The sequence below is a fragment of the Mucilaginibacter sp. CAU 1740 genome, assembly GCF_039839285.1.
Lineage (GTDB): Bacteria > Bacteroidota > Bacteroidia > Sphingobacteriales > Sphingobacteriaceae > Mucilaginibacter.
Map to the genome: position 1 here is coordinate 692,058 of NZ_JBDOQS010000001.1, position 53,308 is coordinate 745,365.

Sequence of the window (53,308 nt, forward strand, 5' to 3'; positions counted from 1 at the left end):
TTCAATACGTGCGCCGCGTCCGTCTCAAAATCTCGAGGTTTGAACTGGCTCTCCTGCCCGGATAGTGGGCGGAGCCGCAGGTTTCCCTTAACGGGGTGGTCGAGGATCAATCGAAGTGCTTTCATGATACAGGGTAATTACTTCAAAATTAATGCATTCGTCGTCTGGAAAAAGTGACAATCATTCCATGAAAAAGATCGCTGTACTGACCGACTTCTCCGAGCGCGCTTACCATGCCGCGGAATACGCCTTGTCACTGGCTGCCAGGCTACAAGCTAATGTATTATTATACCATGCTTTCTTTCAGCAGCGCATCGAGATGCGATTCATTGCCTGCCATTTCAGGTGTATGCGTTGTAAAGACTACCCGTTTCCGGACCTCCGCCAGACTTTTGTATTTGGCATACAGGTAAAATTCAGCGAAACGGCATGTCCTTCGTTCATGCGGTAAATCTCCGGATCGATACCGAGCATCTTTAGCAGCATGACGCCGCCGATACCCAGCACGATTGTCTGAGCGATCCGAGTGGCCTCGTTCAGATCATACAGGCAATGGGTGATGGAGCGGGAAAGTTCATCGTTGTCTTCCAGGTCAGTGCTCAGCAGGAACAGCGGCGCGGAGCCAAAGGTTTCCGACCGTAGCAGCCAGCCTTTACATGGACTGGCGCATCATGAACGGGCACAGTTAAGACCAGGCCGGTATCCTCTAAAAAGGAATAAACCTTTTGCACGAATGCCGGCTTCAACAAGGCATTGCGTCGCGCAACTGGTCGTAATAGCCGAATTTCCAGAGCATGCCCACGCCGAGCAGTTTTGCTTTAGCGCATAGGCGCTGCGCAAATGCGAGCCTGCCAGAAAGCCCAGGCCGCCGCTGTAGATCTTAAGCGACTGGTCGATGGCGAACTGCATGGAGAAATAGGCGATCGAAGTCTCGAATTGCGGGTCCGGCTCATAGCCGAAAATTCCTTCTTTAGTGATCATAGGGTATATGTATACGATAAGGTTGCCAATGGAATTGCGGATCAGCGGAGACCCGCTGTTCTATGCGACGGATATTAGCCTCGGTTAAGTTAACGTTCAGGTCTTCATAATGATCGATCCGGTATTGTAACAATTCCGGCAGGCCTGCCTTACCTGAGCTGATCAGGCGGCCGATGTATGCCAGCGCGCCTGCTTTTGCCTTTTCCAGCGCGGTGACCAGGTCCGGGTAAACCGCGAAGCGTTCATCTTCAGGCAGGAGCCGGTAATTCGTGCCGGCGGGATGTAAAACCGGCCAGCAAAGCAGGTAAACCGGATGTACCAGCGTGTCGCCTGCCTTTACCCGGTAATAGTGATAGATCATGATTCAATAAGTTTGTTCAGCAACAAGCCAGCTACCCGATGGAAAAATTCGGGCGGCCAGTTCTGCATCTTTGTGATAAATATCTGGGTAAACGACCAGTGTTCCTTCATTCATAAGGACGGTGAGATAAGTAATGACGATCGGTAGCGGCCGTTGCAGCATATATACTTTTCGCTGGTATTTTTTCATCGCCTTGCCCAGCTGAGCGGCCTTTTTTACCTGGCCGTCATTCAGCAGCACCAGTTTTCCCAGTTTTTCCGCGTCATCCAGCCAAATGCAGCCGGTCGTGATCGCCCGGTTCCGTTGTTCAAAAAATGCTTTCCGGGGCATATCGTGCAGGTCGATACGGTAGGGATTATTAAACCGGAAGACCAGCCTGCCTAGCGCCCCGTCATGGCCTGAGGCATGCCGCAGGCGGTAATCATCCGGGTATAAGGCGACCTGGTCCAGCGTTGAATGCGTTGATGGCTGATACGTCCCCTTTTTATCATATAGGGCGTACTGATTTTTCCGCAGAAAATTGCTATCCCTTAAGGCCCGGGGCAACAATTCGTTGACGAACCGGTCCTGATCCAACACGACATCAGGCGCGGCGGTGAGAGAAGGAATGGCGCTGCTCAATTCGGGCGTCGGCGTAGCAGCTCGGCCGATCGCCACCCGGAAGTGTTCAACATTGTTACCATACTGGTAGCTAAGGTCAAAGGCTGGCAGATTGATCCGGATATGATCGCCAGACACGCCCGGCAGCCAGCGCATGCGTTCCATATTAACGGCGATCAGCCGGACCTCCTGGTCGCTGACCTGGTAGTTATCCCCGGAATATTGTCCTTCAAGCAATCGCATGCGCCGCTGCAGGTCACGGTAGGCCTTATCCTGGGGCTGGGTTCTTTCAATATTTGACCAAAACTCATACGGCTTGTTTTCCGGCAGGGCGGCAAGCACGGCACTGTCGGCCTGAAAGCCTTTGAACGAATCCTGGTCGATCTTGCCAGTGGTCAAAAGCGGGTTGAACTTCCCGTAGTGAAGATGGTTGACAAAAGTGATGATCGCATCTGACAAAAAGATGTCCAGTTTTCCTGCTTCAATAGGGCTTACTTTGCCGACCGTATCGAGCGCGCGGTGCAGGCGGTTATAGGTCAGTTCGGTGGGGTGATAACTGGCTGGTGAAAGGCCATATTGTAAGACGCAATCCAGCAGCATCATCACCTGCCAGGCCGGCCCTTCGCCGTTCTGCGGCCTGATCCAGAGCGCCTGTCCGTTGTTCCCGCGGTAAAGGCGCCTGACCGTGGCCGGAAAGTGTAAGGTGTTTTGCAGCGCATCCTTGCTTAATAGACTATTGATCGCCTGTTTTACCAGGCTGTCCTGATGCGTTTCAGCGAAAGCAGGAAAACTCATTACCGAGCAAAATAGTAAAAAAACGGCGAAACTGATCTTTTTCATTTTGGTGTTTTTACCTGACAAAGATCTCAAGTGATACCCGGCTATTCCCTGACCGCTTACGTCCTGAAATGTGATCTTTATCACAAATCCAGGAATGTTCGATCATTTAGCAAAATAAAGAGGTTACTTAATCTTGCAGCATGAAATCACAGCATTACACATATCGCACCGCTGCATCACCAGTGGTTGCGCGGGCTCGAATTTTATAATATCGAACTAAATATCCTCCAGGAGTGGCTGGAAGAGATCGCTGCCGGTAACACCGGTCAGGAAGCAGCCGAAGGCGTTGGCCATTTTCAAAACCAGTTATTGATCCACCATGACTATATCAACGGCTTAAAAGACCGCATCCAGACTAACCTGGAGGAAATGACCCGAGAAGCGGAGGAAGCAGCAGGGTACCTTAAAGAGGGTAATTTGAGCAATTTCGCGCTACTGGAAGAACAGTACGACACAGAGGAAAAACTCATTAAGGAACTCCGGAAGGAATTTAACCGTTTCGCGGCAAAGTGGTTGTAGTTATAATAGTAACATTGCTTAAATTTAAATCGTGATACGCCGTTCACCTCTAAACCGCCTTTAGAATCCATCCCGCAAACCCTGGCCCAAGCTGCCGGCGACTGGCATGCCGCCGATTACTTCATCGCTGCTGAGACACCATTGCAGGTACTGACCACTTTGCTGCGACCGGACTATTATTGCAAGCGCTGATCCGGCGCGCGCGGGCAGTAGAAAAACGCTGAGCCAATTTTGATTTGTGGTCGGAATAAATGGCGCTGTTGCTTAAATTTGCCGCCCATGCGTGAGCCCCTCTACCTCGAAACCCGCCAACTGCGGCTCAACGCCGTCGGCGCCGCCGAACTGCTGCGCTACCGGGAACTGGTAAACGAGGTATTTGAGCTATTTTCCGATGCGGAGACTTTGCATTTTATCCCCGAAAAGAAGCTGAATCATTTAGCCGAAGCTGACCAATGGTTAAAAACCGCCATTTTAAGCGCCCATTCCGGGCGCAATGTGATCCATTTGATCACGGATAAAAGGTCGGGGCGGCTCGTCGGCATCGTGGACATCATCCCGCCTGCGGTCGCGCGTGAACATTACCGCCTTGGCCACTATCCCTTCTTTATCGAGTTTTACCTCAAGGCTGAATACAAAGGTAAAAACCTGATGAGCAAGCTGCTGCCAAAGATCCTCCAGGCGCTGGAAGCGCAGGGCATCCCGAAAGTTGCGGCCGTGGTCAACCGGCGCAATTACGCCGCCAGTAAGCTTCTGGCCAAATGCGGTTTTCATTACCGCGAACCTTTCGATGTGCTCCAGGATTTTTATGAGTTTACCCAGGTCGCTTAAAAGGTTATTCTGTATATTGGGGCATGGCCAAATTATTCATCGTTGATTTTTCGAAAGACCTATCCCAGATCGGCTTGCTGGAACTGTTCAGCATCCATGGCACCGTCAACACCGTTACCATTGTTACCGACCAGCAAACGGGGGAAAGCAAATGCTATGGCTTCGTGACCATGACCGATAGCGCCGGGGCCGGCCGCGCCATTGCGGCCCTCAATGGCAGCCAATTGGGCGGTCGGCAGCTGAGCGTCCGGCTGGCGGAAGATAAAAAGCAGGTGCAGAAAGTTGCCCCGTCAAAGCGCCCGCGCCGGGCATCGGGCCAGCAGTCAGATCAGCGCTAAAATATATTTAAATACATTTGTATTCACATCGCCCAAAGGACGAATGTACCGGCTACGCAAAGCTGTATTTGCGCACAGCACTGACCGGGTGCTGTTCTTGTTTACAGGCAATCCTTTCCGGCCTCAAATTCCTTGTACCGGGTGTAATATTATTCCTATTCATCTGCATCGGCACAAAAAGTTGTTACGATCCGCAAGTTCGGATTCGCGTCAACAGTCACCACCATAAAATCTTTGTCAAAAAACCAGTAATGGTGTTTAGATATTTCTTCATCGTCCGGGAAGCGTTAATAGAATATAGGTTTATGAGGATGCGCCTGTAAGACCGGACGGATACAGTGTAGCCGATTAGCACGCTTTTCTTCGAAAATACGGTCATCGGCAATGTGGAATTTCAGGCTGATGATATGGTTGAACGTTTCACTGTAATCCGCATATTGACTGATACGCGAACGTTAATGGAAAATCTTGATCTGCTTACCGTCGGGATGCGCTCGCCGTGCTAGTAGACCGTGCGCAGGAAAATTTATCTTGACCTGGCAGTTGACGTTCAATCTGCGCTGATCCACCGGTCATAATCGAACGGTCCATCGTCCGCTTATGGGGCAGTGATTGTGAGGCTGATCTGTAACATTTTTTAAATGAACATTTTATAAATTTGGAATAGTAATTGAAGGCTCGCCTGAATTGACACCCGCAACATTCCATATCGGTCTCTATGATCTTGCTGCCCTGGGAACGATCTTCATCGGGCTGCACCTCGCACTGCTTTTAGCGCTCAGCAAAAACGCCCGCGATGGCGCAAACCGTTTGCTTGGCCTTGCATTGCTCGGGATGGCCCTATCAGTGGTCCAATCACTGGCAGGGGAACGGTTCCGATTCCCTTTTGTACAGGTGACCGGTCCGCTCCTTTATTTATATGTCCGCAGATTAATCTTTCCGCTGCAAGCCTTGCAGCGAAGGGACTGGTTACCTTTTGGTCCATTGCTCGTGGTTATAGGGATACTCCATTATCCAGCGGCGGCTTTCCAGCAACTGGATAGCCTATCGCAGGGTCTGACCTGCCTGTTCCTGGTCATTTGCCTGTACCGCAGCCGGGCGCTGATCCATGATTTTTACGCGCAGCAAAAATTCAGCGGCGGCGACCGGTACCGCCACGCCTTCAGCTGGCTGCATCGGTCCCTGACCGGCATGGGCATTTTAGGCCTGTTGTCGGCACCTGCTGTTTTTATCAGCGGTACCAACACTTTTGCGTGCTTCCAGCTGCTTTTCCTGGCTGCGCTGATCGGTTTGTCAGGAACGGCATTGCTCCGTTCGCCCGCGGTTTCGCCGGCAGCTGGGTTGCCCGTATCAAAGCCATTGCTGCCGGTGGACCTGCGGCAAAAAGCCTCCTGGGTAAAGCAGGTGGTCAAAGCCAACCGTTATTACGAGGACCCGGAGCTAACTTTGGTTTCGCTGGCCGCTAAGTTGGGAATGACCGTCCACGAATTGTCCCGGATCATTAACAGCGTGCATAAAAAGAGCTTTAATGATTTTATCAACGAATACCGCGTAGCCGATATCTCCAAAAAAATGCAGGACCCGGCCTTTGATCAGCTCACCCTACAGGGCATTGCCTACGATGCCGGCTTTAACTCGCCCCGTACTTTTCACCGCGTATTCAAACAGCTGACGGGGAAAACGCCTGCCGAGTATAAAAAAAAACTGCCATCTTATAATCTGACATATGGATCCCGGCCTGCCACTGTAATTTCGGGACAGATAAACCGCAATCCTATGTTTAAAAATTATTTCAAGATCGCCTGGCGCAATACGACCAGGAACAAAGTGTCATCCCTGATCAATATCAGCGGCCTTGCAGTCGGCATGGCGGTCGCCATGCTGATCGGCCTATGGATCTGGGATGAAGTATCTTTCAACAAGTCCAACCGAAACTATGACCGCATTGTACAGGTGCTGGCCAATGTCAATACCGGTGGCGGAAAATCGACACAAGCCTCGCTGCCTTTGCCTTTGTCGGCCGAACTCCGGGACAAGTATGGCAATGACTTTAAGCAGGCAGCATCCGTGATCGCTATGGAACAAAACCTGAATTATAACAACCACGCCTTTACCAAGACTGGCTGTTATGCGGAAGCTGCTATTACGGATATTATTTCGCTTGATATGCTGAGGGGGTCAAAATCTTCCTTTAAAACGCCCGGCACCATATTGATCAATGAATCATTGGCCCGGACCCTGTTTGGGAAGAAAGACCCGGTCAACCAGACGATCAAGCTTAACGATACGCACCTGGTGCAGGTAACCGGCGTTTACCGGGATCTCCCGCAAAACTCCCAGTTTGGCAATATGAGTTTTATCGCGCCGGTCGCGCTTTTGTTTCAGAACGGCGGGGATATGAATAACTGGTACAACAGTTCCTTCCAGCTATACGCCTTGCTAAACCCGGGCAGCGACCTTCAGCAGCTTTCTCATAAAATCCAGAACATTTTATATGAACATGCCAAAGATGCCGCTAAACCTGCACTTTTCCTTTTCCCGATGCGCGACTGGCATTTGTACGAGTTCAGGGACGGCGTTGCCGTAGCGGGAAGGTTGCAATTCGTATGGCTATTTGGGATCATCGGTTTGTTCGTCTTACTGCTGGCTTGCATCAACTTTATGAACCTGAGCACCGCGCGGAGTGAAAAGCGAGCCAAAGAAGTGGGTATCCGTAAAGCTATCGGCTCACTGCGTGCACAACTTATCGCCCAGTTCCTTAGTGAATCTTTTTTGATCGCCGGTTTTTCCCTCGTCATTGCAGTGCTGCTGGCCTGGCTGGCGTTGCCGTTTTTTAATGACGTTTCGGGCAAGGATTTGCATCTGGTCTGGACGAGTCCCCTGGTTTGGTTAACCTGCATTGGCTTTTGCCTGTTGACCGGGCTGCTTGCGGGCAGTTACCCGGCACTATACCTGTCGTCTTTTAACGCCGTGAAAGTATTAAAAGGTACGTTCAAAGCCGGGCGGTCTGCGGCATTGCCGCGAAAAGTACTGGTGGTACTCCAGTTTTCGGTTTCTGTGATCATGATCATTGGGACCGTGATTGTATTTAAGCAGATCGAATTCGCGAAGGACAGGCCGGTGGGTTACAGCCGGGATAACCTGGTTTCATTACCTTACAATGCGATCAAGAGCTACAAGGCTTTCCGTGATGAACTGCTCAGGACGGGCGCAGTATCAGGCGTGTCGGCTTCCTCCAATCCCATGACCGGTATATGGTCTTCCGCTGATAACCTCAGCTGGAAGGGCAAGGATCCTAATCGGCAGGAGGAATTCGGCACGGTGCTGGTCGACCCCGATTTCGGCAGCGTGGTCGGCTGGAAAATGAAGGAAGGCCGGAATTTCTCCAATACATTTCTGAGCGATTCCTCAGGCTTTTTATTCAATGAAGCGGCGATCCGCCAAATGGGACTCAAAGAGCCGGTAGGCGAAACCATCCAGTGGCATGGCAAAAACTGGCAGGTACTGGGCGTGGTAAAGGATATGGTGATGAACTCGCCTTTTGACCCCATTACACCAACCGTTTTTTTAATGAATGACCATGAGCGCTCCTTCAATGTGGTCAATTTGAAGCTCAGGGCCGGCATGTCTGCTTCTGATGCCCTGGCCCGGATCGAAACGGTCTTTAAGAAATTCGCGCCGGATGCGCCTTTCAATTACAAGTTCGCTGACAGTGAATATGCGCAAAAGTTCATAGCGGAAGAACGCGTGGGGAAACTGGCCTCCGTATTCGCGGTGCTGGCGATCTTTATATCCTGTCTCGGGTTGTTCGGCGTGGCCTCCTTTATTGCCGAGCAGCGTGTCAAGGAGATCGGGATCCGTAAGGTATTAGGCGCATCGGTGCTCAGTATCTGGGGATCGCTATCAAAGGATTTTGTTATCCTGGTAGGTATCGCCCTGCTGATTGCGGTTCCGGTTTCCTGGTACCTGATGCACCAGTGGCTGCAGCATTATACCTATCGTACCGGGTTATCCTGGTGGGTCTTTGGGTTGACCGGGGTGGGTGCCGTGCTGATCACTTTGCTTACCGTTAGTTACCACAGCATCAAGGCGGCGTTAACCAACCCGGTGAAAAGTTTGCGGTCGGAATGAAATAACACTAGGGGTTTTTCTTAAGACGCTCGTCTAACAGTATATTTAGATATGGACGTCCGCGCATTCGAAAGTTTTTTTCACAGGTATCATCATGAGGTGGCGACCTATGCCCTGACCCTGGTGAAGGACAGTGAGGAAGGGGCCGATGTCGTCCAGCAGGCTTTTGTGAAACTCTGGCAGCAACGGCAGCAGGTAGATCTGGTAAAAGTGGGTCGCGCTTATTTGTATAAAACCGTCTATCACCTGAGCCTGGATGTGATCAAGCACCGGGATGTAAGGCAGCGGTATGCGATGGCGATCGCATCAACAGGTGGTGAGGAGCAGGGAGACGATATCATGGAGGAACGTTTAGAAAAAATGCATGTAGCGGTTCAGCAATTGCCGGAACAATGCCGGCGGGTATTCCTGCTGAGCCGGGTGGATCATAAAAAATACCGGGAGATCGCGTCGGAATTGCAGATCGCTGAAAAGACGGTGGAAAATCATATGGGGAACGCGCTGAAGATCCTGCGCAAAATTTTAAATCCAAAGCCATGACAGCAGCAGAAGAACAGGATATCCGGATCGCAAGGTTCCTTGCCGGGGAAGCCGGTCCGGAAGAAGCGATGCAGCTGGCGGACTGGGCGGCCGAGAACGCGGAACGTGGGGCTGAACTGGAAGAAGCCAAACGGGTGTTCGCACTGGATCTGGCACCGGATCCAGCCCGAACATGGCAGCAGATCGAAAGAGCGATCAAACCGCGTCCGTTACGAAGAATGCTATGGCCTTTTGCTGCGGCGGCGGTGATCTTATTGGTGCTGTGCTTTGGCTGGTGGCTGAACCAGTCCCGGCCGGTACAACCGTCACCGGTTGTTTATACCAGCGGACCTGCCAGCAAAAAGATCGATCTGCCAGACGGTTCTACGGCCCAGCTGATGGCCGGTAGCCGCCTGACCCTGATCGGTCAAGGCCGTTACCGGTTTTCCGGCTCGGCTGAATTTACGATCAGGCACCAGGCCAAGGATCCGGTACGTATCGATATGGAACAGCTCTCGATCAAGGATCTGGGCACGCGCTTTTCGGTTAATACATCGGCTGATCAGGATACGATCTGCATTGCCGTTCAGGAAGGCAAAGTGCTTTTAAACGCTTCGCAGCGCGCTTCGCTGATCCTTAAAGCCGGTGAAAAAGCTTTGTATACCCGGTCGGCCCGACGTTTGGAACGCTATGCGCCGCCAACTGTGGCGTCAAAACAAATCCAGGCGGTTCCGATAAAGGCAACACCTGCAAAACGTTCCCGCAAGGACAGTGATACGATCATAAAGCCGATCGCACCGGTGCCGGCCAAAACAACCATCATCAAACCGGTCAAACCAGATACTAACCGGATCAAACCTATTCACTAATGAAAAATCTACTCACTTGCATGCTGGTCCTTTGGACCGGCCTCAGTTCAGCCCAGGGTGTGCGCCAGCGCCTGAATAGTCTTTTTCAAACGCAGCACCGCCATCAGCAGCTGAACGGCAATGTGCTGGCAGCTCAAAAAGGAAAGATCATTTATCAAAATTCTTTCGGATCCCAGGATATCGCCCGCGCCATCCCCAACCGGGAGGAAACGCTGTTCTGCCTGGCTTCCGTATCCAAAACGATCACCGCCACCGCGGTACTGCAATTGGTCGAAAGCGGAAAGCTGCGGCTCGACGATCCGTTCGCTAAGTATTTCCCGGAATTTCCTTATCCCGCCATTACCATCCGCCAGCTGTTATCCCATACCTCGGGATTGCCTGATAAAGACGTGTTGTTCAATGATTCGCTGATCAGCAAACAGCCGGACAAGGTTTGGCAGAACAGTGATATTTTGCCTGCATTGAGGTCATTCGGGAAATTGGCATTCCTTCCCGGCGATAAATGGAGCTACTCGAATATTAATTATAACCTGCTCGCGCTGCTGATGGAAAAGCTGTGTGGCTTAAGCTATGCCGCCTATTTGCAGCGTCATATTTTCAAGCCTGCGGGAATGCCAAGCGCTTACCTGGAAACTTCCCTGATCCAGACAAAAAATACGGACCGGGCCATTAATTATGGTTTTTCGGCACCTTATGCTGCTGACCTGCTGCCGGTCGCAACACTGCCGGGAAATAAGAAATGGGTTTATACCCTGAACGGCCTCATTGGTCAGGGCGGGCTGGTCATGACCGTTGCCGACCTTTTTCGTTTTGACCGGGCCTTGTACAAGGGCAAATTGTTGAAGCCAGCGACCTTACAGCTGGCGTTTACGCCCGTGGTATTAAATAATAAAGAACTGGCGGACGCCAGCAGTTCGGCGGGCCAGGCTTCCTATGGGCTGGGTTGGTTCATTTTGCGGGACACGTCCGCAGGCAAGATCGTATTCCATACGGGCAGGATCCCCGGCCAGGTGAACATCTTCCTGCGGAACCTGGATAAACAGGAAACGGTGATCGTGCTGGACAATGCAGAAAGCGAGGCGATCTATACGACCGGCTCCAATGCCTTAAAGATCATGGACAACCGCCCTGAGCGGATCCGCAAGCTATCCACCGCTTTATACTATTCCAAAGCCTTGTTCAAAGATGGCCCCGATGCCGGCGCGGTTAAACTCAGCCAAATGCGGGCCGATTCGGCCACATATGAACTTGATCCCGGCGAAATGGATTTCATGGGGCACCTGTTCCTGGATCGCGGCCAAAAAAGCCAGGGCATGGAGGTGTTTAAAGTTAATTTGTTGCTTTACCCGGGCATCTGGCAGGTTTGCAACAGTTATGCGGGAGCGCTGTTAAAAAATGGCCAGCAGGAACAGGCGAAGATCATTTATGATCGGGCTTTAAAACTCGAACCGAAAAATGAGGAAGCTATCAAGGCCCTGGCTGCACTGTCGGGCTTAAAATAGAACAGTATCAGGAATTTCATTAAAAGTTCAGGGATCTCAGTTCTGCCTGGATCGCCCTGGAAAATTGACAGAGGACTGATCAGGCGGTAAACTGAACAACCGCCGTAATGCGGGCAGGATGTTGACCTGCAGGATATACCGCGCCAAAAAGCTTGTCTTCTTCCATGAATTGCTGCCGAACATCGCCAGTATAAACTGTAAAGCTTTCGATCCGTGCATCCAGCGCGTATTAAACAAAGTTTCCTGGCCGACCTTGGCAAAACGGGTGAACAGCTGCTTTTCGTAATGCGCGATAGCAGCGCACGTGTCGTTGAATTTAGGATTGCAAAACGCCTCGCTGAGTTGTAGCGCATCGAGCATGGCCATATTCACGCCTTCACCTGCGAAAGGCGGCATCCAGTGCGCCGCGTCACCCAACAAAGTGATATTAGAATGCGACTTCCAGCACAGTTTCAGCGGCATGCAGTATTGGGGCCGGGGAATGAATATCGTGTCCGGGCTGTAGAATAGTTCCCACCAAACAGGGCTCCATGTGTTGTACTCGTTTTTGAACCATTCGAGCACCTGCCGGTGATCTTTAAAATCAATGCCGCTATCTTTTGCCCAATTCTCGTCCGACCGGAAGCTGGCGGCAAATCCAAAGCTGCCATCGCCCTTTGAACTGACAAAGATGGCTTGGTCATTTCCGAAGGAAAATATTTTCCCGTCTTTTAACAGTTGGTGAATATGAGGGGCCGTTATCGAACTTTCTTTGATTGCGCCTTCCAACAAGGTAATGCCTGTCCAGATCGGCTTTATATCCGTGACATAAGACCGGATCTTGGAATTGGAACCATCTGCACCTACAATAATGTCAGCGGTAACGCTGTTGCCATTCGCGAAATGGATCTGCCATTGGTCACCTAATAATTCCATACGAGTGACCTGGCTGTCCCAAACAACGGTACCGGGTGCCAGGGAATTGAGCAGGAGATCGCGCAGCGGCCCGCGGTCGATCTCGGGCCGGTGGTTCTTATCGCCAAAATCACTTTTGCGGCCCAATGGATGTTCATCCAAAAGTATGTTCAGCTGTTGATCGGTAACCCGGCACAACTCCGCGCCGGGACGATAATGAGCCTTGAATTCCTCCATCAGCCCAGCCTTGGCTAAAGCCGCGAGCCCGGATTCGGTATGCAGGTCAAGCGCACCGCCCTGGATGCGCGCGGTCTGATGCAGATCCCTCTCATACACTTTCACCTGTGCGCCTTTTAATTGTAATAACCTGGCCAGCGTCAGTCCGCCGGGGCCGCCACCAATGATCGCGATCTGTTTTTTTTGAAGGGTCATACCGGATTAGACGAATGAGCAGCCGAAACATTTTAGCGGCGCTGAAATTTTGGCACCGGGGCTGCAATTTTTTCAGCCCGGAAATGAAAATATTTCAGGGTTAAATGACTGGCATAGGGCTTGTTATCCTTTTTACAGTTTAATTAATCTTATTGTTCAACTTTTAAAAAGAAGAAGGCCATGACCTTAGTTAAATTCAATCCTGAAAAAATAAAACGGCTCATTACTGCCAGGCTTTAATGACGTTTTCGATTCCATTTTCAATGACACTTTTTTTAATGACCGCATGGTGACCCGCGTACCCGCCGTCAACATCAGCGAGACCGAGAACAACTATCATGTTGAGCTGGCGGCACCCGGCCTAAAAAAAGAAGATTTTAAATTGAACCTGGAACGCAACCATCTGAGCATCTCGGTGGAACAACGTGCAGAACACGAAGAGAACCAAAAAAACTACAGCAAACGCGAATACAGCTACAGTTCCTTCGTGCGTTCCTTTACCTTGCCAGAAAGCGCTGACGACAGCAAGATCGACGCCACTTATACCGACGGCATATTGCGTATCGATATCGCAAAACGCGAAGAAGCGAAAACCTTGCGCAGGCAGATCGAGATCAAATAAGTGTGAATAGTTTTTGTTTAATCCGAAGGGCTCCTGCTGGCAGGGGCTCTTTGAATTTAAAGCATATCATGGAAACCCAATTCTATATCTTGCTGAGTCTGAAAACACCGCAGGGCTTTACGGATTACGGACAATATTTCTTTGGTGATGAGCGCGAGGCGGCTTATGAGCTGTTCGGGCAGCTCCAGGGCAGCGACGAGCTTAAGCCTGCTTGTCTGCTCCATATCGATTTGATGGAAACCGTGAACGAACTGCCGGTACAGATCAAAACGAAATGCTGCACACTGGAACAACTGGGGCAAAATTGCAAACTGATCGCGCGGGAGATCTTCTGCTTAAAGAACCTGGAGGAGATGGAATGATGGACAAGCTGGATTTACTCAGGACGCTGATCGTCGCTTTGATGATCGTATTATTGGTTTGGGACGGTCTGTTATGGTTAATGCGGCAGGCGCCGCTGCTGGTGCACCGGGAGCTGTTAATGACCGTTTTTTTGGTTTGGTTCATCACTTTGTTTGTAAACCAAAACCGCGACGACGATTGGGCCGGACAATTTTAAAGGGATCAGCGACGGTATTTTTCCGTACCTTCGCCGCGCAGTATTTCCGCTACCTTTCATTCAGATTTCTCCTTTTACGACTGCCACCTACCGCTAACATTTATGGCTGAAACCATTCTGATCATTGAAGATGATCAAGATATCTTGGATATGATGACCTACATTTTGCAGGACGAAGGCTTCCGGGTGATCAGCTCAATGGAAAGCGTTGCCGTTGCCTATGTGCAGGAGATCGCACCCGCGCTGATCCTGCTGGATAACCGGCTGGCCGATGGCTTCGGCCGCGATATCTGCCGCAAGCTGAAAAAGGATCCGGCTACCGCAGGCATTCCGGTCGTGATCGTTTCCGCGGTCAACCAGTTGGAGCAAGTCGCTGAAGAAAGCGGTGCGGACGCTTATCTCCCTAAGCCCTTTGACCTGGAAGAACTGGTGGCCATGGTACGCCGGTTCGCCTAATTTCCCGACCGGTAGCCGGAACTTTCGCGGTAATGGCTGAGGTGTTCGACCAGTTCACTCGCCTCTCCACTTTCCAGCGGGTGCGGACCTTCAGGAAAATAATCAAAGAGTTTGTCCGGGATCTCGAATACCAGGCGACCGATATAGTCGCCTTTTTCATTGTCATTTGAACCCGGCTGATGTCGGTAAACATAATAGGTGTGCGTACTTTCGGCAGCTCCTTTAGCGTGGCTTGCTCTGTCAGGGATGATCATCAAGGGATGCAGCCCTACGGTTAAATAGATCGGTTGCATAGCTTAAAGCGTGTACAGTTTCACCCATAACAATCCGCGAAAAACCAGGTTTTAAGAAAATGAATTTACCTGACCAGAATCATGACCCCGGGTTTAGCTTGTCAGTGATAGCTGCCAGTAACTTTTTATACGGCGCTTCAAATTTCTGAATGCCTTCCTGCTCCAGTTGTAAAGCAACAGCTTTCATGTCAATGCCGGCATTAGCCAGTTCTTCCAGCAAATATAAAGCTTGTTCGGGTTCATTTTCCAAAGTGTTCCCGACCTCCCCATGATCGCGGAAGGCATCGATGGTTCCCAGTGGTGAGGTATTGACGGTATCCGGCCCGATCAGTTCTTCGATATAGCGGGTATCCCGGTAGGCCGGGTTTTTGTTACCGGTACTGGCCCAAAGCAAACGCTGCGGTTTAGCGCCCGCATCAGCCAGTTTTTGCCAGCGTTCTCCGCTAAAGATCCGGCGGTATAAGGCGTAGGCTGCCTTCGCTGCCGCGATCGCAGCCTTGCCCTGCAGGTGCTGCAAACCCTTTGTTTCCAGCATGGGGTCGACCAGCAGGTCTATCCGGCTGAGAAAAAAGCTGGCGACCGAAGCGATCTGCGCAATAGGCTTTCCAGCATTCAAACGGTCTTCCAGTCCGTCGATGTAAGCATTCGCCACGGCTTCATAGCGCTCCAAGCCGAACAGCAAGGTAACATTAATATTGATGCCCTCGCTGATCGCAGTGCGTATGGCCGGCAGACAAGGAATAGTACCCGGGATCTTGATCATCACGTTCTTGCGGTCCACTTCCTGCCAAAGCTGGCGCGCCTGCTCGATCGTTCCTTGCTCATCCAGGGCCAGCAGCGGGGAAACCTCCAGGCTGACATAACCGTCGGCGCCGCTCACTTCCTCGTTGTAGACCGGGCTGAACAGGTCCGCCGCGGCCTGGATATCTTTGACAGCCAGTTTAAAAAACAGCGCTTCCGGATCGGTGATCGTTTCGCCGTGGGTTAAAATGTCCTGGTCATAATCAGCACTGGCGCTGATGGCCTGTTCAAAGATCGCCGGGTTAGAGGTCACGCCGCGAATGCCGTCCTCATCGATAAGCTGCTGCAATTTTCCGGACCGGATGATCTGGCGGTCGATAAAATCCAGCCAGATGCTTTGCTGATATTGGGTATGGATCTGTTTGACCCGGTTGTTTTCTTCCATGATGACTTGATTTTTAGCGTAATATGTTCGCTAAAACAACCTGCAGGAGTGGGTTAAGTTTTACTAATAGTCAAATAATTTAATTAGTTCGGTAAATTTATCGCTGGCGGGTGTTGTTATTACTGATGTTATTTTTTAGATTTGGTAACACCTTATTTTCTGTCATTAAACATGAGTGTGGATACCACCTTATCCGATCGATCCCTTACGCTTTCCAACGAAGACCTGGCTGGTGCGCTGAATCAGGCTGCCATGGGTTTTTGGGAAGTAAGCTTTGCCGAGGGGAACGAGATGAGGTGTACCGAGCAATGCAAACGAAATTTCGGGCGTGATCCCAGATCCCCTTTTACTTACCAGGAAATGCTGGCCAGTATCGTGCCGGAGGACCAGCCGGGTATGCAGGCCGCTGTTGAACGGGCGATCCAGGAGCAGGTGCCTTATTTTGCGCAATACCGGGTCAAGCATGCCGACGGGGACATCCGCTGGATCGAGGCACAGGGAAAGGTAGTTAGTGAAGGTGGCTCGCCCCGTAAGATCGTGGGCACCACTACGGACATCACCAGGCTCAAGGATCTGGAAATATTGCGGGATGAGCTGCTGAGCGTTGCGATGCACGAACTTAAAACACCGCTGTCAGCTGTCAAAGGCTCTTTGCAAATTTTGGAACGCCACTTGCAAAAGCAGGACGATGAAAAAATATTAGGCATAGCGACGCGTGCGCTGGGTTCGGCGGACCGGATCACCCGTTTACTCAATGAAATGGCCCGGCCGGTGCTGGCGCAAAACCAGGATATCCTTTTACAAAAATCCGGCTTTGACCTGTTACAGCTCGTTCAGGAAATCACCGAGAATGCTGCTTTGCTGCACACGGACCATCAGATCAGTATTGTTACGGAAGAAACGCAGACCGACGTGAATGCGGACCGTTTCCGGATCGGCCAGGTGATCACCAACCTGCTTAATAACGCCATCAAATATTCGCCGGGCCAGCCGCTGATCCGGATCAGCCTGACTTCATCACATGCAGCATTGACCGTAAAAATTACTGACCAGGGTTTAGGGATCGCCCATGAGGACCGCACCAAGGTGTTCCGAAAATTCTACCGCTCCGGCGAGCGCCGCGCAATCGACGGTTTAGGCATTGGCTTATACCTGTGCTCAGAGATCATTGTGCGTCATGGCGGTGTGATCGGTATCGAAGAAACGGACGGACCCGGAACCACGGTTTATTTTATGCTGCCCAACTGACCGACCTAAATTAGGCACGGTCAAACAAATTGGGAGTACCGGAGTTACCCATACATCCACTCTGTCAGGCATTCATCGGGCAGTCTTATGCACTGCTTTATGAAGCCGCTCTTTTTTACGCTGCACACCGAACGGTCGGTCATGATCCTACCTGACACGCTGGCTCACCTCGACGGACATATCATCATTACCGAAACTTATTCTGTTTTTAAAGATACCGGGCGTGATGATCCAAACACCCAAAGAACTAAAGAAAGCAGCCAGCATTTGGAAGCTAACCGCGATCCGGATTACTTAGGTTATATCCGCTTTGAGGTTCCAGATAAGCTTTTTAGTTATTCACCCGGCCAGGTACATCGCCTTCACGCTGATGAGGTAGAGGAACTGATCACTTTGATCAGTGAGGTCCGGGCCAATCCACAGGTTTGGTCGACGGAATAGTTATTATTTCAGGCAGCCAGTTGCTGTTCGACCTTGGTGATCAGGTGATCTACATCAAAAGCTTTAGCGATAAAATCATTGGGGGCCCCTTCCTGGCTGAGCGATCTGGCGAGGTCATGAGATGCAGAGATCAGGATCACAGGTAAAGCATGGGTATCCGAATGGTCTTTTAATTCACGGCAGATCATTCGCCCATCCATATTACCCAGCATCACATCCATCAACACCAGGTCGGGGTGAAATTGCCGGATGGTCTGAAAGATCTCTTCCCCACCCGAAAGGGACACCACTTCGTAGCCTTTATCCTCTAAAATATAAGAGATGACGTCCAGTATGTCTGCGTCATCGTCCAGTACCAGTATTTTCTGTTTCATAACCTTCTCTGTACCAGTTTAGTCAATAAGCAAGCCAAACAACCCGCCTTTCTGCACTTTTGTTAAAAAGTAAATCATATGAATTAAGATCAGACTCTTCCGGGCGAAAAGCGGAAAATTATTTGTCCGGAGTGCCATCGAAGCCCGGAATCTTATAAGGGCAAAGTGAAGTAAAAGCTGGACCCTTTCCCGGTCTGACTTTCCACCCAGATCCGGCCCTGGTGGTGCTGGATGATCTCAGCGCTTAAGTATAAGCCGATACCAAAGCCGGAAATATGGGTGTTCGATTTCACCCGGTAGAATCGTTCGAATATCCGATCGCGGTCCTCGGGCCGGATGCCGATCCCTTCATCGGTCACGCTGATCTGTACCTCACTACCTACGACCTCGCAATTAACAAATATCCTGGTACCCTTTGGCGAATATTTAACGGCATTGCTCAACAGGTTGGACAGCACGGAACTTATTTTTGGCTGATCTGCCTGAACGACCGTTTTACCGCAGTTTTGCAATTCGATTATGTGCGTCGTGCCCGCCAGGCTGAATTCGTCAATGACCTCATGGATCAGCCCACTTATCAAAAATGGCTGCTTCTCGATCAGGATCTTCCCGGACTCCAGCCTCGAAACGTTCAGAAAGCTATTGATCAGCTGGCTCATCTTCTTGGTTTGCTGATTCGCTTTTTCCAAAGCGCCGGCCACATAGCTATCTTCACTTTTTCGCAGCTTGGATTGCAGCATTTGTAAGATGGCGGTTAATGAGGTCAGCGGTGTTTTCAGCTCGTGGCTGACTATACCGATGAAATCGCTTTTGCGTTGGTCGTCTTCTTTGAGCCGCTGGATCTCTGTTGTAGAGCCTACCCACATCGTGATCTCGCCGCTGTCATCCAGCACCGGCGAGGCAATATTCAGGTGCCAGCGGTATTCGCCCGCCGCATTTTTGTAGCGCATTTCCATTTCCATCGGCTCCTTATCCCGGGCAGCATTTGCCAGCCGTTCAATAAATTCAGCGATCTCGTCGGGATGCAAAAGCTGGTGGTAACCAAAGTCCCTGAATTCTTCCAAACTCAACTGTGTATAATCCAGCCATTGCTGGTTGACATAGGTGACCTCGCCATTGGGCCTGGCATTACTGATCTTGGCAGGCACCAGGTCAGCCAGTAACCGGAAGTGGCGCTCGCTGATCTCCAATTTTTGACGGACCTTATCGGCCAGCACCTGTTCGGTAATATTGTTGGCTAATTGAATGATATAAGACAACTCCCCGTTTTCATCGAACACCGGGGTATGGCTCGGGTCCCAGTAACGCGTGATAAATTTGCCCGGCTGACGGATATCCGGCACGTCGTAACGCTGGATCCGCATCTTATGCGGTTTACCGGTACGCAATACTTCCTGTAAAGAGGCATTGATGTTCTGGACGCCATCCGCATCCGGCAGCTCCGGGTTATCCGGGAAGGCCTCAAAGATATGTTTACCCACGATCATTTCGCGGGTGGTTTCGGTCGCTTCCAGGTAGGCATTGCTGGCCGTAATAATATACAGTTCAGGCGATAAGATGAGGTAAATATTCGGCGCTGTTTCCAGGGCTTTTAAAATTTCAGCGGATGGTCCATTCATGGTGCAGCGTCGAAGATAAGCATTAAACAGGTTTAGAGCGCAGTGCCCTGATCGTTAAGGCGGTTACCAGCCCGCCCAGCGTATAATACGCTACGGTCAATACCTGCGTCTTTTCGGTACGGGTAACGGGCGCGTCGCTCAGGCCCAAGGGCTTGGTCAGTTTCAGTGCGCCGATCCCTGCGGCTGCGCCATAACCCAGGCCGCGCAGGACCATGTATTTTTTCTTGCCAGCACCGATCAGGCTATAGTAAAAGCATTGCTCAGTATATCGCCGGCTAGGGTAGCCGCATACAGTGAATTACCTTCCAGCGGTTCGGTGCCGATCGCTTCCAGTCCTTTATTCAGGGCCTCTTCGCCGACCAAGTCGACGCGCGGGGCATCGTGGTCGAATTGTTTCACCGTTTCATGTAATAAGTTGAGCGCGATCGCTCCGGCCAATCCGCCAATGATATTTTTAATGATCTTCATGTCTTTTTATTTAATTACACTTTGAGCTTTCTTCAATGTTTTTTCCAGGTCGATACCCTGGTCTTCGAACATCATGGCGAGAGGTTTCAACTTGGGATCTAGGCCCGGACCTTTTGGCATTGCCCGGCTTTTCAATACGCCCTCCATTTCCAGTCGTAAATCATAATGCAAACGAGAGGCATCATGTTTCTTCACCACGAAGATCAAATGATCTTTGTCCTTGCTTTTGCCGGCTTTGGGTTCGGCGGTCTTGTGAAAGTCCCGCTCTTTGACATACTCTTTTAAGCGCATAGCTATTTCTTGAAATATTTCGCGATCTCTTCGAGGTTGTCACCTACCTTTTCCCTGGCCCGCTTGAACTCTTCGACTGAAACGTTGAAATGTTTAGCCCAGTATTCATAGTCAAATTCGTCCATTTTAGCCACTTCGGCTTTCGTATTATCTTCCATGCGTCTATCTTTTTAGGACAACGAAGCCCCTCCCGGGGCCTCAATTGACAACTGTTTAAAATGATTTAAAATTCGGTCACAACATTAACAATTCTGTATCAACCAGTTTTAAAAACAATTCCGCCCTGAAAACAGGTCGGCTTGTACTTATTGCTGATATTTCGTTTCCTCCGCTTCGATCTCCATAAGTGCGGTTTGGATCCCGTCCCGCTGGCCCTTTAACAGTTCCATGTGGTCAGCATGGTCAGCAAAGTCCGCGATGAGTTCGTCATATTTAGCAATCACTGCTTTTTCGCCGGTGATGATCGTTTCGATAAGTGCGCTGTTGTCCTTACTGGTGAGCGCGCCTTTTATGCTGAGCCAGGTACGATGCAGTCCGCCTAAGATGCCACCGCTTTCGTTGTCCGCTTCCGCGCCGTGAAGGGCAATATGCTCTTTCAGCTCAGCGGCGTAAACGATGCGTTCACCGGATAATTTGGAGAACAGGGCTTTCAGCTCAAACGATTCGGTTGCTTCGGCGGCGTTATGATAGCCCTCTTTTCCGTCGTTAACCAGTTCGAGTAATTCCTTTAGGTCGCTGATCACATCTGCTTTGTTTTTCAGGGAGGATGATTGTATGTTGTCCATTTTCTAATATTTACTAAGCTTATACAATAAATCAGCCACGCTTTTGCACAAAGGCCGGGCAATGTTTACCTTTGAACATCCGGTTAGTTTTTCACCTTAAGATCCGAAGAATGAACCCACTCGATCTACCTCAATTGGCCTCGCTGACAGCTGACGTCGCCCGGCTGCTTAAAAGCGAATTAGCAAGCGAAGGTACCGTGAAAACGGTCGCCGGCCAGATCATCGTGTCCATTTCACGTTTTGAATTGGAGCACCGCCTGGGTAATTTACTACAGCAGATTTACCGGGCTGTTGATCAGCACATCCCGGTCCGTAAAGCGGACTTATCACTGGTCATCCGGGACGCAGAGGGTCAATACGAAAATACCTTTAAGATCTGGAAGTCGGCGGGTGACCGGTCGGTTTGATACGAATCAGGTCCCTTTCAGGACATTTTTTCAAGCTTATGCGGAGAGGATCATCATGCTGAGACATACGGGCGAGCGAAGAAGCTTTGCGCATAACCTGCGTCTGGCCGTATTACTGTGTTTGAACGCCGGGTTTATCAATGCGGCGGGATTTATGGCGTTCGCGGTGCTGACAACGAATGTGACCGGTCATGCCGCTTTGTTAGCGGTCGACCTGATTAACGGGCAGTGGCGCGCAGCCCGGATGGTCGGCCTTTGGCTGGTACTGTTCCTCGCGGGCGCTTTCGTCTCCAGTCTGTATATCGGCAAGGTTGGCCGCGAAAAGTCGTTCGCCTATACCGCACCGGTTGTGCTGATCATCCTCATCCTGCTGAGCACAGCGGTATACGGACATGGTTACCGTCATACCTTGCCCGAAACGGAATGTTTTGCGGGCAGCCTGCTGTTCGCTATGGGGATGCAGAATGCCCTGGTCTCGATGGTATCGGGCTCGGTCGTTCGCACCACGCATTTGACGGGTATGTTCACGGACCTCGGCATTGACCTGTCAGGGGCGCTACTTGTCCGGAAAAATCTCAATGCCGCACACCAGCGGCGTATTTGGTTAAGGCTGGCGATCATCATCTGTTTTCTATTGGGCGGCCTGGCTGGGGGCTATACATATTTGCGGCTGCATTTCGCCGCCTTTTACGTTCCGGTGGGTTTACTACTGATCGTCCTTTTTTACGATTATTTCCGTATCCGGGTTAAAAGGGTCGTATTGCGGCATAAGCGGGCCTGATCGCCTGGAAAGGATTTCAGAGGCGTTCCAGGTTTTCCTGTTCTTCGTCCGGAAACTGTACATGCTGCGACAAGTCTTTGACCATTTTGCGGGCGAAGACCGATCCTTCATCCTGGCTGGTCATGATATCGTCCCCGCCGAGATCGGCATTTTCCCCGTAAAGCGCTTTCTTGAGGTCCTGCCGGCGTTTCAAGTTCTTCGTAGCGTTCGTCCACCTTTGTGATGAGGGAGACATCAGGCGTGCCCTTCGCCATCAGGTCGCGGAAGTCGGCATAATGTGCCAGCTTAACATTCATGATCTTTTGAAAGGTTTCGCCCCAATGCAGAAGTTTGTCCTGCGTGTAAGCCGGATTGTTTTTTGCGGCAATATACCGGACCATGGCGAGGTACTGTTCAGGCGTTCCGCTGAAGCGGCGCCCCAGGCCCAAAAGCTTGCTTAAAAATGACAGGAATCCCATAGGCGTAGCTATTGATTATGATAAAGTTAGGATTTTTATCAAATAAAGGCGCGGCCTTGCGTCGCGCTTTACTTAATTAATTACCTAATCAATCTATTATTTAACTATAATACACTTCTTTATTGATGCTGATCAATGTTCTGCTGGAACAAGATCTCTTCGCCCAGAGGCTGAACGTTTGACTCAAGCGTCGATGGCGGTTCAGTACGGTTATTGGACTGATCCGCCGATATTCAGTCGGAAACCTACCCCGCGGATGTTTTCAATGGCAATATTGGGATCGGCGGCGAGGTAGCTGCGCAAGCGGCTGATGAAAACATCCATGCTGCGCCCGCTGAAAAAGTCCGGGTTTTCCCAAAGGGCGGCCAGGGCATCAGCGCGCTTGACGATCCGGCCCTGCTGCTCCAGCAGGTAAGCCAGCAACCGGGCTTCCTTGTCCGTCAATTGCCTGGCGTAGTCTTCACTGGACAACCGGAGGTTTTGTGGTTCAAAAACGTAACGGCCAATAATCAGGAACTGCGGTTGATCCTGCTGGCCGTTCACCCGGCGCAAAATATTATGCATCCGCTGGATGAGCTCATCGGCATCGAATGGCTTGGTCATATAATCATCGGCACCGAGCTTCAACCCTTTGAGCACATCTTCTTTGAGCTTACGGGCGGTCAGGAAAATAAGGGGTAAAGCGGGCAATGCCTGCCTGATCCTTCCAGCCAGCGTAAACCCGTCTTCCAGGGGCATCATCACATCGATCACCGCGATATCGTAAGACGTTTGGCGAAGCTCCTCCCAAGCGGCTTTGCCATCAGGTCGGAGCACGGCGGTGAAGCCGTTCAGTTGCAGGTAGCCGCAGAGCAGGCTCCCAACGTCCGGATCATCCTCGGCGATCAGTACTTTAATGTTCATGCTTCGGGAGTTGGATGGTGAATGTGCAGCCCTGGCCCGGTTCGCTTTGCAGGCTCAGGCTGCCGCCGATCGCCGCTATCGCCTGACGCGCGGCATGCAGACCGAGGCCGAGGCCTTTAACATTATGCTGATCCTGTTCCGGCACGCGATAGAAGCGGTCAAATACGAGCTGCTGGTAGGGCTTACTGATCCCGGGGCCGTTGTCTTGGACGCGGATGTAGTAAGCGCCCCTTTCCGGATAGCCTTTCAGCTCCACTTCGCCCCCGGGCCGGCCGTACTTGAACGCGTTATCCAACAGGTTATCCATGGCCTTTTCCAGCAAGCGGGTATCCGTTCGGAGCATATAGCCGGAGCCGTCGATCTCCGAACGGAAACCCGGCCGGCCGTTACCCGCATCGCGTGCGTAATTTTTGAGCCAAGCCGCGATAACTGTTGGCTTTAAGCTGGGGCGGACAGCCATGCCCATGGCATCATCCAGCACACTGTCGGTAATACCCTGGAGCTTTTCAAATTGCCGTTGCAAGGTAGCGATCAGTTCCTCACTGAGCCGGGGATCTTGCTTCGCTTCGCGTCGCTGCAGGCTTTTCAGCGCCAGCCCGGCAGCGCTCAGGGGTGTTCTGAGCTCATGCGTGAGGTTATTGGCCAGGTCGGTACGGATATCGGCCAGGCGCTTCTGCCGGAACATGGCCCGGAACACCATGTAAAAGAGTAGGATAGCGGCAACAATGATCGCAGCCGCGAGCAGCAGCACGCCTGCCATCCGGCGGAGCACCTGCCGCTGCCAGCCGGCGTTGTCCGCGTTCCGGACGATCAGAGACTGGACGTATAAGCTGGTTTGTTTGCGGGCCTGTCCGGTCAGCTTGGTTTTCTCATAATCGCCTACACGGGAGGCTTCATGGTTAAGCGCCAGCAAGCCGGCGGTGTCCGTGCGCTGACCGGTGAAAAACCATACGCGGTCCGCGGACGACAACAGGGTATCTCGCTTGCCATTGTATTCGATGATCAGCTCCCGGAAGCCTGCCTGGTAGCGCACCCCGTCCAGGTGCAGGCTGTCACGGATCACCGTTGTAAAATAACGATCCGCGGCGGTTCGGACCGATGCGATCTTTTGACCAAATGCTGAAAAAAATGTTTTTTTGCTGATCTGTCCGGCGGCATAACGGCCTGCCATCGATTTCAGGCTATCATTGATCCGGTCCTCGAATCCTGCCGCGACCGGCGTACCGGCCATCCTGACCAGCGCCGTTTTAATTTCCGTCTCATACTGCGATCTGGTCAGCTCGTACGTATTACGCACGAGATAGGCCTGGATGCCTGTCAGGGTCAGTACCAGCAGGATGCAGCCGGCGATCAGCAGCGGTATTTTCTGTTTCATGGGCATGGTGTCAGCCAAAGATAGCGAACAAAATTGAGGGCCTGATCGCATTAACAGTGCATTAACACTTCATTAACAAGCGCTCTCCCCGGCATCGCTTAGGTTTGCTTTATGAAAAAACACATTTTTACCATTTTAGCGGTAATCTTCGGCATCGCTGCATCCGGGCAAACGAGACATCGCTCGCAGAAAACCAGTTTCAAAGTACAGGAAAGCGACACGGAATACACCATCAGGTCATCGTTCCCGGCAGAACGTGCGGAAAAATTTCGCTTCGAACTCATCGCTTTGCTCGGCAAGAGCGATAGCGAGAATCGCTGGTCCGTTCCCGCATATACGGCAGTCCTGTCAGCCGACCATTTTGAAGCCAGCCTGGACAAAGGAAAAGCCACCGGGAGCCAGCTGGGTTCATTCAAAAAGCTGGCCGGTAAGCTGCGCGCGGCGCTGGATCAGCCGGAAACGCCGAAGCAGCCATGAAGAAGTTTTTCCTCATCTTAGGAGCAGGCTTATTTCTTGCAGGTAAGATGCAGGCCCAGGTCCCTTTGCAGGACAGCCTGCTGCGCATGGTCAAATTCAAAGCTTATCAAATCGTCGAAAAGCGGGATACGACCCGGTTCTATGTTTACCAGACGAGCCCCAGGCCCAGGCATATGTTGCTGTTCCTGGATGGTTCTGTTCCGAAGCCCCTGTTCAACTATGAGTACGAGAAGGGCCAGCTGAAGGTCTATACCTGGAACCATGGCGAGCAGCACTGGCTACCGGAGGATTATCTGTATGTGCTGATCGCCCGGCCGGGCTATGCCGGCGTACTGAGCAATGCGCAGATCGACAGCCTGAACAGGCACATGCCCGCCGTTTACCTGGAAAAGAACAGCTTGGATTATCGCGTTCGTACGGCGGACGCTGTGATCAACTATTGCCGGAAAAAACTCCTGAAGGATGAGGGCAAGACCATCGTCTTCGGGCATTCCGAAGGGTTTAACGTGGTGTCCCGCCTGCTGACCGTTAACAAAAAGATCACTCATGGGGGCTTATGGTGCGGCAGCGCTATGCCGGATTATTATGATTTTATGATCATGAAACGGCGTGAGCTTTATGAGGGCAAGGTCAGCGACACGCTCGCTGCCCGGCAGCTGGATACCATGCTCAACAATTACCGGGAGATCTTTAAAGACCCGGGGTATGCGAAACCGGGGTCTATCTATACCAATAAGCGCTGGATCAGCTATGCCAGGGGGCCTATCGAAGATCTCAAACAGGTGGCGATTCCCCTTTACCAGATCATTGCTACACAGGACAGCAATGCGCCCTACGAATCCGCATTTATCGTACCGCTCGAATTCATCAGGCTCGGCAAAACGAACCTGACGCTCAGAACACTCATCGGTGGCGACCATAGCCTGAATACGACGAGCACGGAGGGCAAAAAGGTCAGTCACTGGAAGGAATGCTTTTTGGATTTCATTAGCTGGAGTGAATATTTGATAAGACACAAATGAAATTGAAGGTGGCATCCTGCAGCTTTGATAAGTTTGTAAACCGGCTTACCTAACATCGATTTTGTGAAACGGTCGTTAGGGTAAGTATTCAATAAGGTAAGAGTATCCCCGGTAACCTTGCAAGAAAAGTTTTGGTGTTTAGTTTTAAAGTTAGCTTACTGAAACCAACAAAGGGTCCTTGCAAAAGGCGGCTTGTTACTGCCCTTACGATTTATGCCCCCGCAAGGATGATTCCGGGACCAGCGGAACCAGCAAGGCAGTCCGAAGGGGCCATGGATATTGCCCGTTGGACAGCAATCCACACGCTGTTTATTTTAAATGACTGGGAAGAATTTTGCGGGTGAAGGAAATATAAGCAACGGTAGTTCCGTATGCTCCGCCAGATCCAGGCTATGACTGCGGCTGAAAAGGCGCTCCAGGAAATCTTTGTGGCGGTGCACCATCACGACGAGATCCGCCTTCACCGTTTCCGCCATATGGTGCAAGCCTTCGCGCAGATGTTTTTCTTCCAAATGCCGATAATAAATGTGCGGATAATTGACCTTGTTGGTTACTTCATGCAGAAAGTCCTGCACTGCCCGGCTGTTTTCCGGCGTGCTTTCGCATAAATGGGTCAGCAGGATCTCCGCGTTAAAGGGCCGCGCCAGGCCAGTCAGCGATTGAACGACCTGAAGATCGCTTTGACCCAGGTCGGTCGCAAAGGCTATTTTATGGAGCGGCTCAAAAACTGCTTTTTCCGGAACGACCAGCACGGGCAGTGCCGAACGGTTAAGCACCTCGCGGGTATGGTTACCCAGTATCAGGCCCGAAAAACCCTTTTGGTGATTACCCAACACAAATAACAGGAGGTCCCGGTCACGCAAAAACTCGTCTGCCGTCAGGTCAAATTGTGCGTCGTGGGCCCGGCATTCGATCTTCGGGCGAAAGCCATTGGTTTGATCAGCCAGTTTTCCTTCCAGTCGCGCTTTAAGTTTTTCCAGATCTGCCTCGCAGCCATTCTTGATCTCATCATAATCTTCCATTGGCCAGACGATCTGCCCTGCCAGCGGCTCTGCCGAGGGCACCAGGAAGGAGTTGTATAACAATACATTAGCTTGTAGCCTGGCAGCCAGTAACAAGGCGTATTCCGCGGCATGGTAAGCGCGCTCGGAGAAGTCGGTCAGTACAGCGATCTTTTTCATGTAATGATTGATTTGATTTACAAATCTCCTTAATCTGTCGCCACCCGCAGCAGATGAGCATCATTCGCCGTCGTGACAGTGATCACTTTTTCAGGTCGATCAATGCCTTAATTTTGAGCTAATTACCCTGTATCATGAAAGCACTTCAATTGACCTTCGACCACCCCGTTAAGGGAAACCTGCGGCTCCGCGCACTATCCGCGCAGGAGGGCCGGTCCAAACTTCAAAATTTTGAAACGGACGCGGCGCACGTATTGAAAATCGAAACGGACGAACTGGAAAGTGGCTCCTGGGAGCTGGTACTGGAATGGGAACATGAGGGACGGAGCTTTCAGCACACGCAGGCCTTCGGGGTGGAAGAAGATAACGGCTTATTCAAAACATCTTTGTATGCCGAAGCCAGCCTGTTCCACAGCCGTCACCCTTTGCACTGCATGAATCATTAACATTTACCATTTTTCGAATAATCAGCGGAAAGGTTTGTGTTTGCTGACCGGTGTCCGCCCAAATTCCTTAATACTTTTTTCGCGGATCAGCTATAGGGCTTCTTCGAGATCATCCGTGACCAGAAATAAGCCTATATCATCTTCGCCGATCGTCGCACAGGCTTTCATATTTTCGATATAGCGGATCAGGTCCTGATAATATTCCCTTCCGAAAATGACCACCGGAAAATTTGGTCAAAGCCTCGAAATGTTCGTCCGTGATGTCGAAACCACCGGGCATGACCACGAAAGCGAAGCTGGATTTTACCAGCAGTGTTTTGCGGAGGAAGAACTGTTTCATATAGACCCATTTGCCCAGATAGGGATTGGGCTATTGCTCTCTTCCTGAAAACGCGCTGAACTATCCATAAAGGTTACACACACAGGTGCCGCTTTTATTCAAGCCGCCCGGCGGGCTTCTACCAGCGCATATTTGATGCCTTTCAGTACGGTTAGCGCGTCCTGTATCGCTGTCTGAAGCGCGATAAAATCTTCCAGTAATTTCAGCTCTGGGTCCGGATCGGTTTCCAGCAGCAGCGGTTCCAACTGCCTGATAAAATCACCTAACTTGATCCTAATCCCGCTATGTATCTCCCGGGCATTGGCTAAACGGGTTGCCAGGTTGTGCTGGCTCGTTTGTGCAATGGCAGGCTGATGGGATTCAGAGAGTTGTTCAGCAAGAAAATTGCTTTCCTCCTCAAGGAAAGCCAGGTCGCTCTGCCACTGCCTGCCGGTCAGGTAAACTTCCTGTAGTTCAAATTCCAGTTCCGGGTCTTCATTGATCTTTTTCATATCTGGGTTTTTTATCAAACAAATATCCGCTGCAGCGCATAATAAATTAAGGTTGGGCGTCATCCCTGAAAATGATCCTTATCACTACTCAAGCACTGCTTTAATTGATTCAGGCCTGAGCGAGCGGATAAGATGCGTTTCATCGCTATAGGATGAAGGCGCCCGGTCATTAGTATTTAAGGCCATCATAGGTATGTTTAGACCGGAGGCCATCCGCCTGGTCTTGCTTTGATGGAACAAAGATGACCAGAACCCGTAAACTTTCGGGGCCATGATCAAAAGCTCAGCTCCGCAAGCCAATGTTTCTTGCCTGATGCTTTGAATAATGGCATCGGATCTCAGCTTCTTGTACGAATAAACGATGCCCTTCAGTTCCTCAGCGAGCAGGCTTTCAGCAGCAGGCAGTTCACCCGCTTCAGCCTCCACAAAAAACACTTCGACCTCGGCCCGGAATGCTTCAGCGATAACTTTCACTTTAGCCAGCGATCCGGCGGGAAAGTCTTGCGCAGCATCGCAGGCAAAGACGATCCTGCTGACGCCGTCAAACCCGGCGCTTTCAGGGACTGCCAGTACCGGGCAGCTTAGATTTCCAATCAGCGCGGTGGTGGTATTACCAAAAACATCCTGCGTCAAACTATCGGGCTCCATGCCCAGCACAACGAGATCAGCCTGGTACTTTAAAATTAACGCTTCCAGTTCCGGGTTGACCGAACAATAGGAAGTTTCGCAAATTACTTCGATCGCATAAGTATCGGCAATCGCCTTCGCTTTACTTTCAAGCCGCTCATGGTTGTGAAGCAGAAAGTTATCATAGTCCGCCGGGGACAATAGCCCGTTCGCTCCGGGAACCGGAACGCTGTAAGCATTAAATAGGATCAGTTTTCCTTGTGTGGACCGCGCGACAGCAGCGGCGTAGTCAACCGCATTCCCGGCAAGTGCTGAAAAATCGGTGGCAGCGATGATCGTTTTCATGGTCGTATCGGTTAAATAAATAATTGCGGCAACAGTTCCCAGTAGTTGTCGGGTTCGGCCGGTTCCTGATCGAACAGTTCCGCCAGTAGATCAGAAAATTCTGCGAGTTCTGTGCTCATGATCGTGGATTTGATACTTCAAATTTAGCTTGTATTTACCGTTCCGGGAATGACGGCAAGCATGCCGGAAAGTGATGCTGGTCAAGCATCTCACTGTACCAAAGCCGTATGTTTGGGTTATTAAACATGAAAAGATGTTAGGAGAACTTGACCCTAAGGCCCTGGAAGAACTGCTTGGCAGCCAGCTGCTTGGCCGTATTGGCTGTCACGCGGATGGCCTGACCTATATCATACCTGTTCATTATGTTTATGAACCGCCTTATATTTATGCACATTCGGCGGAAGGTTTGAAAATAGCCATGATGCGTAAGAACCCGGAAGTATGTTTTGAAGTGGACCGGGTCGAAAATTTCTTCAACTGGCAAAGCGCGGTGTGCCGGGGTACCTTCGAAGAGCTCCCCGGCGTGGAAGAATCCGAACAGGCCATGAACAAACTCATCAGCCGGATCGAGCCGTATCTGTCCAAAGCGGAGGATGCCCATCCTTCGCACGGGATTGCTGACCTTGCCAGCGACATCGGCACGGTCAAAGAACTGGTGCTGTACCGCATCCGCCTGCATAAGCGAACCGGTCGCTTTGAAAAAAGAACAGGGGCGTCCCTGCCTTCCCAGGAAACGTAACAGCGAGCAATGATGAAGATCTACATCTTATTGGCCCATCCCAATAAAAACAGTTTCAACGGCCAGATCGCCAACCAGTACGAGCGTGCTGCCATCAGCAATGGGCACGAGGTGAGGCGACAGGACCTTGGCGAAATGCGCTTCGATCCCATTCTTTGGAAAGGCTATGCGCAGGTCCAGGAACTGGAGCCCGATCTCAGGCAAGCCTGGGGAAATATAACCTGGTGCGATAAATGGGTGATCATTTACCCCGTGTGGTGGGGTTCGGTACCCGCCTTATTGAAAGGTTTTATTGACCGCACGCTGCTGCCTGGCGCTGCTTTTAAATACCACACAAAAGACCCTTTCTGGGATAAACAACTCAGCAGAAAAACGGCCCATGTCATCACCACATCGGATGCACCGGCGATCTGGCTCTGGTGGCAATACGGCAACAGCGATATCAAAGCGATCAAAAAGGCCACGCTGGAATTCTGCGGGATCAAGCCGGTCAAAACAACGCGTATCAGCAGGGTCAAATATCTGGATAGCGGAGATCGCCAGCGTAAGATCGCACGGTTACTCGTATCAGTCCTCTAATGACAAGCGGGCGATCTCCTTGTTTAGAGTGAGCCGCAGGAGGGCTGAGCTGCATAAGGCCAGCGCCTTGCGATAGTGATCCAAGGCCCTCTCATGATCGATAGTGCTATATAAATAGCCGAGTAATTCCTGATATTGAAGCAAGGAGACCAGGTCCAGCTTTTCAGCTTCTTCAATAGCTTTTCTATTTCCGTGCACCTTAGCAAACACAAACAATCGGTTCAATACGACCGCCGGGCTTGCGGCGATGAGCAGCAGCTGGTCGTAAAGCTGCAGGATCGCGGGCCAGTTCAATTTTTGCATAGCTGTCAACGATCGACCGATGTTTCAGGTGATCTCTGACCTTGTTCCGGGCGACGGTGTACAGCCAGGCTACCGGGTCTTTGGGCAAGCCGTGGAGTGCCCAGTGCTCGGATGCTTTCAGGAAGGCATCACTGGCGATATCTTCGGCGAGTTCGACCTCCCTTAAACCAAGATAACGGCACAGGGCTGCCGTTATCCTGGCGTATTCCTGCCGGAAAAGGTGCGGCAGCAGATCTGTATGTGGTAATTCCCTTTCCAAGCTAATCCCGCTTCATTACCTCGCGAACCTCGATATTGCCGCCGATCTTAAAGATCGGATTCCCTTTGGCCAGCCCGACTACCTCTTCAATTGTTTCGGCGCATACCACAATGTAACCGCTGATGAATTCGGTGATCTCGGTGTACGGCCCGTCGGTCACCAATCCGCCCGGCCTGACGGTCCTGGCACTGTCCGGACCAGGCAAAAGGGTGTTGCCCTTGTCACTAACTTGTTCTGTGCAGCAATGCCGGCCAGCCAGCTCATTCTTTCCTGGAGCTGTTCAGGGGAAGGCTTAAAGTCAGCGATGCCTTTAAGCCGGAAGATCATAGCAAATTCTTTCATGTTTTTTGTTTAGAAATATGACGACCAGACCATTGAAACCGGGACAGTAAAAGCACCTTATTTTTTCCGGTAGCCCTGATAACTGAGATATAGCCCGGTCAGGAGCAACAGCGATATAAATACGTAGGTATAAACCGACTCGCCGGCCTGTTTCGCCGCTGGAAAAAAGATCCGGGACAATCCACCCAGCAGTGCGCCCCAGGCCAGCAGGGTCAGCAGCAACGGCCAGCGGCGGCTCCAAAGGTTGTGAATGCGCAGGATCGCCAGCCCCGTGACGAACAGGATCATACCGTTCAGGTAGGTGACCGGCGGAATATTCCTGGCCCAGATATGCAAGTGGAATAATTCGGAAAGGCTCATTACGCTAAGCGTAGGGCCAACCAGTTTCGCCAACTCTCTTGAACTCAGCCCAGCCATTCCAGTATTGCTTTCACTGTATCGCCATAAAACAGGCGGTAGGTATTTTCCGTCACGTAACCGATATGCGGGGTGGCAAGTACATTTTCCATCTTGCGAAAGGGATGATCCGGCGGCAGCGGTTCCTGGTCGAAAACATCGAGGGCGGCGCCCGCGATACGTTTGGCTTGCAGGGCTGCGATCAGGTCGCCTTCGTTCACCAGCGGTCCGCGGGAAGTGTTGATGAGGTACGCACTGGGTTTCATCAGATAAAGCTCGGTTTTGGAGACGGTGTTGCGGGAACGGTCGCTCAGCACCAGGTGCAGGGTGATGAAATCCGCGTATTTGAACAGCTGCTCTTTGCTGACCATTTCAGCGCCGGCGCGGTGCGCGCGTTCTTCGGTCAGGTTCTCGCTCCAGGCCATGATCTTCATCTCAAAAGCCTTGGCGTACTGCGCGATCTTGCTGCCGACGCGCCCTAAACCGACGATCCCGAGCGTTTTGCCCTTCAGGTCGGTGCCGATGGTGGTTTGCCAGCCGCCGCTTTGAAAGTTACTGACTTCCCTTGGCAAGTACCGCGCCCCCGCCATCAGCAAGGCCCAGGTCAGTTCCGGCGCACCGGATTCCAGGTAACCGGTGTGTTTCACTTCGATGCCTTTCGCTTCTGCGGCTTTCTGATCGATGGAAGCATTCCGCATGCCGGTCGAAACGATCAGCTTCAGGTTGGGTAAAGCGTCGAGAATGCATTTGGTAAGCGGCGTGCGCTCCCGCATCACGCAAATGATATGAAAAGGCTGCAGGCGATCGATGAGCGCAGCCTCCTCGGCGATGTGATCGTTAAAGACGGTGATGTCGGCGCGTTCCCGGATGGCGGACCAATCGGCATAAGCCAAAGCCGCCTGCTGGTAGTCGTCCAGGACCGCAATTCGTAGCGTATCTTTCATGCGCCAAAAATAAAAAATCTGGTCATTTCCCCGAAAAACTGCCGATAAGCGCTAACTTTACATTTATACCATGCGTAGGAAAACACATATCGGTTTTTGGATCTTCACGCTGGGGGTGCTGGTGTTCCTCCTGCGTCCTTATATGGTGTATCAGGTAAGCGCGAAAGACCGGGCCGGTTCCGGCGCTTTTGGTATGCTGCAACGCTCGGTCAAAAAGAACGATGAACATCATGCCTGCCCGGCGGAAGCGTTCAGCGCAACCGAAGCTTATGCAAGCCGTCTTGCGCCTATCCGTAAATTACTGGTTTCTTTCTTTCAGTTTCTTTTGCTGTTTTCCATACCGGCGGTTAGCCTTCGTGCTGTTTTTTCACGGCCGGTTGTTGCTTGTACCCGTCGCTACGCGCTGACATCCTGCCTGCTGATCTGATCGACCGCCTGAATCCCCCGGCGTAATTTTTTTCGATCAAATCCTTTTTTTTATGACCCCAGATTTCCTGAATACACCTGTTGGCCCCGTGGCCACAAAGATGGCTATTTCGATCGGTATCGGCATGCTGATCGGGATGGAACGTAAATGGTCCCACAAGGAAGCGGGCATTCGCACTTTTTCCATTGTTGTCTTGTTGGGTGCTTTAGCTGCCCAGGTGGGCATTGAACTGATCGTCGTGTCGATGGTCGGGGTATTCCTGCTTATTGCGGCGATGAATCTTCGCAGCATGCGCAAGGATGATGCGCTGGAAGTAACGACCTCCGCGGCATTGTTGGTGAGTTATGTTCTGGGGGTTCTCACCGGTCTGGGCCATATATTTACACCTGTGGCGGGCGCTATTGTTATGACGATGCTGCTGGCCATGAAGGAGGAACTGAACCGTTTTACCGGCGGCTTGCAGCTGACCGAGATACGAAGCGCCATTTTACTTGGGCTGATCGGCTTTGTGATATACCCCTTGATGCCCAACCGTTATGTTGACCACTGGAACCTTTTCAATCCGGCGGATGCCTGGATCAGCATCATCGCCATTGCCGGGATCGGCTTCCTGAATTATGTCTTATTAAGATTATACAGTTCCAAAGGCCTATACCTGGGCGCCGTGTTTGGCGGACTGGTCAACAGCACGGCCACTATTGCCGAGATGACCACGAGGGTGCAGCAGGCAGGCCGGGCTTCAAGGATCACCGTCCTGTCCAGTATCATCAATATTGCGATGTTCACCCGCAACATGATGATCGCAGCTATCTTCGTTCCCCTGTCCCTGACGGCTACCTTGCTGCCGCTGCTGGCAATGTCAGCCGTGGCCGCTTTATGGATCTGGCGGGACCTGGCACATGAAAGCCGGGAGGATAAAGCCGCAGGTACCCTTGATTTGGCGTCGCCCATCTCTTTAAAGAAACTGGCCTCGTTCGGCCTGCTTTTTATCTTGATACAGGTGGGTGGTATTTTATTAACACGCCTGTTCGGGGGAAATGGCATGCTCGCAACCGGCTTTCTCGGCGGTCTGGTCAGCAGCGCCAGCACCACGGCTGCGGCGGCAATGCTGGCCATGCACGGGCAGATATCGCCTTCGGTCGCCGGGAGCACGGCTATCCTCTCTTCGATGGCCAGCGCGATGATCGATTTCCCCATCATCTGGAGGAATATCAAAGACAAGCGCCTGGTCAGGACTTTTAGCTGGAAGCTGGCGAGCGTCCTGTTAACGGGTGTGCTGGCAGTTGGACTGGACTACACCTTCGGCCTTTCAGGTCAACTGATCCATGCCTTTAAGTAGCGCATACGATTTTAAACATTAAACAAATTATTAAACAACGCATTTTATGAAATCAATATCCCGATCATTTCTATTGCTTTTGGCCGTATGGGCAACGGGCGATCTACCAGCCACTGCACAGATCACCAAAGTCAAACACGTGGTGGTGATCTACATGGAAAACCACAGTTTTGATAATCTTTGGGGGCAGTTTCCCGGTGCTGAAGGTTTGGCCCAGGCCAAACCGGAGAATATCGTCCAACTGGATGCCAACAACCAGCCCTATAAAACCTTGCCGCCTATCCCGCACAGCACGGCCTTTCCGACCAACCTGCCGAACAATATCTTCAATGTTGACCAGTACGTAGCCGCCGATGTAGCAACGCCGGACGTCACGCACCGCTGGTATCAGGAACAAGCCCAGATCAACGGCGGCAAAATGAACAAGTTCGTGCTGCACAATTATACCCGCGGCTTGTCGATGGGTTATTACAAGACCAGCGAGCTGCCGCTTTATGAGCTGGCCCGGAAATACACGCTGTGCGACCATTTTTTTCACAGCGTGTTCGGCGGCTCCTTCCTGAACCACCAATGGCTGGTAGCGGCCGCTACCCCGGTGTTTCCGAACGCGCCGACCAATATCGTAGCCAAAGTGGATTCAGCCGGCAAGATGCTCACGGACGGTACGGTAACGCCGGACGGCTATGCAGTCAACACGGTCAATTCCGTGAACCTGCACCCTAAAGGCGAGAATGTGGCTAACCTCGTGCCGACGCAGCAGGGCCCGAATATTGGGGATCGCTTATCGGATAAAGGCGTTTCCTGGGCCTGGTATTCCGGTGGCTGGAACGATGCCGTTGCCGGTAAGCCCGACCCGACCTTTACTTATCACCACCAGCCGTTAGCTTATTACGCTCGTTATGCATTAGGGACAAAGGGCCGGAAAAAACACCTTAGGAATGAAACGGAATTTATCCGGGCAGCGAAAAAAGGCACACTGCCGGCCGTATCTTTTGTGAAGCCTATCGGTTTAGAGAACGAGCATCCCGGCGGTTCGACAATCAAGGGCGGCGAGAACCATGCGGTCGAACTGATCAATACGGTATTGAACGGGCCGAACGGCAAGGATGTGGTGATCATCCTGACCTACGATGAAAATGGTGGCTTCTGGGATCACGTGGCCCCACCGGTGATCGACAAATGGGGACCGGGTACGCGTATCCCGGCGCTGATCATCTCACCTTTTGCCAAAAAGGGTTTTGTGGATCATACCAGCTATGAGACGGTGAGCATCCTTTCCTTTATCGAGAAACGCTGGAAACTGAAACCATTGAACAAGCGTGATCAACATGCCGACCCCTTAAGCCATGCGTTCGAGTTTTAAAGTCATTGCCGGTGGTATATTGCTGGGCGGCATTTTGGCGCTACTGGCCCTGCGTGAGCCGGACACCCCGGCTACTGCGGTTAAAGCGCAGTTACTGCGGCAGTCGGACAGCCTGCAGACCATTATCCGGCAGCTGCAGACCGTGGCGCTTTCGCCGGCCAATTCGCTAAGGCTGCAACAACGCTTCCGTCAGGTGCGACTGGCCTATAAGCGGCTGGAATGGGCGGCGGCGTACTTTGATCCGCTGACCACCCGGCAGATCAACGGGCCGCCGGTACCGGAAGTGGAGTTCAGCGGTCAGGTCATCCAGCCGGACGGTTTGCAGGTCATTGAGGAAATGTTGTTTCCGCGGTTCAGCTTGCAGGATAAAGCGAAACTGGCGGCAGCACTCCCGCGGCTGGCGATCAATGCCGAGGCGTTCGGGCAGCAATTTGCAAAAATGGAATTGCAAGACTGGCAGGTCCTCGACGCGGCCAAACAGGAGCTGTTCCGCGTGGAGATCCTTGGGCTGAATGATTTTGATGACCCTTTGCTGCGGAACTGCTTTCGGGAATCGGCGGCAGCTACGGCAAGTGTAGCGCAGGTCATCGGGCAATACGATTCTGCGATCCATTTCGCCGAGGCGATCGCTTACCTGAGACGGCCGGTTTCATTTGACGGCTTTGACCGGGCGACCTTCATCAAAATTATGCGGACCCGCTTACGCGCGGGATCACGCAATTGCAGCATCGTCTGCAACTGCCGGATATCCGGTATAACCGATTGCTTAATCAGGATGCCGCGACACTGTTCGAGCCGGGTGCCTTTAACCGTAATGCTTATACGGATGCGCCTGGAGATTCGGCTACTACGGATAAGATCGTACTGGGCAAGCGGCTGTTCTGTGACCCGGTATTGTCAGGTAGTGGCCGGCGGAGCTGCGCTTCCTGTCACCAGCCGGATAGGGCCTTTTCTGATGGCTTGGTCAAGAACCTGGATGTCCTGGGTAAGAAGATGATCTCCCGGAATACGCCTACGCTGATTGGTGCGGCCTTTCAGCCGGCACAGTTCTACGACCTGCGGGCAGCCTCTCTGGAAGACCAGGCAGTGGACGTCATGCAGAACAAAGATGAAATGCATGGTGACATGCAGGTCGCCATCGGTAAATTGTGGCGGGATCAATCGTACCGGGAGCTATTTGCGCGGGCCTATTACCAAAAGGGCCGTGCCGCGATTGATACCTTCGAGGTGATGAATGCGCTGGCCAGTTATGTGCGCAGTTTGACGGCGCTGAACAGCCGGTTTGACGAATATATGCAGGGAAAAAGTTCGGCGTTAACTAAAGAAGAAATCGCAGGCTTCAACCTGTTTATGGGAAAAGCGAAATGTTCAACCTGTCATTACCTGCCCTTATTTAACGGGGCGCTGCCGCCGCGCTACATGCAAATGGAAGCGGAGGTGATCGGTGTGCCTGAGCGGAAGAATCGCAAACGCATCGACCCCGACCGCGGCCTATACGTGCTACAGCCGTATGCCTTTAATGATCATGCCTTCAAGATCACCTCCGTTCGCAACGGGGCAAGGACGGCACCGTATATGCACAACGGGGTGTTCCAAACCTTGGAAGAGGTCATCGATTTCTACGACAAAGGCGGTGGTGCAGGTCTGGGTATCCGCCTGCCAAACCAGACTTTGCCTTCGGATCAATTGCATCTTACAGCCAAAGAAAAGCATGAATTGGTCGCCTTTATCAAAAGCCTGGACAGTCATTAGCAGTTATTAATTTTTTAATTTTGCGGCATGCTCGAACCCTTCACTTCCTGCCGCACAAACGGCTCCGATCCCGCGATGAGGCCAGGGACTGGCTGCAAGCCAGCCCCCCGCGCCGCCCGAAAAGTCCTGAAGCGGTCCGGGTTTATCCAGTCCGGCCTTTTCGACCATCTTAAGGATATATACCGGATCAATGAACAGTAATGCCTGGCCCGGCTTTGGAAATGTGGCTAAAAACGATATACGAGCTTGGCCGAAAGGACCACCTCAGTCCGCGGGAGATCGCCGCTCAATTGCAGGTTTCTGAAAAGACCGTCCAAATCAGCTTAGCCTCGTCATTGAAGCCCTGAATTCAAACTTGGCATCCTCCAGCTTACCGGCATTTTAAGCTCGGCCGAGATGATCGCCGAGCTGTTAAAAAAATGGTAGTTTTTTGCTGAAGACGATAACCGGGCATCATCAGCCAGACAAATACCGGCAGCAATTACTGCATTTCGAAAAACAGACCATATGCTGACCTTTTGCTTGTCAGCCGCGATGATATTGAGCAGGAATGTGACTGACATCACCATCCCGGCTGCGGCCGGTCAGTCCGATAATGAGGAGCCTGCCGTACGCTTGTGGTATGAAAAATCAGATTGATATCGTAGCAAAAATAGAAAACCTGGTCCTTCCTATGTATTATGATCATCCGGATAAATGGCTGTCAGTTGTAAAAAGGGCTGCAGCCGATGTCATGCCGGTTTTTGAGTCAGGCAGAACAGCAGGGAGTATGAAAAAAACTATATACCCATAACGATTAAATTATAACGTTCCCGGATCGCCTCATTACACCGGCTGTGGATATGCGGGATTTCGGTTGTATCTTCGCTAATAGTGCCATCACCAATGAAGGAAAAAAAATTAATACCATTAAGCTCTATCCAGCAAACAGTGGCCGGAACGGGCGAACATTGGTATGCCGCAGATTACTATATTGCCCGGGACGAACCGCTTAGCGGCGGAATGACTCCGTTCCGGCCGGATTACTATTCTTTATTCATTTGCATAGCAGGTTGGCTAAAAGGAAAGGTCAACTATAATACCATAGAACTGGTCCCTTACTGCCTGACCGCAGCTTCCCCGGGCACGCAGGTCGAGCTGACGGAGGTAAGTCCAAATTGCAAAGGCCGGTACTTGTTTTTCACCCGGGATTTTCTACTGGCGAATCATATCAGCCCGTCCTTATTGGACGCATTTCACTATTTGAGTGAACAGGTCGGATTCTCTGTCCGGTTAACTGAAAAAGAAGTGGCGATCTTGCTCCAGCTCTATGAGATCCTCCTGGAAAAACGAACGGAAGATAATTCCGTTTACCATGCAGAGATCATCCGAACACTTTTTTTCACTTTTCTTTATGAAGCGGCAGCTATCTACAAAAAAAATGCCCGTGATATTCCCCATAGTATCAGCCGGTACAAGGCCCTGCATCATCAATTCAGTGAATTGCTGGTGAAGCATGACAAACAGGAACACCACCTGAAATTCTATGCGGACGCTCTTTTCATTACCCCGAAATACCTGATCCATGCGATCAGGAACGCTTGCGGCAAAACACCAGGCGCGCTGATCGACGAGGCGATCATTGCAGAGGCAAAGCTGCTTTTGCGTGACAGCAATCTGCTTATCGCAGATATCGCGGCAGCATTGCGATTTAGTGATCAGGCGGCTTTCAGTAAATTCTTTAAAAAGCACACGAGGGAATCACCATCCACCTTCAGAAATCAGCTGTAATGTTAAGCGGCGGTCTGTCTTCAGAACAAATTTTGCTGAATTATGGACAAACGAACTGTCGGGCAAATTTTGTTTTTTTGGCTATTCATACCTTGAAGCCGGCCCACGAAATGCAAAAAACGATCCTGCTGATTGAAGACAACGAAGACATCCGGGAAAATACTGCGGAACTGCTTGATCTGGAAGGATACCGGGTGATCACTGCCGATAATGGCCTGGAAGGCATCCGGCAGGCGCAAGCGAAACTGCCTGACCTGGTTATCTGCGATGTGCTCATGCGAGAAACCGATGGGTATACGGTCTTCCGCACCCTGCTGGAAGACACCAGCACCCGGGATATCCCCTTCATTTTTGTTACCGCCAAATCAGAAACAGCTGACCGTGCGATCGCCAGGGCTATCGGCAACTGTGAATACCTGGTCAAGCCCTTCGACGAAAAGGAGCTGTTTGACTGTATCAGCCGGCTGCTTAGCGGACCGGAAAGCTTAAGGTGAATAGGGTACCCCGGTGCTCTTCACTTTGAAAGCGGATACTACCGTTCATCAGTTCGGTATAGCGCCGGACGATACTCAGGCCAAGGCCGGTCCCCTGGATATCCATAACATTGTGCGCCCGGAAAAACGGTTCGAACAGGCCTGCCTGGTCCGCTAAAGGGATACCCAGGCCCTGATCAGCGATATCGATCTCGCAATGGGGGCCGGAAAAACGGGTGGTCAGCCTGACCGGCAAATTTTCAGGCGAATATTTGATCGCATTACTTAGTAAATTTAACAGGCAATGCCGCAGCAGTTTTTTATCCGTCACCAGGCAAGTCTGTTCTCCTTCATGATCATACACCATCTCTTGCCCCGGTTTGGCCTGGAGCTTCATTTCACTCACCAGCCCGCGGCAAAATAAGGGCAGGTCGACCTGCTCATATACAGGCGCTATGCTGCCGCTGTTCATCTTTTCCAGGCAAAGGAAATCTTCAAGGATCTCTGTCAATGCGCCCACTGCCAGCCGGATCTTATGCAGGTGCCGGAATACCTGATCGCGGTCGAGCCGGTCGTAATAACGCTCAACGAGAGCTGCGGACAACTGGATACTGCTTAACGGGGTCCGGAACTCATGGGAAGCCAATGATACAAAGCGCGTTTTTAACTGATTGACCTCTTTTTCCTTGTCCAGGGAAAGCTGCATCTCCGCTTTGGCCTGCTGCAGGGCATCTACGGCACTTGCCAAAAAGCCGACCCGGTCCTCAGCTTGCTCCTCCTGAAGCCGGATCGTGCAGACAAATAGCTCCTGCTGCGCCAGCGACAAGGTACTCAGTGTCACCACGAAAGCAGGCAGGCCCGGCCTTGGCAAGACTACTGCCTGAGATCGGTGTTTCAGCGTTTCATCGCAGGGAGGTTCGGGATGATAGCCGATCAAAGCCCATAGCGACTGACCATACAGGTCATCAGCGCGGTAATGCAATAACCCGCAGACCGTCTCATCGGCAGACAGGATATGCCCGTCCTTCCCGGCTATCAAAATGCCTTGCTGAACCGGCCGCGCGGACCTGCTGCTCCTGCTTTGATCCATCATCATTCCGCTACGATCTTGCCCCGCATACTGCCGTAATGACCCGGGAAGGTACAGATGAAATCATAATAACCTTTGTACTTAATGACGAAGCTGATCCGGGCGCTTTCTCCCGGGCCGACCAGCGGGGTATGTGCGATCACAGAATCTTTCATCGCAGCGGGAACATAATCCTGGTCGCGATATTTCAGTCCTTCGCTGGCAAATTTGGTAATATCCGTCCCTGTTCTCAGCAGCGTAAAATTGTGGCCCATGGAATTCTTCGGCATTTTACCGATGTTGGTCAGTTTAAGGCTTACCTGCTGACCGGCTTTGACCTTGAATAAGGTATCGCTGTACTGCATCCGGTCATTGGCCGTGAGTTCGATCTGGTTATTCACGGGTGTCGATTCAATTGCGGGGTTGTTCTGTGTCGCGATTGCGGTCGGTTTGTCCGTTGATTTGGCTAAACGGCCGGTGTCAGCTGTTGAGCCCCGGGTGCTTTTGTCGCCGCTCCCTGTACAGGAGGCTAATAAGCCAACAGCAGCGAGCAAAGTAATGACTACATATTTCATATCAATTTTTTAAACAAAATTGGGAGATCGTGCACCAGGAAAAAATGATAAAAGTCAGGCCGTGACATGATGCAATGACGCTTTTTGATCCCATGATCCGGTGATCTTTGCATTTTATTGATATCTATGGGCAAACCGGTTAACAAATGGCTGACCCGCTGGCTGGCAGTGGGAGTTCTGTTAGTATTGGTCCAGATCATTCTGGGCGGCATTACCCGGCTGACGGGGTCCGGACTGTCCATCACCGAATGGCAGCCCTTGCTGGGTGCCCTGCCGCCAATGAACGAGCGCTCATGGCGCCTCAGTTTTGAACAGTATCAGCAGATCGCTCAGTTCAAAAAGCTCAATACCGGCTTTACACTGGCGGACTACCAGCATATCTTTTTTTGGGAATGGCTGCACCGCGAATGGGCCAGGCTTATGGCCATTGTTTTTGTTGTACCCTTTGCCATTTTTCTGTTTAATCGCCTGATTCCGAAGTCAATGGTCTGGCCGCTCATTATTCTTTTCGCTTTGGGCGGCCTGCAGGGAGCCATAGGTTGGATCATGGTTCAAAGCGGACTCAACGATACGGATGTCCGCGTTGATCATATCCGGCTGGCCATCCATTTCTCCTGTGCTTTATTGCTTTTATGCTACTTATTCTGGCTGGTCATGAAAGCAATCGTTCCCTGCCAGTTATACTGCAGCAGAACGAATCGGCTTTTATCGGTCATTCTGATCTTATTAGGTTTACAGCTGATCTATGGCGCATTCATGGCGGGGACACATGCTGCTTTAAGTGCGCCTACCTGGCCCGACATGAATGGTGCCTTGATCCCGCCAAACCCGTTTCGGGGCGGGCACGTCATCTACCGCCTGACACATGACCTCATTGTTATCCAGGTGGTCCATCGCAGCCTTGCCTACCTCATTACTGTACTGATCCTGTTGCGGAGCTTTTTCGTTAAAAACTCCGCCTTGCGCTGGACGCCGCTGGCACTGGTCAGTGCCCAGGTTTGCCTGGGAGTTTTGTCCCTAACCCATGGAATGTTCCATTCAGGTCTATATTTTGGCCTATTGCACCAGTTAACGGGTATCCTGCTGCTGCTATCGCTGGTTGCCGCGCTTTATCTGCAAAAGAGCAAGCCAGGGGCTGAACCCCGTTTCGGTGATCGCTAAAGCTTTTCTTATTTTTTAAAAATACTGATGATCACAATCCCAGCGATGATGCCGATCACCATGACCACATATAGCAAGATCTCATTTCCGGCGAACTTTTTATATTTCGTCCAGAATGAATAATCATTTTTTTCTTTTTTCATTAGCGCAAATTTAAGCTAATATCCGTTGAGTCCCGGTTTGATCCGGATAATTTCTCCGGTTTACGGTACGCTTATTTAATTTCAGCTACGTCCAGTTCGGGATGATAATGAACTTTTGGTGACAGCCAGTAGAGCAGGGCGACGCGGGAATATCGGAAATTCAGCGGTGACAATAGCACCAATCCGCCCAGGATCGTGGCGAGATACAGCCAGGGCGAGTCGTTGTTCCCGGTGATCATGTACGTCGATACCCATATAAAGCCGCCTTCAGCGACATTCATGGCATAGCTGACATACATGGCTGCATAAAAATAACCCGGCTCTATTTCAAAGATCATCCGGCAATGGGGGCAATTCAGGTTGATGCCATTGGAGCCGAGATGGTATAAGCCGCCTTCGAACATGTTCCCCCTGCGGCAGCGCGGGCATTTGGCATGGCGCATAGCCCATGATCTTGCTGTTTTTGACATGCGGTTGAGTTAGAATTACAGTCCTTATCACAGGCAGGAGATTTCCGGCACTATGCTTTGCTCAGCTCCCAGGAACCTGCTATAGGGATCACTATTTGCTACTGCGGTTTGGCGATCTCCAGCACCATGCGGCCACTGATATCGCCTTTTTTCATATCGTCGAAAACCGTATTGATATCTTCCAGCTTAGCCGGTTTGACCGTGGCTTTCACCTTGCCTTCCACCGCAAAGGATATGGCTTCATCCATGTCCTTGCGGGTGCCCACGATCGAGCCCCGGATCGTTGTCCCATTGATCACGGTGTCAAAAATGGACAGATCGAAAGTTCCCGCGGGCAAGCCGTTCAGCGACAGCACCCCTTTTCGGCGGAGCGTGCTCAAGCCCTGGTTAAAGGCGATCCTGGACGGAGCGGTCACCAGGGTGCCATGCATGCCGCCGGTTTGCTTTTTCAGCAAGGCGCCCGGATCATTTTCTTTGGCATTCACGGTAAGATCGGCACCCAGGCTTTTAGCCAGCGCCAGTTTATCATCAGCAATGTCGATCGCCGCCACGTGCAAGCCCATCGCCTTGGCATACTGCACGGCCAGGTGGCCTAAACCGCCGATGCCGGAAATGGCCACCCATTCTCCGGGTTTGGCGTCCGTTTGCTTTAAGCCTTTATACACCGTCACGCCGGCGCAAATGATCGGCGCCATCTCCGTAAAATTGATATTTCCCGGAAAATGCGCCACATACCTTGCGTCTGCCACCAGGTATTCGGCGAAGCCGCCATCTACGCTGTAACCACCGTTCTGCTGCTGTTCGCAAAGCGTTTCCCAGCCGGTATAACAGTAATCACAACAGCCGCAAGCGCTGTACAGCCAGGGCACGCCCACCACGTCGCCCTCTTTGAGATGCTGAACGCCGGGTCCGATGGCGGCCACGTAGCCGATGGCTTCATGACCAGGCACCAGTGGCATCTTGGGTTTAGCCGGCCAGTCGCCCTGGCAGGCATGCAGGTCCGTATGGCATACGCCGCAGGCGATGACCTTGACCAGGATCTCATTCTCGCGCGGTTCTCTGACCGCCAGTTCTTCGATCTGCAGCGGTTGGCCGAATCCATGGATCACGGCTGCTTTCATTGTTTTGGGTATCATCTATTTTTGCTTAAGTTTTTACTATAATTCTTTCATATTCAATTGAAAATCTACGCTCAGCGCATCTCTTGTTTTGATCATGCCCCCCAGCTTGGTCGGTGGTATGAGGTTAAAGTCCGAAAAATTAACTACCCTTGTTCCGCGGAGGTGGACGATCTGCTGCGCGTCTTGGCTCAGCTGGTAAGCCACCTCGAAACGTTTGCTGATGCCGGCAATTTCAATATCGACCAGGCCTGTGATCTCCGCAGGTGCCGCGGTCATCACCGGCAGCCGGCTTAAGGATAAAAACCGGATATAAAGCACCGGAAATTGTTTTTCCTTCAATGTTTCCCGGAGCTGACGGGTCATGGGGGAAATATGGCAATCAAAACTGCTGACCGGTAACTTGATCCGCCCGGATAAGACGACCGCTTGTTCAGCACTTCCGGTAACGGTCAGGGTATCCTGCAAGGGACAAGAAGGTATCACGCAGGTGAATTTGTTCACATTGGTGCTGCCGTTCACGCTGAGATTGCTGGTCTGGCTCACTACCCATCTTTTTATTACCGCATTCATCCCCTTATTTGTTTTTAGGGTAAAGCCGCTGATGGTCAGCAGCAGTAAGATCCCGGACAGGCTATTTTTAAACTGCATGGCGTTTGATCGATCAGGGGTTAACTTTAGCAAAGACCAGCCCCGCAATGATCGCTTGCGCCAGCCCGTAGAAAAACCAGCTGCCCACCATCACCAGGGTAATATCCAGCGAGCTGAAAGAGATCCACATCACGGGCAAGAGTGCGGTCAGGGAATAAACCAGCCCGAACTCCAGCCCTCTCAATACCACCGGTCCTTTGAATAAAGTTTTAAACCGGTCCCAAAACCAGGATAAGGCAAAGCTGATGATGAACGCGTGCAGGTAAAATAAGACATCCCTGCTGCCATCGGAATTAAACAAGGGGTTATTATAAGTGACGAACAGCCCCGGGAAAAACTTTACCCCAAGGTAAAGTCCCCCATAGCTGATCACGAATAGGATGCAGCCGGCGATCAGCGCGGTGGTAATGATCTTCTTCATGCAACAGCTTGTTAAAAACCGATAGAGGCTTCCAGCATCACGCCGTTGAACTTGCCGCCGTTCAGGATATTGTTTGCCGGGTAATCCAGGTATTTCTGGTTCATATACTCTGCCTTCATCATGACGTTTTTGGTCAGGAACCAGCCGAAAGAACCGGCCTCGCGGTTAGCCTTCACATCGCCGGTGCCGGCCAGCGCCATGCTGACGGTATTGTAACGGAAGCCGACCCAAAAGTTTTCCTTATCCGCAGGGAAACGGTAGACCAGGTCACCGGCATATTGGTTAGCCCGGCGGCCATCGGTTTCGGCAGCCGTACGGCCGGTGACATGCTCCGCTGTACCAAAGAACTCCAGGCCGCGGTATTTCAGGAACAGGTTGCCCATAAAAGCATGGATCTCGTTGCTGAAGCCGGGGCTCAGCCTGCCGGAGGTAAAATTATAATCGACCGCGTCATCCAGCGTGGTCGCTGCTGCAACAGCCGCATTTTCCATCACATTATAATAATGGGATCCGGTACGGTCGCCGCTCATCAGCGTATTGCTGTAACAGCTGCTGACGGTATAGGCGGAGCCAGAGATCCTGAACCGAAGATCTTTATTGATCTGCTTGTCAAAGCCCAGCTTACCTACGAACGCCGGTTCATATCGAAGTGGCTGACCCGTTTTTACGTCTATTTTGGTGGATTTGACCACGGTCTCGTTCAGCAGGCCGTCGGTGATACCGCCCATCGCAAACAATCCCGATTTGTGGAAGTAATAGAACTGGGCGCCGAGTTCGGTCGAGAACTCATCCATAATGTAATTCTCGATGAAGGGGTTATAGATCGTGTTACCGCCATCGGTTCGCCTGAAATGCTGATCACCATAATCCACATCGTTCTGGCCGATCCGGATGGTCACGCTTTTCATGATCTCGTCTATTAAGTCGCTATGTAAAAACGTTAATTTATCGAACTGGATATAACCACCCTTTACCCAGGTATTCTCATGGTGACGGGATGCCAAATACTGTGTCAGGTTCATGCGCACACCATCGGCCAGCTGGATATCCAGGTTCAGGTTGGCCATGGGTAAAGTAAAGCCGTGTGTCAGCGGCTGCAGGCTGGTCACGCTGCTGGAATAGCCTGCCGGAATGTAGGGTACCGCCGTATTGCTTTGCTTCAGCGCCTGGAAGGTCAGCTCAAAATTGCCGCCCACCTTGACTTTCAGGCCGGTAAATTTTACCGTATCCTGTTTGCTGGTCTCGAATTGGTTAATTCCACGCTGATCGTTAGGGCGATAGTACTGGATCGTTTCCTGTGCTTTAACGGCGAAAGAGAAAAGCGTAATTGCACATAATGTTACGTATAGTTTTTTCATAATTATTTTTTATAAATAAGGTTGAACTGGATGGTGAGGTCATTATGGACTTTCATAGCGCCCAGCATAAAGGTTGGCGGCTTAATGCCATAGTCGGTGAGCTGAATGTTTTTAGATCCACTGCAGGTAATGGCATTATCTGCGCTGCTAACTGCTGTTACATCCACACTCACCGGCTTCGTCGCACCGGCGATGGTCAGCTCACCTTTGGCTTTGATCTGGTAAGTGTTATTCTCGCCAGGAACCACTTCGGCTGAGGTCAGCTTAAAACTGATGTCCGGATATTTTTTGGCATTCACCGCGGTGTAGGTGCGGTCGTCCATCGAAGTGTGCTCGCTTTTCAGGCTGGTCACCGACAAGCGTAAACTTAAGGCTGGCAGGCTATGACCCGGCAGATCGAATTGTCCCTGGCTCTCCACTGCATTGGAGATCATCGTCCAGTCATGGACATTGGAAGTGCCCAAAACTTTAATCGTGCTGCCGGCGGCCAGCTTATAGGTGGCTTGTGCTTTAACCAATTGTGGAAGGGGTAAAAAAAATGCGGCTGCCATTATCAGGAGGATCATCGCAGCTCGCTTGTCTGTCTTTTTCATATCTCTTGATTTGTTGCCCAAAAGTAGGGTTGATAGCGGGCACGGGGAATGACAGTTATTGGGTCAAAATGTGATCTGGATCACGTTATACCTTGAGAAAAGGCCAAAAAAAGCCTGTCATCCCAGGGAGACAGGCTTGATGGTTCCTTTATAGGAAGACCCCGCGCTAAGAGGGGTTTATTCTGAACCGGGAAAGATCAGCAGTGGCTTGCAGGGCCTTAGCAGCATTAGCGTAGCTGATGGTATGATAATTTACCTGGGTAGGGATCTGATCAAAGAAAGCTTCGAATCCGGGTCGGCCCCCGATGAACAGCTACAGCAAGGCATGCTGGCTGCGGGGCTGCCGCCCGAACTGGCGGGCCTGATCACCAAAATGGGACAAGGCGTAAGGCAAGGGCTGATCAACCGCGATTTTTTGCAAAGGGCGCCCAGGTGACCGGCAGCATCACATTGCCGGATTTTAAGGCGGCGTTTAAGGCTGCTTATGTTCATTAAATGATTCTATTACCTGAGCGAGGACGAAATGAATGCTCTCGGATATGACTTCCCGGGTAACAGCAACGCTTACTATCTGCCCGGGCAGCTTTTTTTCAAGCAAGCGCTCGAAACCTTCAAAACCGATGAAGCACTGTTTCCTAACAGCTGGAATGCCTATAACAGCTGTGCCGGGCACTTCTGTCCGATGGCCAGAAAGCGGAAGCCATAAGGTGTACCAAAGATCCGTGGCGCTGGCCCCCAAAAACAAAAATGGTAAAAAAGTACTACAACAGCTTTTGAATCAACCTTGACCAGGACATCAGTTCCAAGGGCACTGAAGGCGAACATCTAAGTCGCCCGCCTTTCGCCGATCTGCTGCCGCCAGAGGGCATAGTATAAGCCTTTGCCGGTCAGCAGGGTTTCATGCGAGCCGGCTTCGGCGATCTTGCCCTTTTCCAGCACATAGATGGTATCGGCATGCATGATGGTGGACAGGCGGTGCGCGATGAGGATGGTCATTTGCTCGCGGCTGCTTGAAACCTCGCGAATGGTCTGGGTGATCTCTTCCTCGGTCAGCGAATCGAGGGCCGAGGTGGCCTCGTCGAAGATGAGCAGGCGCGGTTGCCTGAGCAGGGCGCGGGCGATCGAGATGCGCTGTTTCTCCCCGCCGGAAAGTTTCATACCGTTCTCGCCCAGCATGGTGTTCAGGCCTTTTCCGGCTTTTTCGATCAGCTTAGTGGCGGAGGCTTTCCGCAGGGCTTCCATAAGCTCTGCGTCTGTCGCGCCGGGCTTGACGAAGAGCAGGTTGTCGCGGATCGTACCCGCGTATAACTGCGTGTCCTGCGTCACGAAACCGATCTGCCGTCGTAATGGATTGTAGCGGATGGCTTTGGAGGATACCCCGTTGAAGCAGATCTTGCCGCTGACGGGGATATACAAACCGACCAGTAGCTTGACCAGCGTAGACTTTCCTGAGCCGGATGGCCCGACAAATGCGATGGTCTGCCCGCGTTTGATGTCGAAGGATATCCCATCCATCGCGTTGTAGCCTGCTGTGCGGTGGCGGAACACCACGTCCTCGAAACGGAGTTCCGACAGTTCGCCGATCTCGGTCGGCTCTTCGGGCCTGCGCTCGATCGGCCGGTGCATCAGCACATCGAAGCTTTTAAAAGAGGCGTCTGCTTCCCGGTAAAGAATGATCAGGTTACCCAGGTCCTGAAGTGGCGTGAATATAGCGGTAGAAATAAACTGCATGGCGATCAGCTCACCGGTGCTCAGTACTTTTCGAAAGATCAGCCACAGGAGTATGAACAGGATCGACTGCTTGAGGAGGTTCAGCATATTGCCCTGCAGGAAAGAAAGGGAGGCTACTTTCCTGGCTTTGTACATTTCCAGGTCAAAGATGGTTTGGGTCTGTGCGTTGAGCCGCCTGATCTCGGCGAAGGTCAGGCCCAGGCTTTTGACCAGTTCGATATTCCGCAAACTCTCCGTGATGATACCGGCCTGCGCATCGGTCTGCCGGTTGATCGAGCGCTGCACGGTCTTGATCCGCTTGGACAGCAGGCCGGTCAGCGAGCCCAGTACGATAATGCCAACAAAGAACACCGGCACCAGCAGCCAGTTCTTGCTCAGGCTGTAATAGATCAGGAAGGCCACGCCCACCATCGAGGAGAAAAGCACGGTCACAAAGGCATTGATAAAACGCTCGGCATCGGTCTTGACCTTCTGCAGGACAGAAAGCGTCGTACCGCTCCTGCTTTCCTCGTACTCCTGGAAGGACAGGCGCAGGGTTTGCTTCAGCCCGTCATTGAAAACCTGCATCCCGAAACGCGCTACGGTTTTGCGCGTCATATATTCCTGCAGAGACTTTAGGCCTTTGGAAATGATGGCGATCCCCAAAGCGATCAGCAACCAATATACGATCCCGTGTATCAGTTCATTTTCGGGCAAATGATCCTTATTCGTCGCGAACCGGTCGATGATATGCCCGAAGATCACCGGGTCCAGCAAAGCCAGCAGTTGCGCAACCGCGGCCAGCAGCAGGGACAGGATGATCAGGTTGCGGTAGGGTTTTAAATAGTTCCAGAACAACTCCATTGTTAAATAAACAGTCCTGAGCAATATTGTTTGCATGCCACGGGCATGGCCGCCACCGGTTCTATACTTTTTTCAGACCTGAAATAAAAACCAAATCGTTCCCGTTCACGTAAACAAGTTCGCCCAGGTAGATGTATGGGTCCGTGAATGCCATTAAAAGAGTTAGAAAGAATAGCTGCGGTCAACCGCTTTTTGAAACTGGAGATCAGCAAGGAAAAAGAGTTACAGGAGATTGTTGCCTTGGCGGCGCAGATATGTGATACCCCGACCGCGCTGATCACCCTGATCGACGCCGACACCCAGCATATTAAATTCAAAACCGGGTTTGCCTTAAGCAAAACTTCCCGCAAAGAAGCTTTTTGCGATCATGTGGTCCGGCAGCAGGAAACGCTCATCGTCAGCGACGCCAGTCAGGATAGCCGTTTTGCAGGAAATCCCCTGGTGCTGAACGGGCCAAGGATCCGTTTTTACGCAGGCGTACCGCTGTTGACCGGGGATGGACAAGCCCTCGGCAGCTTATGTGTCATTGACCAAAAGCCGAGGGAGCTCAGTGTCCTGCAGGTCCAAATGCTGCAGGGGCTGTCCAAACAGGTGATCCAGCTGCTGGAGTTCGATACCAGTTTAAAAGTCCTTAAAGAACAATACGTGGCGGCCAGGAATGCCGAGATCAAACTACGCTCATTTTTTGAAAGTGAAACGTCCTGCCACTTGCTCATCGGAAAAAACATGGAGATCCTCGCCTATAATAAGGCCCTGGAAGCCTTTGTATGGAACATGTACCAGGTGAAAATCCTGCCGGAAATGAAAGTGACCGATTATATCAATAAGGCTTACACGGCTGATTTTCTCGCCAATTATCAGCTTGCCTTGAGTGGCCAGCCCGTAAAACTGGAAAGAAGGCTTGATTATCCCGATAGAACGATCTGGTGGTATTTCAGCTTTGACCCGGCCCGGAACGATGATGGTACCATCATCGGTGTATCCTACAATGCCACTGATGTCACGCAGCTCATGCTGGAGCGGCAAAAGAGCGCGGACCAGCAAAATTTCCTCAACGCGATCGCCTGGTCACAGTCCCACGAGCTGCGTCGCCCGGTGGCCTCGGTCATGGGCCTGATGAATGTGATCAAAGAAGCGGATTATCAGGCCGAAAAAGAAGAGCTTTTGCTGATGGAAAACGCGATCGGGGAACTGGATCAGCGCGTCCGACACATCATCGCCCTGGCAGAAGGGAAAGGTTATACCGGCAGGTAAGGAATATTACCGAGGGTTGCCGCACAAAATTCAGATCAGTTCTTTTATTTTAAGCAATAATTCATCCAGCCCAAAAGGCTTGCGGAGACTGGCGTTGACCTCCGCCAGATCAGAGAACTTACTAAGCACAGGGCTGCCTGATATCAATAACTGCGGGACCGCTCTGGTGACCGAATCAGCATGCAACAGGATACAAATGATATGACCGCTGACCGAAGGCAGGCGCTCATCGATGATGAACAGGTCTGCTTCGAGCGTCGCTAATTCTTCCACACTGGTTAAAGCCGGATAAGAAGTAACGCGATAACCCGCCTCCGTTAAGAATTGAGCAACCAACTGCTGTAAGGCTTCGTTATCCTCGATCAGGACAATGTGTTTCATCAGCCTAATTTAGCGAAAAATGCGGTAACCTGTTGACAGCGGATGGATTAATAAATTGTTATACTTTAATTCAGGCGGTGACCCTGCGGTTAACGTTTGTATCCTTCCAAACTAGTTTCTTCTTTGTTCATCAGCCGATCCGGATGAGCGTTTACGGACATCGAAATCGGCGCTACCGAAATTATAAGTGAAATTCAGGCGGATGTTCCGGCTGTCATACTGGCTCCGGTTATCAAAATGCACATTTCCGTAATCCGTCCGGCTCCGCTGGATCCCTGTAAAGAACACATCGTTAAGGCTTAAAGACAGGGTAGCCTTATTTTTTAGCAGTTTGGTACCACCGCTTAGGGAGGTAGTGGTCATCGGTAAAGTAATATTATTTCCGTAGGTGACCCTGGTACTGGCAAAAGTGTACACATTCAACCACCAGTTGTTGGGGAGCTCCAGCTGGTTATCGAGATAAGCCTGACCGGTGAACTGGGTTACGGTGACCGGCGAGCCCGCATAATCAAAGTGATAACGGCTGTATCTGAGTGTCCCGCTATAATTGATGTCCAGCCGGTTAAAGAAGCGGTTATTATAACCGAAATTAAAACCGCTGTTCCGCCCTGTGCTTAAATTCGCCTTTAAGCGCGATGTTATCTTGGTTTGATCATCGACCAGCGCCAGGTCGGTGATCACATCTTTACTTTCGCTATACGTTAAGGAAAAACTGAGCTTATTGTTCAGCATATTGATACCCAGCCGGTAGTTATCCGTCAACGCAGGCCGTAAATTGGGATTGCCCTGAAAAACAGTGTAAGCGCTTTCAACGATGACAAAGGGATTCAGATAGCTGTAAGTGG

The 53,308-nt window shown here is 51.5% G+C and carries 70 protein-coding genes (2 of these 70 only partly in view); 34 read left to right on the forward strand and 36 right to left on the reverse strand.

Going from position 1 to position 53,308, the window contains the following annotated elements; genetic code table 11:
* Positions 1-5: the beginning of a hypothetical protein gene (locus tag AAFN85_RS03095; RefSeq protein ID WP_347525492.1), read on the reverse strand. It extends 187 nt beyond the left edge of the window; the window shows 5 of its 192 coding nt (coding positions 1-5); the start codon lies at positions 3-5; its stop codon lies off the left edge, out of view.
* 182 nt (positions 6-187) lie between these two features.
* On the opposite strand from AAFN85_RS03095, the gene AAFN85_RS03100 reads away from it, so the two are divergent.
* Positions 188-451: a universal stress protein gene (locus AAFN85_RS03100; protein WP_347525493.1), complete on the forward strand. Its 264-nt coding sequence runs from the start codon at positions 188-190 to the stop codon at positions 449-451.
* 218 nt (positions 452-669) lie between these two features.
* Here the strand turns inward: AAFN85_RS03100 and AAFN85_RS03105 are convergent, their stop codons facing one another.
* From AAFN85_RS03105 to AAFN85_RS03115, 3 genes are read right to left on the reverse strand one after another with little or no spacing between them, the layout of a single operon-like run.
* Positions 670-981 carry a hypothetical protein gene (locus tag AAFN85_RS03105; protein WP_347525494.1) on the reverse strand — a complete coding sequence of 104 codons (312 nt, stop codon included), beginning with the start codon at positions 979-981 and terminating at the stop codon, positions 670-672.
* On the reverse strand, positions 971-1,342 hold the full coding sequence (locus AAFN85_RS03110; protein ID WP_347525495.1) for a hypothetical protein: 372 nt from the start codon (positions 1,340-1,342) through the stop codon (positions 971-973). The genes AAFN85_RS03105 and AAFN85_RS03110 overlap by 11 nt, the downstream gene beginning before the upstream one ends.
* A gap of 3 nt (positions 1,343-1,345) precedes the next feature.
* Positions 1,346-2,782 (reverse strand): L,D-transpeptidase family protein, encoded by a 1,437-nt coding sequence (locus AAFN85_RS03115; RefSeq protein WP_347525496.1) that lies wholly within the window; start codon positions 2,780-2,782, stop codon positions 1,346-1,348.
* A gap of 186 nt (positions 2,783-2,968) precedes the next feature.
* On the opposite strand from AAFN85_RS03115, the gene AAFN85_RS03120 reads away from it, so the two are divergent.
* The 7 genes from AAFN85_RS03120 (at position 2,969) to AAFN85_RS03150 (ending at position 11,488) form a co-directional block, all read left to right on the forward strand.
* A complete protein-coding gene (locus tag AAFN85_RS03120) occupies positions 2,969-3,301 on the forward strand; it encodes a hypothetical protein (RefSeq protein WP_347525497.1) in 333 nt (110 codons plus the stop codon).
* Between the two features lie 279 nt (positions 3,302-3,580).
* Positions 3,581-4,129 (forward strand): GNAT family N-acetyltransferase, encoded by a 549-nt coding sequence (locus AAFN85_RS03125; protein WP_347525498.1) that lies wholly within the window; start codon positions 3,581-3,583, stop codon positions 4,127-4,129.
* A gap of 23 nt (positions 4,130-4,152) precedes the next feature.
* Entirely contained in the window at positions 4,153-4,467 is a 315-nt protein-coding gene (locus tag AAFN85_RS03130) for an RNA-binding protein (protein WP_347525499.1), read from the forward strand.
* 687 nt (positions 4,468-5,154) lie between these two features.
* The gene (locus tag AAFN85_RS03135) at positions 5,155-8,598 is read left to right on the forward strand and encodes an ABC transporter permease (protein WP_347525500.1); all 3,444 of its coding nucleotides are present in this window, start codon (positions 5,155-5,157) and stop codon (positions 8,596-8,598) included.
* Positions 8,599-8,649: 51 nt separating this feature from the next.
* Complete coding sequence (locus AAFN85_RS03140; RefSeq protein WP_347525501.1) at positions 8,650-9,138, forward strand: RNA polymerase sigma-70 factor; 489 nt, start codon at positions 8,650-8,652, stop codon at positions 9,136-9,138.
* Entirely contained in the window at positions 9,135-9,986 is an 852-nt protein-coding gene (locus AAFN85_RS03145) for a FecR domain-containing protein (RefSeq protein WP_347525502.1), read from the forward strand. The genes AAFN85_RS03140 and AAFN85_RS03145 overlap by 4 nt, the downstream gene beginning before the upstream one ends.
* Entirely contained in the window at positions 9,986-11,488 is a 1,503-nt protein-coding gene (locus AAFN85_RS03150; RefSeq protein ID WP_347525503.1) for a serine hydrolase, read from the forward strand. Before AAFN85_RS03145 ends, AAFN85_RS03150 begins: the two co-directional genes overlap by 1 nt.
* Positions 11,489-11,524: 36 nt before the next feature.
* Here AAFN85_RS03150 and AAFN85_RS03155 read toward each other — a convergent pair whose 3' ends face one another.
* A complete protein-coding gene (locus tag AAFN85_RS03155; protein WP_347525504.1) occupies positions 11,525-12,814 on the reverse strand; it encodes an NAD(P)/FAD-dependent oxidoreductase in 1,290 nt (429 codons plus the stop codon).
* Between the two features lie 289 nt (positions 12,815-13,103).
* Here AAFN85_RS03155 and AAFN85_RS03160 point away from each other — a divergent pair, with 289 nt between their 5' ends.
* The 4 genes from AAFN85_RS03160 to AAFN85_RS03175 all read left to right on the forward strand — a co-directional run bounded on the left by AAFN85_RS03160 (position 13,104) and on the right by AAFN85_RS03175 (position 14,451).
* Positions 13,104-13,436 (forward strand): Hsp20/alpha crystallin family protein, encoded by a 333-nt coding sequence (locus AAFN85_RS03160; protein WP_347525505.1) that lies wholly within the window; start codon positions 13,104-13,106, stop codon positions 13,434-13,436.
* Between the two features lie 68 nt (positions 13,437-13,504).
* On the forward strand, positions 13,505-13,798 hold the full coding sequence (locus tag AAFN85_RS03165; protein WP_347525506.1) for a hypothetical protein: 294 nt from the start codon (positions 13,505-13,507) through the stop codon (positions 13,796-13,798).
* On the forward strand, positions 13,795-13,995 hold the full coding sequence (locus tag AAFN85_RS03170; RefSeq protein ID WP_347525507.1) for a hypothetical protein: 201 nt from the start codon (positions 13,795-13,797) through the stop codon (positions 13,993-13,995). Before AAFN85_RS03165 ends, AAFN85_RS03170 begins: the two co-directional genes overlap by 4 nt.
* Positions 13,996-14,097: 102 nt before the next feature.
* Positions 14,098-14,451 (forward strand): response regulator, encoded by a 354-nt coding sequence (locus tag AAFN85_RS03175; protein WP_347525508.1) that lies wholly within the window; start codon positions 14,098-14,100, stop codon positions 14,449-14,451.
* Here AAFN85_RS03175 and AAFN85_RS03180 read toward each other — a convergent pair.
* Both AAFN85_RS03180 and tal read right to left on the reverse strand, forming a co-directional pair.
* Positions 14,448-14,744 (reverse strand): hypothetical protein, encoded by a 297-nt coding sequence (locus AAFN85_RS03180; RefSeq protein ID WP_347525509.1) that lies wholly within the window; start codon positions 14,742-14,744, stop codon positions 14,448-14,450. The two genes, AAFN85_RS03175 and AAFN85_RS03180, sit on opposite strands and share 4 nt — an antisense overlap.
* Positions 14,745-14,823: 79 nt before the next feature.
* Positions 14,824-15,930 (reverse strand): transaldolase, encoded by a 1,107-nt coding sequence (gene tal / locus AAFN85_RS03185; protein ID WP_347525510.1) that lies wholly within the window; start codon positions 15,928-15,930, stop codon positions 14,824-14,826.
* Positions 15,931-16,101: 171 nt separating this feature from the next.
* Between tal and AAFN85_RS03190 the strand changes: the two genes are divergently transcribed.
* Both AAFN85_RS03190 and AAFN85_RS03195 read left to right on the forward strand, forming a co-directional pair.
* Positions 16,102-17,178 carry a PAS domain-containing sensor histidine kinase gene (locus tag AAFN85_RS03190; RefSeq protein WP_347525511.1) on the forward strand — a complete coding sequence of 359 codons (1,077 nt, stop codon included), beginning with the start codon at positions 16,102-16,104 and terminating at the stop codon, positions 17,176-17,178.
* 99 nt (positions 17,179-17,277) lie between these two features.
* Positions 17,278-17,619: a hypothetical protein gene (locus AAFN85_RS03195; RefSeq protein ID WP_347525512.1), complete on the forward strand. Its 342-nt coding sequence runs from the start codon at positions 17,278-17,280 to the stop codon at positions 17,617-17,619.
* Positions 17,620-17,627: 8 nt separating this feature from the next.
* Here AAFN85_RS03195 and AAFN85_RS03200 read toward each other — a convergent pair whose 3' ends face one another.
* The 7 genes from AAFN85_RS03200 to AAFN85_RS03230 all read right to left on the reverse strand — a co-directional run bounded on the left by AAFN85_RS03200 (position 17,628) and on the right by AAFN85_RS03230 (position 21,156).
* A complete protein-coding gene (locus AAFN85_RS03200; protein WP_347525513.1) occupies positions 17,628-17,993 on the reverse strand; it encodes a response regulator in 366 nt (121 codons plus the stop codon).
* Between the two features lie 152 nt (positions 17,994-18,145).
* Complete coding sequence (locus AAFN85_RS03205; protein WP_347525514.1) at positions 18,146-19,612, reverse strand: PAS domain-containing sensor histidine kinase; 1,467 nt, start codon at positions 19,610-19,612, stop codon at positions 18,146-18,148.
* Positions 19,613-19,634: 22 nt separating this feature from the next.
* Complete coding sequence (locus AAFN85_RS03210; RefSeq protein WP_347525515.1) at positions 19,635-19,826, reverse strand: hypothetical protein; 192 nt, start codon at positions 19,824-19,826, stop codon at positions 19,635-19,637.
* Between the two features lie 23 nt (positions 19,827-19,849).
* Entirely contained in the window at positions 19,850-20,080 is a 231-nt protein-coding gene (locus tag AAFN85_RS03215) for a hypothetical protein (RefSeq protein ID WP_347525516.1), read from the reverse strand.
* Between the two features lie 6 nt (positions 20,081-20,086).
* Positions 20,087-20,371 (reverse strand): DNA polymerase ligase N-terminal domain-containing protein, encoded by a 285-nt coding sequence (locus AAFN85_RS03220; RefSeq protein WP_347525517.1) that lies wholly within the window; start codon positions 20,369-20,371, stop codon positions 20,087-20,089.
* 2 nt (positions 20,372-20,373) lie between these two features.
* Positions 20,374-20,529: a DUF3606 domain-containing protein gene (locus AAFN85_RS03225; protein ID WP_347525518.1), complete on the reverse strand. Its 156-nt coding sequence runs from the start codon at positions 20,527-20,529 to the stop codon at positions 20,374-20,376.
* A 147-nt stretch (positions 20,530-20,676) separates the two neighbouring features.
* Positions 20,677-21,156 (reverse strand): PA2169 family four-helix-bundle protein, encoded by a 480-nt coding sequence (locus tag AAFN85_RS03230; RefSeq protein WP_347525519.1) that lies wholly within the window; start codon positions 21,154-21,156, stop codon positions 20,677-20,679.
* A 110-nt stretch (positions 21,157-21,266) separates the two neighbouring features.
* On the opposite strand from AAFN85_RS03230, the gene AAFN85_RS03235 reads away from it, so the two are divergent.
* Both AAFN85_RS03235 and AAFN85_RS03240 read left to right on the forward strand, forming a co-directional pair.
* Positions 21,267-21,563: a hypothetical protein gene (locus AAFN85_RS03235; protein ID WP_347525520.1), complete on the forward strand. Its 297-nt coding sequence runs from the start codon at positions 21,267-21,269 to the stop codon at positions 21,561-21,563.
* Positions 21,564-21,618: 55 nt separating this feature from the next.
* A complete protein-coding gene (locus tag AAFN85_RS03240; RefSeq protein ID WP_347525521.1) occupies positions 21,619-22,344 on the forward strand; it encodes a YoaK family protein in 726 nt (241 codons plus the stop codon).
* Positions 22,345-22,451: 107 nt separating this feature from the next.
* Here the strand turns inward: AAFN85_RS03240 and AAFN85_RS03245 are convergent, their stop codons facing one another.
* The 3 genes from AAFN85_RS03245 to AAFN85_RS03255 form a co-directional block, all read right to left on the reverse strand.
* Entirely contained in the window at positions 22,452-22,802 is a 351-nt protein-coding gene (locus AAFN85_RS03245) for a hypothetical protein (protein WP_347525522.1), read from the reverse strand.
* A 210-nt stretch (positions 22,803-23,012) separates the two neighbouring features.
* On the reverse strand, positions 23,013-23,705 hold the full coding sequence (locus AAFN85_RS03250; protein ID WP_347525523.1) for a response regulator transcription factor: 693 nt from the start codon (positions 23,703-23,705) through the stop codon (positions 23,013-23,015).
* The gene (locus tag AAFN85_RS03255) at positions 23,695-25,080 is read right to left on the reverse strand and encodes a HAMP domain-containing sensor histidine kinase (protein WP_347525524.1); all 1,386 of its coding nucleotides are present in this window, start codon (positions 25,078-25,080) and stop codon (positions 23,695-23,697) included. The genes AAFN85_RS03250 and AAFN85_RS03255 overlap by 11 nt, the downstream gene beginning before the upstream one ends.
* Positions 25,081-25,191: 111 nt before the next feature.
* Here AAFN85_RS03255 and AAFN85_RS03260 point away from each other — a divergent pair, with 111 nt between their 5' ends.
* Positions 25,192-25,557, forward strand: a complete 366-nt coding sequence (locus AAFN85_RS03260; RefSeq protein WP_347525525.1) for a hypothetical protein — start codon at positions 25,192-25,194, stop codon at positions 25,555-25,557.
* Positions 25,554-26,579: a hypothetical protein gene (locus tag AAFN85_RS03265; RefSeq protein WP_347525526.1), complete on the forward strand. Its 1,026-nt coding sequence runs from the start codon at positions 25,554-25,556 to the stop codon at positions 26,577-26,579. The genes AAFN85_RS03260 and AAFN85_RS03265 overlap by 4 nt, the downstream gene beginning before the upstream one ends.
* 314 nt (positions 26,580-26,893) lie before the next feature.
* Here the strand turns inward: AAFN85_RS03265 and AAFN85_RS03270 are convergent, their stop codons facing one another.
* Entirely contained in the window at positions 26,894-27,760 is an 867-nt protein-coding gene (locus AAFN85_RS03270) for a universal stress protein (RefSeq protein ID WP_347525527.1), read from the reverse strand.
* A 134-nt stretch (positions 27,761-27,894) separates the two neighbouring features.
* Here AAFN85_RS03270 and AAFN85_RS03275 point away from each other — a divergent pair, with 134 nt between their 5' ends.
* Positions 27,895-28,206 (forward strand): hypothetical protein, encoded by a 312-nt coding sequence (locus AAFN85_RS03275; protein ID WP_347525528.1) that lies wholly within the window; start codon positions 27,895-27,897, stop codon positions 28,204-28,206.
* Positions 28,207-28,420: 214 nt separating this feature from the next.
* Positions 28,421-28,594: a hypothetical protein gene (locus AAFN85_RS03280; RefSeq protein WP_347525529.1), complete on the forward strand. Its 174-nt coding sequence runs from the start codon at positions 28,421-28,423 to the stop codon at positions 28,592-28,594.
* A gap of 50 nt (positions 28,595-28,644) precedes the next feature.
* Here AAFN85_RS03280 and AAFN85_RS03285 read toward each other — a convergent pair whose 3' ends face one another.
* Both AAFN85_RS03285 and AAFN85_RS03290 read right to left on the reverse strand, forming a co-directional pair.
* Complete coding sequence (locus AAFN85_RS03285; RefSeq protein ID WP_347525530.1) at positions 28,645-29,055, reverse strand: hypothetical protein; 411 nt, start codon at positions 29,053-29,055, stop codon at positions 28,645-28,647.
* A gap of 66 nt (positions 29,056-29,121) precedes the next feature.
* A complete protein-coding gene (locus AAFN85_RS03290; RefSeq protein ID WP_347525531.1) occupies positions 29,122-30,009 on the reverse strand; it encodes a universal stress protein in 888 nt (295 codons plus the stop codon).
* A 253-nt stretch (positions 30,010-30,262) separates the two neighbouring features.
* On the opposite strand from AAFN85_RS03290, the gene AAFN85_RS03295 reads away from it, so the two are divergent.
* A complete protein-coding gene (locus tag AAFN85_RS03295) occupies positions 30,263-30,748 on the forward strand; it encodes a pyridoxamine 5'-phosphate oxidase family protein (RefSeq protein WP_347525532.1) in 486 nt (161 codons plus the stop codon).
* 9 nt (positions 30,749-30,757) lie between these two features.
* Entirely contained in the window at positions 30,758-31,327 is a 570-nt protein-coding gene (locus tag AAFN85_RS03300; RefSeq protein ID WP_347525533.1) for an NAD(P)H-dependent oxidoreductase, read from the forward strand.
* Between the two features lie 199 nt (positions 31,328-31,526).
* Here AAFN85_RS03300 and AAFN85_RS03305 read toward each other — a convergent pair whose 3' ends face one another.
* The 4 genes from AAFN85_RS03305 to AAFN85_RS03320 all read right to left on the reverse strand — a co-directional run bounded on the left by AAFN85_RS03305 (position 31,527) and on the right by AAFN85_RS03320 (position 33,571).
* A complete protein-coding gene (locus AAFN85_RS03305; protein WP_347525534.1) occupies positions 31,527-31,889 on the reverse strand; it encodes a sigma factor in 363 nt (120 codons plus the stop codon).
* 1 nt (position 31,890) lies between these two features.
* Positions 31,891-32,094 carry a YciI family protein gene (locus AAFN85_RS03310; protein ID WP_347525535.1) on the reverse strand — a complete coding sequence of 68 codons (204 nt, stop codon included), beginning with the start codon at positions 32,092-32,094 and terminating at the stop codon, positions 31,891-31,893.
* A gap of 194 nt (positions 32,095-32,288) precedes the next feature.
* A complete protein-coding gene (locus AAFN85_RS03315; protein WP_347525536.1) occupies positions 32,289-32,591 on the reverse strand; it encodes a hypothetical protein in 303 nt (100 codons plus the stop codon).
* Positions 32,592-32,635: 44 nt separating this feature from the next.
* A complete protein-coding gene (locus AAFN85_RS03320) occupies positions 32,636-33,571 on the reverse strand; it encodes a D-2-hydroxyacid dehydrogenase family protein (RefSeq protein WP_347525537.1) in 936 nt (311 codons plus the stop codon).
* Positions 33,572-33,641: 70 nt separating this feature from the next.
* Here AAFN85_RS03320 and AAFN85_RS03325 point away from each other — a divergent pair, with 70 nt between their 5' ends.
* From AAFN85_RS03325 to AAFN85_RS03360, 8 genes are all read left to right on the forward strand, one after another.
* The gene (locus tag AAFN85_RS03325) at positions 33,642-33,998 is read left to right on the forward strand and encodes a hypothetical protein (protein WP_347525538.1); all 357 of its coding nucleotides are present in this window, start codon (positions 33,642-33,644) and stop codon (positions 33,996-33,998) included.
* Positions 33,999-34,050: 52 nt separating this feature from the next.
* Positions 34,051-35,337: a DUF4010 domain-containing protein gene (locus tag AAFN85_RS03330; RefSeq protein ID WP_347525539.1), complete on the forward strand. Its 1,287-nt coding sequence runs from the start codon at positions 34,051-34,053 to the stop codon at positions 35,335-35,337.
* A 46-nt stretch (positions 35,338-35,383) separates the two neighbouring features.
* A complete protein-coding gene (locus AAFN85_RS03335; protein ID WP_347525540.1) occupies positions 35,384-36,700 on the forward strand; it encodes an alkaline phosphatase family protein in 1,317 nt (438 codons plus the stop codon).
* Positions 36,684-37,697 (forward strand): hypothetical protein, encoded by a 1,014-nt coding sequence (locus tag AAFN85_RS03340; protein ID WP_347525541.1) that lies wholly within the window; start codon positions 36,684-36,686, stop codon positions 37,695-37,697. The genes AAFN85_RS03335 and AAFN85_RS03340 overlap by 17 nt, the downstream gene beginning before the upstream one ends.
* A complete protein-coding gene (locus tag AAFN85_RS03345; RefSeq protein ID WP_347525542.1) occupies positions 37,595-38,452 on the forward strand; it encodes a cytochrome c peroxidase in 858 nt (285 codons plus the stop codon). The genes AAFN85_RS03340 and AAFN85_RS03345 overlap by 103 nt, the downstream gene beginning before the upstream one ends.
* Positions 38,453-39,074: 622 nt before the next feature.
* Entirely contained in the window at positions 39,075-39,245 is a 171-nt protein-coding gene (locus AAFN85_RS03350) for a hypothetical protein (protein WP_347525543.1), read from the forward strand.
* A 92-nt stretch (positions 39,246-39,337) separates the two neighbouring features.
* Positions 39,338-40,222 carry a helix-turn-helix domain-containing protein gene (locus AAFN85_RS03355; protein ID WP_347525544.1) on the forward strand — a complete coding sequence of 295 codons (885 nt, stop codon included), beginning with the start codon at positions 39,338-39,340 and terminating at the stop codon, positions 40,220-40,222.
* Positions 40,222-40,716 carry a response regulator gene (locus tag AAFN85_RS03360; RefSeq protein ID WP_347525545.1) on the forward strand — a complete coding sequence of 165 codons (495 nt, stop codon included), beginning with the start codon at positions 40,222-40,224 and terminating at the stop codon, positions 40,714-40,716. Before AAFN85_RS03355 ends, AAFN85_RS03360 begins: the two co-directional genes overlap by 1 nt.
* Here AAFN85_RS03360 and AAFN85_RS03365 read toward each other — a convergent pair.
* Both AAFN85_RS03365 and AAFN85_RS03370 read right to left on the reverse strand, forming a co-directional pair.
* Positions 40,691-41,791 (reverse strand): PAS domain-containing sensor histidine kinase, encoded by a 1,101-nt coding sequence (locus AAFN85_RS03365; protein WP_347525546.1) that lies wholly within the window; start codon positions 41,789-41,791, stop codon positions 40,691-40,693. The two genes, AAFN85_RS03360 and AAFN85_RS03365, sit on opposite strands and share 26 nt — an antisense overlap.
* Positions 41,788-42,339, reverse strand: a complete 552-nt coding sequence (locus AAFN85_RS03370; RefSeq protein WP_347525547.1) for a plastocyanin/azurin family copper-binding protein — start codon at positions 42,337-42,339, stop codon at positions 41,788-41,790. The genes AAFN85_RS03365 and AAFN85_RS03370 overlap by 4 nt, the downstream gene beginning before the upstream one ends.
* 126 nt (positions 42,340-42,465) lie before the next feature.
* Here AAFN85_RS03370 and AAFN85_RS03375 point away from each other — a divergent pair, with 126 nt between their 5' ends.
* Complete coding sequence (locus AAFN85_RS03375; protein WP_347525548.1) at positions 42,466-43,500, forward strand: COX15/CtaA family protein; 1,035 nt, start codon at positions 42,466-42,468, stop codon at positions 43,498-43,500.
* A gap of 8 nt (positions 43,501-43,508) precedes the next feature.
* Here the strand turns inward: AAFN85_RS03375 and AAFN85_RS03380 are convergent, their stop codons facing one another.
* The 7 genes from AAFN85_RS03380 to AAFN85_RS03410 form a co-directional block, all read right to left on the reverse strand.
* A complete protein-coding gene (locus AAFN85_RS03380; RefSeq protein WP_347525549.1) occupies positions 43,509-43,643 on the reverse strand; it encodes a hypothetical protein in 135 nt (44 codons plus the stop codon).
* Positions 43,644-43,714: 71 nt separating this feature from the next.
* On the reverse strand, positions 43,715-44,113 hold the full coding sequence (locus AAFN85_RS03385) for a DUF983 domain-containing protein (protein ID WP_347525550.1): 399 nt from the start codon (positions 44,111-44,113) through the stop codon (positions 43,715-43,717).
* Positions 44,114-44,211: 98 nt separating this feature from the next.
* Positions 44,212-45,234: an alcohol dehydrogenase AdhP gene (gene adhP, locus AAFN85_RS03390; RefSeq protein ID WP_347525551.1), complete on the reverse strand. Its 1,023-nt coding sequence runs from the start codon at positions 45,232-45,234 to the stop codon at positions 44,212-44,214.
* Positions 45,235-45,270: 36 nt separating this feature from the next.
* Positions 45,271-45,882 (reverse strand): YceI family protein, encoded by a 612-nt coding sequence (locus AAFN85_RS03395; RefSeq protein WP_347525552.1) that lies wholly within the window; start codon positions 45,880-45,882, stop codon positions 45,271-45,273.
* A gap of 13 nt (positions 45,883-45,895) precedes the next feature.
* Entirely contained in the window at positions 45,896-46,303 is a 408-nt protein-coding gene (locus tag AAFN85_RS03400) for a hypothetical protein (protein WP_347525553.1), read from the reverse strand.
* An 11-nt stretch (positions 46,304-46,314) separates the two neighbouring features.
* Positions 46,315-47,661: a hypothetical protein gene (locus AAFN85_RS03405; protein ID WP_347525554.1), complete on the reverse strand. Its 1,347-nt coding sequence runs from the start codon at positions 47,659-47,661 to the stop codon at positions 46,315-46,317.
* A 2-nt stretch (positions 47,662-47,663) separates the two neighbouring features.
* Positions 47,664-48,254 carry a YceI family protein gene (locus AAFN85_RS03410; RefSeq protein ID WP_347525555.1) on the reverse strand — a complete coding sequence of 197 codons (591 nt, stop codon included), beginning with the start codon at positions 48,252-48,254 and terminating at the stop codon, positions 47,664-47,666.
* 244 nt (positions 48,255-48,498) lie between these two features.
* Between AAFN85_RS03410 and AAFN85_RS03415 the strand changes: the two genes are divergently transcribed.
* Positions 48,499-48,690, forward strand: a complete 192-nt coding sequence (locus AAFN85_RS03415; protein ID WP_347525556.1) for a hypothetical protein — start codon at positions 48,499-48,501, stop codon at positions 48,688-48,690.
* Between the two features lie 87 nt (positions 48,691-48,777).
* Entirely contained in the window at positions 48,778-48,960 is a 183-nt protein-coding gene (locus AAFN85_RS03420) for a hypothetical protein (RefSeq protein WP_347525557.1), read from the forward strand.
* A 119-nt stretch (positions 48,961-49,079) separates the two neighbouring features.
* Here AAFN85_RS03420 and AAFN85_RS03425 read toward each other — a convergent pair whose 3' ends face one another.
* Positions 49,080-50,828 carry an ABC transporter ATP-binding protein gene (locus AAFN85_RS03425; protein ID WP_347525558.1) on the reverse strand — a complete coding sequence of 583 codons (1,749 nt, stop codon included), beginning with the start codon at positions 50,826-50,828 and terminating at the stop codon, positions 49,080-49,082.
* Positions 50,829-50,975: 147 nt separating this feature from the next.
* Here AAFN85_RS03425 and AAFN85_RS03430 point away from each other — a divergent pair, with 147 nt between their 5' ends.
* Entirely contained in the window at positions 50,976-52,082 is a 1,107-nt protein-coding gene (locus AAFN85_RS03430) for a GAF domain-containing protein (RefSeq protein WP_347525559.1), read from the forward strand.
* Positions 52,083-52,112: 30 nt separating this feature from the next.
* Here AAFN85_RS03430 and AAFN85_RS03435 read toward each other — a convergent pair whose 3' ends face one another.
* Together AAFN85_RS03435 and AAFN85_RS03440 are read right to left on the reverse strand one after the other, a co-directional pair.
* Complete coding sequence (locus AAFN85_RS03435; RefSeq protein ID WP_347525560.1) at positions 52,113-52,463, reverse strand: response regulator; 351 nt, start codon at positions 52,461-52,463, stop codon at positions 52,113-52,115.
* Between the two features lie 111 nt (positions 52,464-52,574).
* A protein-coding gene (locus AAFN85_RS03440; RefSeq protein WP_347525561.1) for a TonB-dependent receptor crosses the window boundary here: on the reverse strand, positions 52,575-53,308 show its 3' end. 1,687 nt of this gene lie beyond the right edge of the window; the window shows 734 of its 2,421 coding nt (coding positions 1,688-2,421); its start codon lies off the right edge, out of view; it ends in the stop codon at positions 52,575-52,577.

Coding starts and splice junctions, on each gene's coding strand:
- AAFN85_RS03165 (WP_347525506.1), top strand. CDS start 13,505: ATGGAAACCCAATTCTATATCTTGCTGAGTCTGAAAACACCGCAGGGC.
- AAFN85_RS03155 (WP_347525504.1), bottom strand. CDS start 12,814: ATGACCCTTCAAAAAAAACAGATCGCGATCATTGGTGGCGGCCCCGGC.
- AAFN85_RS03275 (WP_347525528.1), top strand. CDS start 27,895: ATGAAAGCACTTCAATTGACCTTCGACCACCCCGTTAAGGGAAACCTG.
- AAFN85_RS03350 (WP_347525543.1), top strand. CDS start 39,075: ATGAAAAATCAGATTGATATCGTAGCAAAAATAGAAAACCTGGTCCTT.
- AAFN85_RS03325 (WP_347525538.1), top strand. CDS start 33,642: ATGCGTAGGAAAACACATATCGGTTTTTGGATCTTCACGCTGGGGGTG.
- AAFN85_RS03245 (WP_347525522.1), bottom strand. CDS start 22,802: ATGGGATTCCTGTCATTTTTAAGCAAGCTTTTGGGCCTGGGGCGCCGC.
- AAFN85_RS03225 (WP_347525518.1), bottom strand. CDS start 20,529: ATGGAAGATAATACGAAAGCCGAAGTGGCTAAAATGGACGAATTTGAC.
- AAFN85_RS03290 (WP_347525531.1), bottom strand. CDS start 30,009: ATGAAAACGATCATCGCTGCCACCGATTTTTCAGCACTTGCCGGGAAT.
- AAFN85_RS03180 (WP_347525509.1), bottom strand. CDS start 14,744: ATGCAACCGATCTATTTAACCGTAGGGCTGCATCCCTTGATGATCATC.
- AAFN85_RS03200 (WP_347525513.1), bottom strand. CDS start 17,993: ATGAAACAGAAAATACTGGTACTGGACGATGACGCAGACATACTGGAC.
- tal (WP_347525510.1), bottom strand. CDS start 15,930: ATGGAAGAAAACAACCGGGTCAAACAGATCCATACCCAATATCAGCAA.
- AAFN85_RS03215 (WP_347525516.1), bottom strand. CDS start 20,080: ATGAAGATCATTAAAAATATCATTGGCGGATTGGCCGGAGCGATCGCG.
- AAFN85_RS03415 (WP_347525556.1), top strand. CDS start 48,499: ATGATAATTTACCTGGGTAGGGATCTGATCAAAGAAAGCTTCGAATCC.
- AAFN85_RS03125 (WP_347525498.1), top strand. CDS start 3,581: ATGCGTGAGCCCCTCTACCTCGAAACCCGCCAACTGCGGCTCAACGCC.
- AAFN85_RS03370 (WP_347525547.1), bottom strand. CDS start 42,339: ATGAAATATGTAGTCATTACTTTGCTCGCTGCTGTTGGCTTATTAGCC.
- AAFN85_RS03380 (WP_347525549.1), bottom strand. CDS start 43,643: ATGAAAAAAGAAAAAAATGATTATTCATTCTGGACGAAATATAAAAAG.
- AAFN85_RS03195 (WP_347525512.1), top strand. CDS start 17,278: ATGAAGCCGCTCTTTTTTACGCTGCACACCGAACGGTCGGTCATGATC.
- AAFN85_RS03355 (WP_347525544.1), top strand. CDS start 39,338: ATGAAGGAAAAAAAATTAATACCATTAAGCTCTATCCAGCAAACAGTG.
- AAFN85_RS03395 (WP_347525552.1), bottom strand. CDS start 45,882: ATGCAGTTTAAAAATAGCCTGTCCGGGATCTTACTGCTGCTGACCATC.
- AAFN85_RS03105 (WP_347525494.1), bottom strand. CDS start 981: ATGATCACTAAAGAAGGAATTTTCGGCTATGAGCCGGACCCGCAATTC.
- AAFN85_RS03425 (WP_347525558.1), bottom strand. CDS start 50,828: ATGGAGTTGTTCTGGAACTATTTAAAACCCTACCGCAACCTGATCATC.
- AAFN85_RS03205 (WP_347525514.1), bottom strand. CDS start 19,612: ATGAATGGACCATCCGCTGAAATTTTAAAAGCCCTGGAAACAGCGCCG.
- AAFN85_RS03405 (WP_347525554.1), bottom strand. CDS start 47,661: ATGAAAAAACTATACGTAACATTATGTGCAATTACGCTTTTCTCTTTC.
- AAFN85_RS03375 (WP_347525548.1), top strand. CDS start 42,466: ATGGGCAAACCGGTTAACAAATGGCTGACCCGCTGGCTGGCAGTGGGA.
- AAFN85_RS03365 (WP_347525546.1), bottom strand. CDS start 41,791: ATGATGATGGATCAAAGCAGGAGCAGCAGGTCCGCGCGGCCGGTTCAG.
- AAFN85_RS03430 (WP_347525559.1), top strand. CDS start 50,976: ATGCCATTAAAAGAGTTAGAAAGAATAGCTGCGGTCAACCGCTTTTTG.
- AAFN85_RS03400 (WP_347525553.1), bottom strand. CDS start 46,303: ATGAAGAAGATCATTACCACCGCGCTGATCGCCGGCTGCATCCTATTC.
- AAFN85_RS03240 (WP_347525521.1), top strand. CDS start 21,619: ATGCTGAGACATACGGGCGAGCGAAGAAGCTTTGCGCATAACCTGCGT.
- AAFN85_RS03190 (WP_347525511.1), top strand. CDS start 16,102: ATGAGTGTGGATACCACCTTATCCGATCGATCCCTTACGCTTTCCAAC.
- AAFN85_RS03255 (WP_347525524.1), bottom strand. CDS start 25,080: ATGAAACAGAAAATACCGCTGCTGATCGCCGGCTGCATCCTGCTGGTA.
- AAFN85_RS03385 (WP_347525550.1), bottom strand. CDS start 44,113: ATGTCAAAAACAGCAAGATCATGGGCTATGCGCCATGCCAAATGCCCG.
- AAFN85_RS03130 (WP_347525499.1), top strand. CDS start 4,153: ATGGCCAAATTATTCATCGTTGATTTTTCGAAAGACCTATCCCAGATC.
- AAFN85_RS03270 (WP_347525527.1), bottom strand. CDS start 27,760: ATGAAAAAGATCGCTGTACTGACCGACTTCTCCGAGCGCGCTTACCAT.
- AAFN85_RS03320 (WP_347525537.1), bottom strand. CDS start 33,571: ATGAAAGATACGCTACGAATTGCGGTCCTGGACGACTACCAGCAGGCG.
- AAFN85_RS03210 (WP_347525515.1), bottom strand. CDS start 19,826: ATGGTCCTGCGCGGCCTGGGTTATGGCGCAGCCGCAGGGATCGGCGCA.
- AAFN85_RS03100 (WP_347525493.1), top strand. CDS start 188: ATGAAAAAGATCGCTGTACTGACCGACTTCTCCGAGCGCGCTTACCAT.
- AAFN85_RS03335 (WP_347525540.1), top strand. CDS start 35,384: ATGAAATCAATATCCCGATCATTTCTATTGCTTTTGGCCGTATGGGCA.
- AAFN85_RS03220 (WP_347525517.1), bottom strand. CDS start 20,371: ATGCGCTTAAAAGAGTATGTCAAAGAGCGGGACTTTCACAAGACCGCC.
- adhP (WP_347525551.1), bottom strand. CDS start 45,234: ATGAAAGCAGCCGTGATCCATGGATTCGGCCAACCGCTGCAGATCGAA.
- AAFN85_RS03265 (WP_347525526.1), top strand. CDS start 25,554: ATGAAGAAGTTTTTCCTCATCTTAGGAGCAGGCTTATTTCTTGCAGGT.
- AAFN85_RS03340 (WP_347525541.1), top strand. CDS start 36,684: ATGCGTTCGAGTTTTAAAGTCATTGCCGGTGGTATATTGCTGGGCGGC.
- AAFN85_RS03145 (WP_347525502.1), top strand. CDS start 9,135: ATGACAGCAGCAGAAGAACAGGATATCCGGATCGCAAGGTTCCTTGCC.
- AAFN85_RS03410 (WP_347525555.1), bottom strand. CDS start 48,254: ATGAAAAAGACAGACAAGCGAGCTGCGATGATCCTCCTGATAATGGCA.
- AAFN85_RS03300 (WP_347525533.1), top strand. CDS start 30,758: ATGATGAAGATCTACATCTTATTGGCCCATCCCAATAAAAACAGTTTC.
- AAFN85_RS03110 (WP_347525495.1), bottom strand. CDS start 1,342: ATGATCTATCACTATTACCGGGTAAAGGCAGGCGACACGCTGGTACAT.
- AAFN85_RS03330 (WP_347525539.1), top strand. CDS start 34,051: ATGACCCCAGATTTCCTGAATACACCTGTTGGCCCCGTGGCCACAAAG.
- AAFN85_RS03175 (WP_347525508.1), top strand. CDS start 14,098: ATGGCTGAAACCATTCTGATCATTGAAGATGATCAAGATATCTTGGAT.
- AAFN85_RS03420 (WP_347525557.1), top strand. CDS start 48,778: ATGAATGCTCTCGGATATGACTTCCCGGGTAACAGCAACGCTTACTAT.
- AAFN85_RS03230 (WP_347525519.1), bottom strand. CDS start 21,156: ATGGACAACATACAATCATCCTCCCTGAAAAACAAAGCAGATGTGATC.
- AAFN85_RS03150 (WP_347525503.1), top strand. CDS start 9,986: ATGAAAAATCTACTCACTTGCATGCTGGTCCTTTGGACCGGCCTCAGT.
- AAFN85_RS03280 (WP_347525529.1), top strand. CDS start 28,421: ATGACCACCGGAAAATTTGGTCAAAGCCTCGAAATGTTCGTCCGTGAT.
- AAFN85_RS03170 (WP_347525507.1), top strand. CDS start 13,795: ATGATGGACAAGCTGGATTTACTCAGGACGCTGATCGTCGCTTTGATG.
- AAFN85_RS03260 (WP_347525525.1), top strand. CDS start 25,192: ATGAAAAAACACATTTTTACCATTTTAGCGGTAATCTTCGGCATCGCT.
- AAFN85_RS03140 (WP_347525501.1), top strand. CDS start 8,650: ATGGACGTCCGCGCATTCGAAAGTTTTTTTCACAGGTATCATCATGAG.
- AAFN85_RS03435 (WP_347525560.1), bottom strand. CDS start 52,463: ATGAAACACATTGTCCTGATCGAGGATAACGAAGCCTTACAGCAGTTG.
- AAFN85_RS03360 (WP_347525545.1), top strand. CDS start 40,222: ATGTTAAGCGGCGGTCTGTCTTCAGAACAAATTTTGCTGAATTATGGA.
- AAFN85_RS03115 (WP_347525496.1), bottom strand. CDS start 2,782: ATGAAAAAGATCAGTTTCGCCGTTTTTTTACTATTTTGCTCGGTAATG.
- AAFN85_RS03235 (WP_347525520.1), top strand. CDS start 21,267: ATGAACCCACTCGATCTACCTCAATTGGCCTCGCTGACAGCTGACGTC.
- AAFN85_RS03315 (WP_347525536.1), bottom strand. CDS start 32,591: ATGAGCCTTTCCGAATTATTCCACTTGCATATCTGGGCCAGGAATATT.
- AAFN85_RS03250 (WP_347525523.1), bottom strand. CDS start 23,705: ATGAACATTAAAGTACTGATCGCCGAGGATGATCCGGACGTTGGGAGC.
- AAFN85_RS03295 (WP_347525532.1), top strand. CDS start 30,263: ATGTTAGGAGAACTTGACCCTAAGGCCCTGGAAGAACTGCTTGGCAGC.